Genomic DNA, 57671 nt, shown 5'->3' with positions numbered 1-57671 from the left:
ACGTGTTCTGGCAAGACCCGGCGGGCGTGCACCTTGCCACTGTCGCGCTGACGATGATGCTGTTCGGCATCTTGTGGATGCGCAAAGTCGTGCGCATTCATATCTAGCCCACGGGTTCCATCGGTTCCATCTGTTTGAAAAAAAGAGGAGCGCGGGCCCCGCCCGCAGACCATGAAAACAGAACAGATCGTCATGCTGGGGGTGATGTTCCTGATCGTATTCGGCGCCGCGCTGAAAGCGATGATGCTGCTGAAGCCCGATCCGGTGCAACGGCGTATCGAGAAAGTCGGGCATTCCGGCGTCATGAATCACGCCGATGCGGAAGACGACGCCGGCGCACAGAAGAGCTGGGTCGAAACCGTCGCCAAGGTGTCCGAACATGTCGCCAGGCTTTCGCTTCCGAAAGACGACTGGGACAAGTCCGCGCTGCGCCTGCGCTTTGCGAACGCGGGCATTCGCACGCCGTCCGCGCCGGCCGTCTATTTCGCCGCCAAGACGCTGCTGGCGCTCGTTCTGCCGGCTGTCGCACTGATCTTTCTTGGCAACAGCTTCGATGCTGACAAGCGGATATGGCTGCTGCTGACGGAGTTGGCGGTGTCGGCGGCCGGTTTCTATTTGCCGAACCTGGTGCTCACGCGCCTGATCGGCAGTCGCCAGCGCAAGCTGTTCGAGGACCTGCCCGACGCACTCGATCTGATGACCGTCTGTGTGGAGGCGGGCCTCGGGCTCGACGCGGCGATGACGCGTGTCACCCAGGAAATCGGCGTCAAAAGCCACGCCTTGAAGGACGAGTTCGACATGGTGCTGCTGGAATTGCGTGCTGGGTCCGGACGCGACAAGGCACTGCGCAATCTGTCGCTGCGCACCGGCGTCGAAGATATCGACACACTCGCCGCGATGCTGATCCAGGCGGACCGCTTCGGCACCAGCGTCGGCGATTCGCTGCGCGTTTATACCGACAACCTGCGTACCAAACGGCGCTTGCGAGCTGAAGAGCAGGCCGCAAAGATCGCATTGAAACTGCTCTTTCCCTTGATGTTTTTCATTTTTCCGACGCTTCTGGTTGTGCTGATCGGCCCGTCAGCGATCCAGGTCGCGCGCCAGTTGTTCCCCACCATGACCGCCATGTCAGGTGGCTGAGCGATTGCGATCCCGGATAAGGAGGTCAAGTGAATACCACCCCGAAACCCCAGTTCCTGAAGTCCAGGCAACGGGACAAAGCACGCAGGCAGCGCGGCGTAGTCACGGTCGAATTCGCGCTGCTCGCGCCGCTGTTGCTTCTGCTGCTGTGCATCGCGATGGACATGGGCATCGCGCTATGGGTCAATCTGACGATGCAATATGCAGTGCGGGAAGGCGCGCGTTACTCGGTAACGGGACAAAGCAACCTCGATCCGAACGCGACCAATCAGCAGCGTTATCTGGCGATCGTGCAGGAGATCAGGAACAGCTCGATGGGTCTCTACTCGCTCGTCTCGCCGAGTTACGTGATCACCATCAACGGCGCAACCCAAACCTACAACACGCAAACGAGTTACAGCACCGGCATGTTCGGTAATCCGGGCGACATCGTCGTGCTGCAGATCAATTGCATCTGGCCGCTGCTGACGCCGCTGGTCAAGCCGTTCTTTGCCAATGGCAAGTTCAGCTTCAGCGTCGCGGCGACGATGCGTAACGAGGGCTTCTGACATGCGCACACGTTCCTTGCGAAGAAGCCGCCACGCAGCCAGAGGCATCGTCAGCGTGGAAATGGCGTTGTTGCTGCCGATGCTGGTTGCACTCGCGCTGCCGGTGTACGACATCGCGCGCAACATCCAGGCGCAGATGATTCTGATCAACGTGAGCCGCGAAGGCGCGAGCCTGTCGTCGCGCGCGTCGCTCACGTATCCGATGCAGACCATCATGTCGTCGCTGACCTCGACCACGCCGCCGCTGAACATGGACGCGCACGGGATGATCTACGTCACCGAGATTATGGGCAACAACAACTGCGATAGCAACGGCAACAACTGCACGGGCGTCGTAGTCGCCCAGTATCGCTGGAACGGTGGCAATTATTTTCCGGCGAGCCAGTTGTGGAGTTGCGGCAGCAGCGGCACACGCTGGGCGACCGACGGCACGGGCAGTTGCAGCGGCATTCCGGCGGCGGGGACCACGTCGCCGGTGGTGAACCTGCTGCAAGGCAAGCTCTCCGATGGTCAGATCGCCTATGCGGTCGAGACGTTTTATCTGCAGACACCGCTGATCGGCTCATTGAATCTGGGCAGCATCAAAACACCAGCGCTTTCGCCAAACCTCTACGCGATGACGGTGTTCTGATTCAGGCAGGAATGGATTCAAATAAAAAACGCAAGCCGGGGGATGTAATGAAAAAAATAGCGGTGCATAAGGGGCAGAAGGGCTCGGTCAGCATTATCGTGGCGGTGTCGCTGGTCGCGTTACTGGGCATTATCGGGCTCGTGGTGGACTCCGGCTTCGGCTACATGATCAAGGCGCGGCTCGATGCCGCCACCGACGGCGCGGTGATCGCGGCCGGCGAAGCAGTCACGCGCGGCAACAACCAGACGCAACAAACCGCGAACGCGCAGCAGGCGGCCACCGCTTTCTTCGCGGCAAATTATCCGACGGGTTTTCTCGGTTCGAGCGTAGCGGCGGGTACGCCGTCGATTGTGTTCAACGCGGGCACGGTCACGATCGGCATGACGGCACAGGCGAGCGTGCCGGTCACGTTCATGCAGACGCTTGGCTTCAAGGTGCTGAACGTGAGCGCCTCCTCACAGGCGATCCGCAGGACGCTGGATATGGCGTTCGTGATCGATAACACCGGTTCGCTCAACACGTCCGGCGTGCCGGCCGCGGTGCGCTCGAATGCGGTGGCGTTCCTGAACAATTTCGACGTGACGAACGATCGCGTGGCGCTAATGCACTTCGCGTACGGCACGGTGGTTGATGTGCCGTTCAACGGCAATGCACGTGGCTTCGACCGCGCGACGATGACCACGGATATCAACAACTACACCTTCAATGGCAGCACCAACTCGGCTGAAGCGATCTGGAATGCGCGCAACCAGTTGAATACGGTGATCACGCAGCCGTCCAGTTTGCGGGTGATCGTGTTTTTCTCGGACGGCGCGCCGAACAGCTTCTCGTCGTTCTTCACGACGAATCAGGGCGGCTGCAATAACAAGGCCGGGACGATAGCGAGCCCTGACAGTGCAGGCACGATGTCGGGGCTCTACAGCATGACCGCGCTGAATCAGGCGCTGGGGTCGCCGTGCTTTCAAAGTAACGTCACCAGGCTCGTCACCGCGATGCCGAAGTGGTACAACGCGCACAACGTCAACGAGCAGATTTTCCCAGTCTGGCCGGTGACCGCGCCGCGCGCCGTGCCGAACGGCAACATCACCTATGTGAACGTCAATCGCGCCTCGCGCAATCTGCTCGAAGCGATGGCGGCGCAGGCGCGCATCGAGGGCACCTATGTGTTCACGCTGGGCTATGGACCCGAACTCGTCGCGCCGGCCGGGCCGGACAACGAACTGGGCGAGGACGTTCTCAAGTGCATGGCTAACACGCCGGATTCGCTGGCCCGGTGCTACAACCCGAAACAGCCTGTCGGCGTGTTTTGCTACGCCGCGACGCCGGCTGATCTGAAGCCATGCTTCTCGCAACTGGCCTCGCAAATTCTCCGCATTTCCAGGTGAGCGCCATGACACCCACGACATCCTTGCAAGATCTGCCGCTCGCTCTCATCGCTATGGACGCTGCGGTTGCCTCCCCAGCATTCGCAGCCGATAGGGTCGCGTCCACCGGCTTGCGCCACGCGTTGGTGGAAATCGTGGCCCGGCTCGGCGCCGCGACGATGCTGAGTCTGTTCGCCTACGCCGCGATCATGCGGTGGTGCGCGGCGCCGTCGCGGATCACGTTGCTCCTGCTGGTGCTGGCCGCGTGCGTGACGGTCGGTTTGTCGCTGTTCTCACGTGCGCCGATGAAACGCGACTGGCGGCCGCTCGCGTTCATCTTTTCGATGGGCGGCACGTATTACTTTCTGGCCGTACGCCTTTCGCCCGGCGCGCAACTTGTGCCGGAGACAGTGGGTGCGTCGTTGCAGTTGCTGGGCATTTTCTGGCAACTGTTCGCGAAGGGGTCGCTCTCCCGCTCGTTCGGCATCTTGCCGGCCAATCGCGGTGTTGTATCGCGCGGCGCATATCGCTTTGTGCGACATCCGATGTATCTCGGTTACTTCATCGCCGACATCGGCTTTCTGCTGGTGAACTTCGGTCTGCAGAACCTGCTCGTGTATGGCTGCCAGTTTGCACTGCAGGTGGGCCGAATCGTGCGGGAAGAACAGCTTCTATCGGCGGACGAAGGGTATCGGACGTACAAGGGGCGCGTACGTTATCGCGTGATCCCAGGCGTGTTCTAGGCAACGCTCGCGCTGCGCACCGCTTTACCGCCCGCCAGGCAGACGATCATGGTGGCCACCACGAGCACGCATAGCGCCACACGTAAGCCGAGCAAACCCGCGCCGAGTCCGATCAACGGCGGACCGACCAGGAAACCGGCATAACCCGCCGTGGCCGCCATCGAAACACCGACAGCCGGTGTAACGGTCGAGCGGCCCGCCGCGCTGAAAATCACCGGGACGATATTCGCGAGGCCGACGCCGACCATCGCGAAACCCACGCAAGCCGTGAGCACGCTGGGCAGGCTCAGCACCAGCGCGAGTCCGGCCGCCGCGAGAAGGCCGCCGAAGCCGATCACCTTGCTCGAACCGAAGCGCCGTACGGACACATCGCCGACGATGCGGCACGCCGCCATCGAGAACGCGAACGCGGAATAGCCGACCGCCGCGACGCTGGCCGCTGCACTCAAGGTGGCGCGCAAATACACCGCGCTCCAGTCGGCCACGGCGCCTTCCACCATCATGCAAAGGAACGCGAGCAGGGCAAGTTTCATCACCTTGGCGTTGGGCAACGCAAGGCCACTGGAGGACGCGGCCGCGCGCGGACCGAGATCGCGCAACGCAAGCAGCGCGGCGGCGACCATGAGGATGGCGATGAACACGTCTGGCAACACAAGACCGCTGATTACGCCGACGCCGCCTTTCTGGATCATGGCGCCCGTCGCCGCGCCGAGCAGGCCGCCCGCACTCCACGCCGCGTGAAACGAGGACATGATTGGCGACTTCCACTGTGTTTCGATCGTGCTGGCGTGCCCGTTCATCGATACGTCGAGCGCGCCGTTCGCCGCGCCGAGGGCGAGGAGCATGATAAACAGTGTGGCCAGGTTCGGTGCAAACGCGGGTAGCGGCAGCGCCACGACAAACGCCGCGCCGAGCAGCGCCGTGGCCCGGCCACTGCCGAAGCGCGGCGCCAACTGTCCCGCCAGCGGCATGGCTACGATCGCGCCCAGCGCAAAGGCGAACAAAGCGATGCCCAGCGAGGTGTCGCTCAGCGACAGGCTTTCCTTGATGCGCGGCACCTCGACCGCCCAGGCGCCGATCCCGAATCCGTTGGCGAGAAACACACCGAGGGTGGCCACACGCTCCTTGAGCGGCCTCGTGGCCGGCAGCACGAACGGCTTGGCGAGTGTTTTCATGAGCGCGCCACCATCACGTTATCGCAGACCGCTTCGAGCAGGGCACGCCGCTCGGCCGTCACATCTGGTTCGACGAACAGATAGTCCACGGCGGATGCCGGTGCAACGGAAAACGGCGCGGTGGTCATCAGCTTTTCCGACGTCATGGCAATCGCCACCTGGCTGCTTGCTTTTACCATCGCCCGTTTGAGTTCGGCCTCTTCGACGTCGAACGCGGCGAGTCCTTCATCTGGATCGAACGCGCAGGCGCCCAGGAAGCAAAGATCGGCCTTGATCTGCTGGATCTGCAGCAAGGCGGTGGCGCCGGCGGAGCCGGCCGCGCTCTGGGCGATGCGCCCGCCGATCAGAATGATGTCGAAGCCCGGCCGGTTGAGAAGGCGTGCACACACCTCCGGCGAGTTCGTTACGACGGTGAGATCCGCATTGTCCGGGAGCGCCGCAGCGATGGCGACATTGGTCGACCCGGTGTCCAGCAACACGATCTGCTTCGGCCGGACGATGGACGCTGCGGCGGCGGCAAGATGAGCCTTGCGGTCCACCGCTTCGCTCATGCGGAGCTCCGCACTTTTGCCGGAAGGCGAGATCAGCAGGGCGCCGCCGTAAACGCGCTTGCAATAGCCCTGTTCGGCGAGCTCGCGCAGGTGACGGCGGACCGTGTGTTCGGAGGTCTGGAATTCAGCCGCGAGTTCGGACGCCAGGACGCGGCCCTGCGCCCGCAGCCGTTCCAGAATCAGCCGCTCCCGTTCTTCGGGCAGAAGCCCGTCCATTGCGTCCTGTCGCGTTCGTTGCATGACGTTACCTTGCCTGATTGCAAATCGATCATAATCGAGCAAAATATATCGTAAACGAGCGATCACTGCAAATGACCGGCTGACGGGGCATCCGAACGATTTTCACGGCCCTTCGGTCGTCATCCGGACCATCACGGGGCCATCGTGCCCGCGCTTTTTACCGTGCAAGCCGCGGTGACTTTTTCGCCGTCGCCGAACGAGAACGTCAGCGGGATCGTCGTGCCGATCTTGAGGGGCTGTTTCGGATGCTCCAGCATCACGTGATAGTTGCCCGGTGCGAAGGCGAGCGAGCCGTGCGCGGGCACGGCCACCTGATCGACCATTGCCATCGACGACGTGCTGCCCTGGCTTTGCGTCTGATGCAGCATGGCCATGCCGAACGCATCGGAGCCGACAGCGACGAGATTGACCGGTTGGTCGCCCGTGTTGCTGACCTTGAAATAGCCGCCCGATGGCAGATCGCCCGGCAACGCACGGATCCAGCAGTCCGATACGTGCGCGGTTGCCGCGGCGCCCGCGAACGCCTGCATGGATGAACCGCACAGCAACGCGGCGAGTAGAAGTTTGCGGGGTATCTTCATGATGTGCTCCTTGGTTTTGACTGCGGGAATGAGGCTTTAAGCAGGTTGCCGCGTGGTGCGGCCAAGAATCGTGCGGTCGGCGAGCCATACCGCGAGTAGCGTCGCGCCCATCAATGGGAAGACGATGCCGAGCAGAACGAGGCCGGTTTTCCAGCCACGCATCGGCGGTGCGGCACGTTCGCGCGATGGTGCGCCGAGCGAGCGCTGCGGCCGCCGCTTCCACCACATCACGAAGCCGGTCACGGCCATCCCCGCGAGCCCAAGCGAAATCAAGGCGCAGAGAATCTGATTGGCGAGGCCGAAATAGCGGCCCATATGCAACGATGTGCCGTACGACACAGCCTTGGATATCGCGCCGTAGTCGCCGTAACGGATGTCTTTCAGTACCGCGCCGCTGTATTGGTCGATGTACAGCGTACGTTCGTCTTTCGGATCGGCCGGGAAGTACGAGACGGTGTAGACCCCCGTAGCGGAGGTGGGCAACACGATGTCGTAGCCGCGCGGGACACCGAGCGATGCGACCAAAGCGACAATGCGTCCAAGCGGTAGCGTGTGGGCCGCGAGGGCATCAGCGGATTGCGGCACCGGCGCGTTGCCGACGGCCCATGGCGTGAGCGGCAACGGCAGGTCGTCCATTACCATGCCCGGCATCGAGTCCATGTTCGCCTGGTGCGCGTCGTGCTCGTCGTGTTCATTGGGTGATGCATGCGCCAACTGCGTTTTCGCAGGCGTCGCCGCAGTGCCCGCCTGCGCATCGGTGTGCACGCCTGGCAGTACGGAGCGCAATGGCAAGCCACCCCAGGATCCCGGCGGCGCGCCGAGATTGGCGGCGGTCGCGAGCGCCTTGAACTGCTTACCCCATGAACCTGTCCAGGGCAGACCGCTCAGCACGAATACGAGCGCGCCGAGCGCGAGCCAGATACCCATCACGGCGTGAAGGCTCTTCCAGAACGGGCGTCCCTGTAGCGAGAAACGGGGCACCAGCGCCGCGCGTGCAGTAGTTTTTTCGCGCGGCCACCAGAGCGCGACGCCGGTGCCGATCATCACCAGCGTCCAGCATGCGGCCAGCTCCATCAGCAATTCGCCTGGCTTGCCGAGCAGCAGCTTGCGGTGAAGCATGCGGTCCACCTGCATGAAGCGGCGCTCGACGCTCAGCGTGCCCAATACTTCGCCGCTGTACGGGTTCAGATAGACGCTCTGTTTTTCGCCGTCGGCGAGACGAAAAATGAACTCGGTACTGCGGTCCGGTGCGCGCGTGATGGGCGCGGTCACCGCACGCGCATTGGCCGGCATGGCCGTACGGGCTTTGGCAAGCAATGCATCTTCGGTCAGCCTGGGTGCAGCTTGCGGTTCGACGATCAGACGGTGCGGGTAAAGCAGCGGCTCGATTTGCGGCTGGAAGCAATACAGCGTGCCGGTGATCGCAAGCACGACCAGGAACGGCATCACAAAGAGACCCGCATAAAAATGCCAGCGCCAGAGCGTGCGGTAGCCGGCGCTCGCCGTGCTTGCCGCCGAGGTCGTGCGTTGAGCGGTGGTGGTGGACATGGAATCCTCCTGAAACAGATAGTGGGTCGATCGGTTTGCGCAGCGATGCACGCGCTGGTTTGCCGCTCGCGAGTGCATCGAGTGCATCGACTACAAGGCGAGTGAAAATGGCGCGTGCCAATCGCGTGTTCGCGTTCACATGCGCAGCTTCGCTTCGACGTAAAACGTGCGGCCCGGATAGGGGTGATAGACGAAGTAACGCGCGTCGAACAGGTTGTCCACGCCGATCCCGACTTCACTCAGCTTTGTCGGCTTGAACGTGAATTTCGCATCCGCAACCGTGTACGAACTGGTGCCGCCGAATACATTGGGATTCGTGTCGGTGTTGGTGAGCGTGTTGTATTCGCGGCCGGAATAACGCGCGGCCAGTGTGAGCGCCGAGCGTTCGTCGATGTGATACGTCGCGGCGAGATTGGCGCGCCACAACGGAATCCGATAGAAGTACTTGCCGACGGTCGCCGGGTTCTGTGCATTCGCGATGATCTTCGACTGCGTGTACGCCACGCTCGCCAGCAGATCGAGGCCCCGTATCAACACATCCTGTCCGGAGTAGCTGGTTTCGACGCCACGTGAGCGCACCTTGCCGATGTTCTGGAAGTTCGTCACATTCGGAATCACGGTCGTATCGGTCTGACTGAAGATCGTGTTCTTCACGTCGTCCTGAAACAGCGAGAAGCGGAACACGCCATTCCAGTGCGCCCATTCGGCGGTCAGCTCTTTCGAGAGATCGTCTTCGGGTTTCAGATTCGGATTGTTGTTGATGATCGACGAGCCGTTGATTTGCCCCTGGAACATCTCACCCACCGTCGGAAAGCGATAAGCGCGGCCAATGGAAGCGCGCAAGATCAGATCGTCGGTGACATCGAACGACAACGAGGCTTTCGGCGAGAAGTGATGCTGATTTGCGTCGCCGTACGGAATGGCTTTGCCGGGCAACGCTTGCGAGCCGCCGTAGGCCTGCCAGTCTTCATACCGTACGCCATAGACCAATTTCCAGCGGGGCAAGAAGTGCCATGCATCCTGCGCATACAGCGCCTGAGTCTGCGTTTTGCCGGCGAACGCATTGGCAAATGACGTGGCCGTTCCGTCCCGCCAGTTCAGCGTGTTGTAGCTCTCGTTATCGAGGAAGTAGTTGTCGTAGTGATAGCCGAAGCTCAGCGCGTGGTTCGTCCACCCCGCTTGCGGCGTGACGGGCGTGTAGGTGGTGCGCAGATCGAGCGTTTTCCAGCCGGTGCCGTCGCCGAAGATCACCGTGCCAGGGCCGTTGCCCGGCGCCCCTGAATTCGCGGTGCGCGCCACGCTATTGCCGATGTCGTAATACGAAGCGATCGCTTCGCCGTTCCAGCCGGTGGCGTTGCGGGTCTTCAGCGTGACGCCGTACAGCCAGTTCTCGCTGTGGCCGAGACTCGGGGCGAGCGCGGCCGCCGGAATCGTGTATTCGTAGCCGTCTATCGCGACCTTGCCGCTGTATACAGGGTTGCCGTTCGCGTCGCGCAGAAAACTCGATGTCGTGCTGTTATAGGTCTGGTGCCAGTAGCCGAGCGTAAAGGCGGCCTGCAGTGTCGGCGTGAAGTCGTACTGCATCTTCAGCTTGAACTGGTCCTGCACCGTATGTTCGATCCCTTCGCCGTTCACGCCGAGTACCGCGGTCGGCGTATTGGTCTGGTTGTTGTAGAAATACGCGCCGGTCACTGGCGTGTCGCCGGCTTTCGCGGGCGTGCTGGACTTGGCGAGCGTGGCGAATTGCAGCGGCTGGCTCGTGTTCTCCAGGTGATTCACGCCCAGCAAATAGGAGAATTTCCCGATCCGGTCGCCGATCGACGCGCTCGCTTCGCTGCCGTTGAAATTCTGATTCACACCGAACAGGCTGAAATGCTGGGTGAAGGCTTTGACGTCGGCGTCGGTTTCGAACTTCTTCGGCATGCGAGTGCTGATGAGCACCGTGGCGCCTAATGAATTGCCCGGATAGAGCGCGGAAAACGGCCCATAGATCACGTCGACCTGCTGGATCTCGTCGGGAAACACCATCGACCAGCGCGGCGGAAACGAATAACTATTGCCAAGCAGATTGCTGAGCAGCAGACCGTCCGCATAGACGAGGCCGCGCGCGCTCTGCGTGTTGCTCGTGCCGCGTACGGCGATGATCGAATTCAGATCGCCGATAAATCGCTTGCGCACGGCGAGGTTCGGCATGTACTTCAACACGTCTTCGGTGTTGACGATGTTCCAGTTGTCGAACTGTTCACGCGTTACGGTTTCAACGGAGGCCGGCAGGTTAGGGTCGACCGCGCGCGGGGTGGCGACGGCATTCGCGGTGACACTGACAGCGGGCAGCGTGGCGTCGGCGGGCGCGTTATCCGCGTAAGCCGGGGATGAGATGAATGCTGGCGCGAACGCCGGAACTAACACAGGCAGACAAACCGGAAAATACGACAGCGGCCGCCGACCGGATGGAATGCGCCTGGCGCTGCGGCGGGCGCAAAAGGGCAGCCTTCGCAGAGGGAAGTTGAACATGAACATTTCCTTGATGCATTGAACAGGCGATCGCGCGCCCCCTCAGCAGGTGCGACGAGATGCGCGATCAGGAACAACAGCGATCAGGAAACGGCAGGTGGGTCTCTTGGGCGTCCGGATGGGAACGCGCCGAGCGGCGTGAAGCGGGTGGAGAGGGCGGCCGGCGCGGTGCCGGTCAGCGCGAGCGCGGCCGACGGTTCGACGGCCGCGACGCTCGGCATGGCGACGTGATGTTCGAGCAGGTGGCAGTAACCGCATGCGCCGAAGGCGTCGTCGTGGCTTAGATGGACGGGCGCCGGGCTGGCGGGCGTGGACTGGCTCGCGAGGCTCTGATTAACCGGCTGTAGCGCCGAACAGAGCGCGGCGAAGGGCTCGTGCGCGCGGTTCGACACCAGCATCTGACTCACGACCGGCGCGAACACGACGAGCCACATGGCGATCAGGCCAAGCCATGCGGTCATGCGGTTGCGGGAGCGTAGAGTCATGATGGTCAAGGTAAAGACGCGGGCGATTCTAGCACTGCCGCGCGGTCTTTTCTCGTGTGATTCCGTTTATTGCATTGGACATAGCGGTGGATTAGACGCCCGAAACCCGCTCATTTCCGGGCGTTACCGCCTGTCCGTTTCCCTTAAGCTGCGTGGTACATGTTCGGCTTTCCATGCCGGCGTTCCGGCATGCCCGTGTCAATGCGCGGATACACGGCACGCCGGACAGGGCGTGAAACATGCGATTGACCCGGCCTGAACGCCGCCGACTCCAGCTATGACGACTCATGACACCCACGCAGACGCGCGCATCCTCGATAACCGACATTAATCAGCAAGCGGCGTCGCTCTGCTCGGCTGGGCAATTCGCCGAGGCCTGGTTGCTGGTGAAGCCGCTCCTCGAACCGCGCGCCGATGTATCGGAAGACGCGCGGGCGGATGCGTTGAACATCGCGGGGGCCTGTTCGTATGCGCTGGGCAAGTTGTCGGACGCGGAAACCTATTGGCGCCAATGCCTGCGCGCCAAACCCGGCTACGCTGAGGTGTACAGCAGTCTCGGCATGCTGCTCAAATCGCTCGGGCAACTGTCGGCGGCCAAAGCGGTCTACCGGCAACTGGTCGCGCTGCGGCCCGATCAGGCCGACGCGCACAATAATCTCGGCATCGTGCTCTACGGGATGGGATACAGGGACGAGGCGGAGGCGGCCTATCATCAGGCGGTCGCGATCCGTCCCGACTATGCCCAGGCGCACTACAACCGGGCCATCGTGTTGCACGAACTGCGCCGCCTGCACGAAGCAGAGGTGTCCTATCGCCAGGCGCTGATCGGGCTGCCCGAGCACGCCGAGGCGCACAACAATCTGGGCAACGTGCTCATGGAACTCGGGCGCGTTGCCGAGGCCGACGCCGCTTACCGGCAGGCGCTGACCATCAAGCCTCAGTATCCCGAGGCGCTCAATAACCTCGGCAGTGTGCTGAAGGCCGCGCATCGTCTGCCTGAAGCAGAACTGGCATGCCGGCTCGCGCTGGCCATTCGTCCGGATTACGCGGAGGCGCACCTCAACCTCGGCGCGGTGCTGGCGGACCTCAAGCGTTTGCCCGAGGCCGAAATGGCCTACCGGGACGCAATCTCGCATCGACCGGACTATGCGGAGGCGCATTACAACCTCGGGCTCGCGCTGTTCAATATGGAGCGTCTGCCGGAGGCCGAAGCGGCCTACCGGGAGGCGATTCGCTGCCGGCCCGACATCGTCCACGCGCACAACAACCTGGGTTGCGTGCTTCGTCTGCTCGACCGTTTGCCCGAAGCTATCGAGGCCTTCGCACAGGCGCTCGCGCTTCGTCCCGATCTGGCCGAGACGCACTACAACGTCGGGACTGCGCTGGCGCAACTCAGGCGGCTGCCCGAAGCCGAAGCCGCTTACCTTCGAGCGCTCGCACTACGTCCCGATTACGGCGACGCCAGATTCGGTCTGGCCGTGATGGTGCTCGGCATGGGCCGCTTTGAAGAGGGCTGGCGCTTGTACGAGTGCCGCTACGACCAGCCGGGTTTTGTGCATCACAAGACGCGCGCGATGTTGAGCTGTCCGCAGTGGCAAGGCGGCACGCTTGCCGGCAAGTCCCTGCTGGTCTGGCAGGAAGACGGGCTCGGCGATATGGTTCAGTTCAGCCGCTATTTCGCCTTGCTCAAGGCACAAGGGGCCACGCATATCGCTTTTGCGTGCGTGCCTGCTCTGCACCGTTTGATGGCCTCGGTGGACGGTGTCGACGCCGTGCTCGATCACGACACGGCAATGGTCCGCGTAGCCGCGTCCACCTACGACTGCTGGACGAGTCTGTTGAGCGCGCCGCTGCATTTGCGTACGACTGTCGAGACGATTCCGCGCGCGGTTCGACTCACGGTCGAGCCGTCACTCGGCGAAAAGTGGCAGCCGATGCTCAAGACCATGCCGCCCGGCCGCAAAATCGGGCTGGTCTGGAAGGGCAATGCGAAACATCATAACGACGCGAACCGGTCGATACCCACGCTCGCCACGCTCGCGCCGCTCTGGAGCGTGCCGGGCCTGAGCTTCGTGAGTCTGCAAAAAGGTCAGGGCGAGGATGAGGCGCAAAACCCGCCCGCCGGTCAGCCGCTGCTCGAGCTCGGCTCGGCGGTGAACGATTTCGCGGACAGCGCCGCGATCATCGAGCAGCTCGATCTGGTGATTTGCGTGGATACGTCCACGGCGCATCTGGCCGCGTCGCTAGGCAAACCGTGCTGGGTGATGTTGCCGGAGAACGATATCGACTGGCGCTGGATGCACGAGCGCAGCGATTCGCCCTGGTATCCGCACACGCTGCGGCTGTTTCGCCGGGCGACGGGTGAAGGCTGGTCCGTGAGCGTCGAGCGAGTGCGGCAGGCGTGTATGGAGCGATTCTCCGCCGACCATGCTGCCGAAATCTGCAGCGCTAGAAAATGATCTTGTAACCTTCGTGGCTGGCCACGAAGCCGAGTTTTTCATAGAAGCGGTGTGCGTCCGGACGACCCTTGTCGGTGGTGAGTTGCACGATTGCGCAGTCGCGTGATTGGCACGCCGCAATCGCCCATTCGAACATGTGCTGGCCGATACCCGTGCTGCGATATGCCGTGGCGATCCGAACGGCTTCGATCTGCCCGCGCCATGCACCTCGGCGAGCGATGCCGGGAATGAACGACAGTTGCAGTGTGCCGATCACGGTCTCTGCGTCGACGGCAACAACGAGCTGCTGATTCGAGTCCGCTTCGATGGCCTTGAACGCGGCAACATATCGTTCGTCCGGCGGGTTGCTGATCGTCTCGCGCTGGCTGCCGAGCTTATCGTCCGCTAGCAGGCCGATGATGGCGGGAAGATCGGCGAATGCCGCGGTCCGGAAAGTAATGTGTTCCATGGTGGAGTTGTGGGTCATGCCGCGATGAAGGAAGCAAAAGTATAGCGCCGTGCCCTAAGTCGAACAGGGTTCGGGTCGAACACTGATGTCTTCGGATTCCTCATTTAATCCGCTGTACACGCTTGCGGCCCGCTTGCGCTGAGGAGTGGAACTGACTCTCGGTCACCTCGATCGCGTGGCCGAGAAACTGCAGGAACATGCTCATTGCGACGGTCGTGGTCAGGTCCGAGCGTTGATAGAGGCAACTGAACGACTTCGCACCTGCATCGGCGAGCGGAGTCCACGCGAGCTTCTGCAGCGTCACGTCCTCCGCCACATTCTCCGCAATCAGGAAGCCGATACCGACATCGTCCGCCACGAGCCGGCGCACCATCGAAACCGAACTGGTCTCCACCAGCGGACGTGCCTTGCGCTGTTCCCGGTGGTCGATCTGATCCACCATTGCCCTCAGTTCCGTATCCGGTGTCATGAGGATGAGTGGGTAGTCGAGACAGTCCCGCAGCCGGGGCCGCTTGCCGAGTTTCGTCAGCGGATGTCCGGGCGCCGTGACGAGACCGAGATGCTGCGAGAAGGCGCGCACTTCCACCACGCCGGGCGGCGGCTTGCGGCGCAGTCCATAGCCGATGTCGGCTTCGCCGGTCTCCACCCACTTGAGGATGCTCTCGCCGTTGCCCGAGCGCACGCTATAAGTCACCCCCGGATAGCTTTTCATGGCCGCCTGAATAGCTTCGGGCACCAGCTGCTCGGCGGACGAAGGCGACACCGCCAGGTTGATATGCCCGCGACGCAGCGAGCGCAGATCTTCCACCTGAGTCATCGCGTTATCGAAATCGCGTTGCCCGCGCCGCACTGCAGCAATGATGATTTCGCCGGCCGTGGTGAGTTGCATGCCGCGCGGCAAACGGTCGAAAAGCGGCGAACCGACCTGCTCTTCCAGGTTGAGGATTTGCTGGTGCACCGCAGCCGCGGTGAGGTGCAGCGATTCGGCCGCTTTGCGGATCGAACCGCGTCTGACCACCTCGTCGAAACAACGGAATGTCTGCGATATTGGACGCATAAATCGAGCGTATGGTTTTTCCATACGGGCCGTTAAGAATAATCAGGTTTTATTGACAGGTCGGATAGCCTAGATTTCGCTTCATCATCTTAACGGAGCGAACCGTGACCACGACAGTCGATCAAATTACCCAGCGGCGCCGCGGCGTTGGTCTCATCGCTTACGATCCGAAGGCGTCGGCCGGCGGCTACACACTCATTGCTCCGCAAACGGCGGGCGGCCATGTCTATCTCGTCGACATGGGCGGCGCCGTGGTTCACGAGTGGAAAATGCCCGTGCGGGCCGGACGCCACGCGGTGATTCTTCCCAACGGCAATCTCGGCTACAACGGCAACCACGCTAAGTCGGAAAACCGTTACGCGCCGTGGTCGATGTGGCATGGCGGCGATTTCTCCGAAGTCACGCCCGCGGGCGAGGTGGTCTGGCATTACGAAGATCCGGCGCATCACCATGACGCGCAGTGGCTCGCCAACGGCAATCTGCTTTACGCCGCGTGCGCGCTGGTGCCGGCAGGATTTGCCGACCGCGTGCCGGGCGGTACGGCGCACGGCCCCGACGAAGTCATGTATGCCGACGTGATCCGCGAAGTGAATCGCGCCGGCGAGCTGGTGTGGGAATGGAAGGCGTGGGAACACCTTAACCCCAAGGACTTTCCGATCGCGTCCGGTTTCGGCCGGTATCACTGGCCGCTCGTGAACGGGCTTGGCGTGAATGCGAAAGGTGAGGTGCTGATGAGCTTGCGCACCACGTCGGGCATTATCGCTGTCGATCGCAAGACGGGCGGCGTCACGATGCACATTCCGCCAAGCGTGGTGTCGCACCAGCACGCGCCCGTCGCACTCGCCAACGGCAACATTCTCACGTTCGACAACGGCAATTTCCGCACCGGTGCGCACGTGGTTTTCTCGCGTGTGCTGGAGATCGATCCGTCGAACAACGAGGTGGTGTGGTCGTACGCCGACGACATGGTGAATGCGTTCTACAGCGCTTTCATGGGCAACGCACAGCGACTCGCCAACGGCAACACGCACATCACCGAGTCCGCGACGGGCCGCCTCTTCGAAGTGACGCCTGCGGGAGAAGTGGTGTGGGAGTACGTGATCCCCTGGTTCGGCGAATACCCGGACGAAGCGGCGCGCAAAACCGGCCCCGGCCAGTTGAACAGCGTCTTCCAGACCTTCCGCTACAGCCGCGAGCAATTGCCGTGGCTGCGCGCCTGAACGCCGCGTTTTCGAACCCTCGGGGGTAACGTGAATCCAGACCCAGCCACACATAGTGTCGATGCACGCTTGCCCGCGTGGCAACTCGTGCTGTTCGGCTTGCAGCATGTCCTGTCGATGGCGGCGTCGCCCGTTACCGCGGTTTTTCTGGTGTCGAGGATGTTGTCGCTTTCGTCAGACATGACCGTGCATCTGATTGGTGCGACCTTCTTTGCCTGTGGCGCAGGCACGCTGTTGCAATCGCTCGGGGTGGGGCCGATCGGTTCACGGCTGCCTTTCGTCATGGTGCCGGGCGGCGCGCCCGCCATGCTTTTCGCCGTCATTGCCACGCAGACGGATCTGCGCACCGCCGCGGGCGCGACGATCCTCACCAGCCTGTTCTACTGGCTCGTACTGCCGGTATTCGCGCGCTGTCTGCGGTTTTTCCCGCGTGTGGTGGTGGGAACGATGCTATTGCTGGTGTCGGTGAGTCTCATCAAGATCTATGCGGGCATCATCGTCGGCCAGCCGGGAACGCCGGGCTTTGCGCAGCCGCAGTCGCTTGGCCTCGCGCTACTCACGATCGTGGCCACCCTGGCCGTGGCGCGACTGTTCACGGGCACGGCGGGGCGCCTTGCCGTGCTGATCGGCCTCGCGATCGGCACGGGCGCAGGCTGGGCAATCGGGCTGATGCCGGCCGGCGGCATGTGGAGCGGCCCGCTCTTCACACTGCCGACGCTGCTGCCCTTCGGTATGCCGCGCTTCGACCTGCTTGCCGCGCTACCGATGCTGATCTTCAGCGTCATCTCGATGGCCGAAGCAACGGGGCAGACGGTTGCTGTCGGCGAGATCACCGGCAGGAAGATCGACATGCGCCGCGATGTGCCAAGGACCATTCGCGGCGATGCAGTGGCGTCGTTGCTCGGCTCGCTGCTGGGCACCTCGCTCATCATCACGAGCGCGGAGAATATCGGCGTCGTGCAGACCACCGGTGTGCGCTCGCGCTATGTGACCGCAACGGCCGGTGCGATGCTGATGGTCATCGCGCTGTTTGCACCGCTGGGCCGCTTCGCTTACGCGATCCCCGCACCGGTGGTGGGCGGCACAGCGCTGATCGTCTTCGCGATGATCGGCGTGATGGGTGTCAATCTGCTCGGCAAGGTCGATCTGCATGCACGCGGCAATCAGTACACGCTCGCCGCCGCGCTTGTTGTCGGGCTGATACCGGTTCTGGTTCCGAACGTGTACGCATCGTTCCCCGGCTATTCGCAGATCGTATTGGGCAACGGCATGGCGGCGGGGACGCTCACCGCCATCGTCGTCAATCTGTTTTTCGGCACTTGGCGCCTCAGGTCCGCGGAGAAGATCCAGACAACCTGATGTCCGGCTTTTATTGCATCTGATCGCGCTTCACCGGGCTTGAACCAACGCCCCTCCGCCGTCCTTCCTCGAACGCTTCAACCCATACGCCATGAAAACCAATTTCGCTTTCCGCGCGACGGTCGTCGCGTGCCTGGCTGCGCCCGTCGTTTCCACGACGGCCAACGCCCAGAGCAGTGTCACGTTGTATGGAAGTCTCGACGCGGGTGTCGGCTATGTGAGCAACCTGCATGGTGCTCACGCTTATATTGCGGAGCAGGGCACGCTGCAAGCCGACCGCTTCGGCTTCCAGGGTGTCGAAGATATTGGCGCAGGCAGATCGGTCGTGTTCCGGCTCGAGAGCGGCTTTGTCACGACGACCGGTGCGTCGGCCAGCACCAGTACCTTCTTTAATCGCCAGGCTTACGTCGGCATGTCCGATCCGATGTTCGGTACCGTGACGCTCGGCCGTCAGAGCGACTGGAATTTCGATTGGCTCGGCTCGGTATCGACGGGCCAACTGCTCGGGGACTTCTCCGCGTTTCATCCCGGCAATCTCGATGGTCTCGGCAGCACCTTGCCGGTGCAGTTGTCGAGCACGGTGAAATGGAAGAGTGTGAATTACAGTGGACTGAGTTTTGGCGCGCTCTACGGATTTCCTGGCGCATCGGCCAGCAACACCAATGGGCGGACCATCAGTTTCGGCGCTAACTACACGAACGGGCCGCTCAAGCTGGTGGCGGTGTACTCCGAATACCGCGACCGTTTGCTGCCGCTTGCCAATGGGCTCGGCCTGACTTCGTTCGAAGGGCAGGCGCTTGCGCCGGGCGCCAGCTTCAACGCGAAACAGGTACGCGACATGGGCATCGGCGGTTCGTATCGCTTTGAACGCGTGACGTTGCATGCGCTCGCAACGGATGTGCGGATTCAGTCGGACGGCGGCAGCGAGCACTTTCGCACCGTCGACGGCGGCGTAAACGTGCGTTTGACGCCTGCGGAGGAGATTGCGGCGGGCGCGTGGACCGCGACACTCGCCGGGCGTCGCTGGACGCAATTCACTGTGGCGAACGTGTATTCACTGTCGAAAGCGACGCAACTTTACGCGGACCTGATGTTCGAGACCGCGGGTGGCGGGGCAGTGGCGAACACGCTCGGGATCGGCGCGGCGTCAGGTGGAAGGCAGACGGTGTTTCTGAGCGGGATCCATCATTTGTTCTGAACTGGGCGACGGGCGACGTGATCGCAGTGCGCGTCGTACCGCGCTTTCCGGGCCTGAGGTGGAAGGCCCGTTGCTGGCCGCATGCCCAACCTGAGCGCCGCGGCCGGGCCGGTATTCAGGATTTCCTTACTCCATATTCCGGGCTTCCTGACTCTGCGGCGCATACTTCCGGTTCCGTAACGCGTGCAGAATAGTCAAAACCAGAACCATAGCGCTCGCGAGGATGATTGAACGACATTTGAAATGTGAACCTGAGCCATGAGCGATCCGAACACACCTGCCGGCGAAGGTCCGACGATCCTCATTGCGGATGACACGCCGGCGAACTTCGGGGTGGTCGTCGACAGCCTGATGGCGCGCGGCTTTCGGGTACTCGTTGCGCTCGACGGCGAGGAGGCGCTTGCGCGTGCGCTGTTTTCGCAGCCGGACCTGATCCTGCTCGACGTGAAGATGCCCGGTATCGACGGCTTCGAGACCTGCAGGCGGCTCAAGGCAGATGAGCGCACGCGTGATATCGCTGTGATTTTCATGACGTCGTTGACGGGCAGCGAAGACATGATCGAAGGTTTTTCGGCCGGCGGCGTCGATTACGTGACCAAGCCAGTTCGTGTCAATGAAATGATGGCCCGGATCGAGACCCACCTGGCCTTGCGCGTGATGCATCGGCAACTTGTCGCGCAGAACCAGCAGCTTCTGACCGAGGTGTCGGTACGCCAGCAGGCCGAGGCCGCCTTGTCGCGTGTGCGCGATGAACTCGAACAGCGCGTCGATAAGCGCACGAGACAACTGGCGGAGTCGAATGCCAGACTCTCCGCTCAGGTCGATGAGCGCCGCCGGGCCGAAGCAAAACTGCAGTCGAGCGAAGCGCGCTTTCGCACCATTGTCGAGACGAGTCCCATACCGTTATGCATTACGTCGATGCCCGAAGGAAATATCCTGTACGCGAACGAACCGCTGCGGGATCTGTTCGGTCTCGATGCACGCACGGGCATGCTGACCAACATCGTCGAATTCTATGTGGATCCCGGCGACCGTGACCGGCTGGTGTCTCATCTGTGCAAGGAGGGGAGCTTCAACAACAGCGAAGTCCATATGCGGCGAGCGGACGGCACTGAGTTCTGGGCCATGGCGACCGCGCGCGTGGCGACCTTCGGCGACGGCCCCGCGATCTACGTTGGTCTGAACGACATCACGGCGCGCAAGCGCATTGAGCAGGAGCTGTTCGAGTCGCGCAATCAATTGCGCGAATTGTCCGCGTATATGGAGGCGATTCGCGAGGAGGAACGCAAGCGCATCGCGATGGAAGTTCACGACGAACTGGGGCAACTGTTGACGGCTCTGAGGATGGACGTTTCGCTGCTGAAGATGCGTCTGGGCGCAGACCCCGACGCGATGCGCAAGGCGGACGACATGCGCGAACTCGTCGAGAAAACGATCTGGATGGTCCGCAATGTCGCGAACCATTTGCGGCCGGTGGCGCTGAACTTCGGGATCGTTTCGGCGCTGGAGTGGCTGGTCGAGGACTTCGTGCGGCGCAACAGCATTCCGTGCCAGTTGCACATCAATGGCGGCGAGCCGGTGTTGCCGGATGCCTACGCCACCGCCGTTTTCCGCATTGTTCAGGCTTCGCTGACCAACGTTGGGCGTCATGCGAATGCGGCGCGGGTCGACGTAACGCTGACCAGCACCACGGCGACGCTCGACCTCCATGTGAGCGACGACGGTTGCGGTTTTGATCCGGCAACCGCGCGCGCAGGTTATTCGTACGGGCTGCTTGGCATGCAGGAGCGCGCCCGCCTGATTGGTGGAGCAATGACGATCGATAGTGCGCAGGGCATGGGTACGGCCATTTCCATTCACATTCCGCTCGCAGGCGACAACCATCATGATTAACGTCCTGATCGCCGATGACCACGCGATCGTGCGCGGCGGTCTGAAACAGATCATCGCGACGACGAGCGACATCGTCGTCGCCGCCGAGGCCGCACAGGGTTCAGAAGTGCTCGAGCGGCTGCGCACGGAACAATTCGATCTTGTGTTGCTGGACATGACGATGCCCGGGATCAGCGGGGTCGATCTGATCCGGCGCCTGCGTGCCGAACAGCCGCGCCTGCCCGTGCTGGTGTTAAGCATCCACAACGAGGCGCAGGTCGTTTCGCGCGCGCTGCGAGCCGGCGCGACGGGCTATGTGACAAAGGACAGCGACCCCGACATTCTTCTCGCCGCGATCCGCAAGCTGGCTGGCGGCGGGCGGTTCATCGATCCGAAGCTGGTCGATGCCATGGTCTTCGAGACGCATTCCGGCGACGCACCGCCCCACGAAGTTCTGTCCGACCGTGAATTCCAGGTGTTGCGAATGCTGGCGGCCGGTAACAGCCTCAACGACGTCGCAGAATCGTGTTCGCTCAGCGCCAAGACCGTCAGCACCCATAAGATGCGTCTCATGCAGAAACTCGGCTTCAGCAATAACGCCGAGCTGATCCGATACGCGATCAGGCACGGTCTGGTGACGCAATGACGCTGCCGTTAAGGAAATCCTGAGGGTTGAACCAGTGTTTCCTGAATCAACAATCCGCCGCTACCGACTAAATAATCTTTGTCGCTACCTCACGATCATCTGATGGGAACCATGAGCACAGGGGGCACCCCGGAATGACCGCAGACAACACGGGTGGACTGTCGAGGCACGAGACAGAATTGCGCACGTGGATGAGCGGGTGGTACGACCACGCGGTCTCGCTCGGCTTCATTCGGCCGCCCTTCATACTCGATGACGCGACCGCAGTGAGGCTGGAAGGCTATTTCAACGTAGGACTGACACCTGCGGACGCTGTCAGCGCGATCTTCGGCGTGGCGCATTGAGCGATCAGTGGCCCCGATGTCGCGTGCTATGCTTGAATCGACAATGGATCGCCACGAAGCGGACCTGCATTCGTGTCGACGGCAAGGCAAGTGCCGTTCAGAATGCCGCACCGGTCGGCACAGGGCTGAGCCGGGCACGACCTCGATCGCTGATCATGGACTACCGTCATCTGCAACAGCGCAAGAGCCTGCATGGTCGCATTGTGCGGGAACTTGGCATGGATATCGTGAGCGGCAAGGTACAGCCGGGTCAGCGCTTGCCCGCCGAGACTGTCCTGTGTGAACGCTATGGCGTGAGTCGTTCGGTACTGCGCGAGGCCACCCGCGTGCTCGTGGCGAAAGGGCTGGTGGTGTCGAAACCGCGTGTCGGCAGTGTCGTGAAGCCTCGCGCCGAGTGGCACATGCTTGACCCGGATGTTCTGTACTGGACGATCAACAGCGTTCCGGAAGGCGATTTTTTCGGTTCGCTTCTGACCGTGCGCCGCGTGATCGAACCCGCGGCGGCCGCACTCGCCGCCACCGCAGCGACAAGCGACGATCTTGCGCGCATTGCGTCGGCTTATGACCAGATGGAGCATGCGGAAACCGCAAGCGCGCTACTGGATCCCGATCTCGAGTTTCACCGCGCAATCATGGCGGCCACCCATAACGACCTGCTGGCCTATATTGGCAATATGCTGTCTCTCGCTCTGTCGGAATCGATCAAGCTAACGAGTCGTCATCCCGACACGCATGCGCTTTCGCTGCCGCGTCACAAGGCGATTCTCACCGCGATCCAGAGCCGCGACCCGCTCGGCGCGCGACAGGCAAGCCTGGTTCAGCTCGACCATGCGCGCGCGGACGCCGAGAGCGTACTGGAAACCGTGACCCAGTATCCGGCGTAAGCCTTGTCCGAACGCGGCGGCTGAGTCTGCGCCGCTCAATGCGAATGGCGCGGTACGTCCGCTCCCCGGCAGCCCACCAGAAAATCGAAGTCACATCCCTGATCGGCCTGCAATACGTGCTCAACGTAAAGGTGCCGATAGCCGCTCGCGTCGGCAGGGTCGTTTTGCCGGCGGCTTCCAGCACGCCGCGTTTCACGTATTCTGCGAGCTTTCGAAAGTGCGCATTACACGGCGCCAATTCGGACCACGCGTCGCAAATCCCAATAATTGGTTTGCCGTGAAACCTCTCCTCCGTGAAGCTACTTTGATAGTAATACTATTAAAGCGACGCATCGTATGGATCGTGTCGATACCCAAGGGATGGTGTTCGCTGAATCAGGCCCATACCAGCATTACATTACGCCGCACTGCCGACTTTGATTACAGAAAGCTTTGCTGCACCGATGGAATTAATTAGTCCGACTAGTTAAGGGTATACATCGATTAGTAGGTAAAAGTGCCGTGATATAGCATTTTCTGCAGGGTCGTCATGTGTACGCGCGTGCACGCGGGTTTCGTGAAGGTGTGAAACCCGGCTCCGGTGCTTTTCCGGCCTGCGCCGTCATGCACAGTGAAGTGTTAATCAACTGAGAGACGGAGAGTGAGATGGCGCACGAGCAGGAAGACAAGGATGAAGTGCAGGGCATGCGCCGCGGTTTGCTGCAGGGCGCTGGCCTGAGCGCAGCGCTGGCGCTATTGGGCGGTGTGATCACGCCGGCGCAGGCGGCAGAAGCGGGTTCGTTTCCGGGGCACAAGCGTTGGAAGATCGTATTCGTCAACCATGTCACAACGAATCCATTCTTCGTTCCTACGCAATACGGCATTCAGGACGCGACCGCTTTGCTGGGGATGGACTATCAATGGACCGGTTCGGCCAATGCCGACATCGCCGAAATGGTGAATGCGGTGAACGCTGCGATTGCCGGGAAAGCGGACGCAATCGCTGTCCCGATTGTCGACCCCAAGGCGTTCGACAAACCGATCCAGGCCGCGCTCGACGCCGGTATTCCCGTGTTCGCCTATAACGCCGACGCGCCATCGGGTTCGACCAACCCGCGCCTCGCCTATATCGGCCAGGATCTGTACCTGTCCGGCTATCAGATGGGCGAGCGTATCGTGAGTCTCATCGATAGCGGCCTCGTCGCGCTCTTTATCGCTACGCCTGGCCAGCTCAACATACAGCCCCGGCTTGACGGTGCGGCGGCTGCAATCAAGAAGTCGGGCAAGAAGATCGATGTGCAAACCATCGCGACCGGCGCGACCGTCAACGAAGAGCTATCGAAGATCAAATCGTTCTTTCTCGGCCACCAGGATCTCAAGGGCATGTTCGCGGTCGACGCGGGTAGTACCCAGGGCGTGGCAGAGGTGATGAAGGAGTCCAATCTGCCTTCCAAAGGTGTTCATGGCGGCGGCTTCGATCTGCTGCCACGCACGGTCGATCTGATCCACGAAGGTTTCCTCGACTTCACGATCGACCAGCAGCCTTATGTTCAGGGCTTTTATACCGTGCTCGAAGCGTTCATCTTTCTCGCCTCCGGTGGGCTCGTTGGACCGGCCAATATCAACACGGGCCTGAAGTTCGTCACCAAGGGCACGGTCGATCCCTATCTGAGCACGTCGACGCGCTATGAAGGCAAGAGCACGAAAGCCCAGATCGTGCCACGCACGGGGGCGATCAAAGGGTGACGTCTCCCGTGACGCAGACCGAAAAACCCGCTAGACACCCGAGGCGCTGGTCAGGCGCGCTCGGGCGTTCCAGTGAGATGCGCATCTTTGCGGTTGCGCTGATCCTCAGCATCTACTTCGAGACAGTCAACCACGACTTCCTGCTGACCAGCGCGAGCCTGCAGAATCTCTCGCAGTTCATCGCGCCGGTGGCGATCATTGCGTTTGGCGAGATCATGCTGATGATTGTTGGCGAGATCGATCTTTCCGCCGGGATGGTCTTCGCGTTTGCGCCTTTCATCATGTATTTTGCGATCGAGGCAGGCTTACCGCCGTGGCTTGCGATGTTCGCCGGCGTTATCGCAGCGGGTCTGGTCGGGCTGATCAATGGCGCGGTCACGGTGTACCTGCGCATCCCATCCTTTGTGACCACGCTGGGTACGTTGTTCTTCGTCAATGGCCTCACGCTGACGATCTCTCGGGGTACCCCGGTTTCGCCGCCGGAGGATTCAGTTTTTTCGGCGTTCATGGGAGGGTGGGGCTACAGCGAGATCATCTGGACGCTCGCTATCGCCGCCGTCATGCATGTGCTGCTTCGTCACACCCGCTGGGGACTGCATACGATCGCGTCAGGAGCGAACCAGCTTGGCGCGAGCGAAGCAGGCATACAGGTCAGACGCCTGAAACTCGGCAACTTCATCATTGCCGCTTTGCTTGCCGGTTTTACCGGGATTCTCGAAGGTTTCCGTATAACGTCGATTGATCCGCAAGCGGGCGGCAACCAGATCATGTTTCTTGCGGTTGCCGCAGCCGTGATCGGCGGCACGCCCCTCGCCGGTGGATCGGGCACGATCATTGGTGGGCTGATCGGTGCGGCGGTGCTGGGCATTCTCAACGACGGCTTCACGCTGATCGGCATCAACGCCTTCACCTTCAACATGATTCTCGGCGCAGCCATTCTCGGCGCCATGATCTTCAACATCCACGTGGTTCGTCTCGCGCGCAAGGGAGAATTGTGATGTCAGAGGCGGTGGAGGCGCTGCGCGGCGAAGATATTGTCAAGCGTTTCGGCGCGGTCACCGCGCTTGATGGCGTGTCGCTCACGCTAAAACAGGGCGAGATTCTCGGTGTTCTTGGCGACAATGGCGCCGGCAAGTCGACACTGATCAAGATTCTGACGGGGTTTCATCAGCAGACAAGCGGCAAGCTTTTTGTAGGCGGCGAAGAAACGATGCTTCGTTCGGTGGATCACGCGCGTTCACTCGGCATTGAATGTGTCTACCAGGATCTCGCGCTTGCCAATTCGCTGAGTATTTATCACAACATGTTCCTGAACCGGGAGATCATCCGCCGAGGGCCGTTCCGACTCCTGAACAACCGCGCAATGCGTAATCGCGCCGCGGAGTGTCTTGAAGAAATCGGCGTACATGTCCCTTCAGTGGACCTGCCGGTCGAGCAGCTTTCCGGTGGTCAGCGGCAGGCTATTGCGGTCGCTCGCGCGGTCAATTCGAATGCACGAATACTCCTGCTCGACGAACCGCTCGCCGCAATGGGTGCCCGTGAGGCCGGACTGATCATCGACCTGATCCTGCGGCTCAAGGAGAAAGGCGGCCTGTCTATCGTGATGATCATGCACAACTACGCGCAGACGCTCGACATCGCGGATCGTGTGATGCTGATGCAGCGTGGGCGTGTGACTTACCAGAAAGAGGCAGCCAATACCTCGGTCGAGGAGCTGATGGATATCGTGCGACGCGAATATCGGGCAATGCGGACAGGCGCGCACTGACATTCGCCCGTTACCTCTGCGAGCATTCGGGTCAGGCGTGACCCACCCGCGTTGTTCTCACGCTGCGCCGGCGATCAGATGCAACGCCGGAAGCGACAGGTTCAGGCTTTCCTTCGATATGTGGGTATGTTCTTTCATCAACGCCTCCACGCGCGCGCCTTCTCCCTTTTTCAAGGCGTCGGTGATCGCATGATGCTGACGATGAGCGTAGGTGAGCATCATGAACTGGCGTTCCCGCGCGGACTCGTCGAAGGCGATCGTGGAGGGCGAGACGAAGGGGATTTTGTCGTTCAGGCTCAGCGCGGCGCTGACAGCCGTGTTCTGGGCCGCGTCGATGATCAGCGTGTGAAAACGCCCATTCATCTCCGCGTAGCGCACGTCGTCGTCTTTCTTCAGGTGACCTTTGTTGAAGATATCGTCGCCTTCGCGCAGGCAGTCGTCGAGAGAAGCCGCCAGCGCCAGGCCCACACCGCTTTCGGCCACTGAGCGGGCGGCGAGTCCTTCGAGTACGCCGCGCACGTCGATGGCGTTGAGCACGTCCCTCACGCTGAAGCGCCGCACCACATAGCCGCGACCCCCTGAGCGGTCGAGCAACCCCTCCGACGACAGGACGCTGAGCGCATACCGCAGCGGCGTGCGCGACACGCCGAGCCATTGCGCGAGCTGCGCTTCCACAAGGCGTTGCCCAGGCGAAAGCTCGCCCGCAAGGATCTTTTCGCGCAGCGTTTGGACAATTGCGTGCTGGGTGGTCTCGTTCATGGGTCTCTACTCATTCGATGCCATCAAGTATAGCGATACGCCAGACGTCTCACCACGCCTGACAAGCGGCTTGCGATTTTGTTTCATTGCCATCTGTTTTGTTTATGGCGGACAGGCAATTGCAAGAGCAGGCCAAACAGGTGCATGCCCGGCTTACCCCTTACTCAAGGCTATTACATCAGAGGTAATTGGCGAGCCGCTCCCTCACGCCTAATCTTCGGTCATCGCGCCACTCATCCCGAGCGGCGCTCACGATCGAGGACACACCATGCCCCCGTTTCACATCCATACGATTGAATCCGCACCCGAACAGTCCAGGCCGGTGCTTCGGCAACTCCAGCAAAACTTCGGCCTTATCCCCAACATTGCGGGAGCCATGGCTGAATCGCCGGTACTGATCGGCGGCTTCATCGGCATTTTCCAGAAAGTTCATACCGGTACATTTACGGAAGCGCAGATTCAGACGCTGTTGCTGACCAACGCCGTAACGAATGCCTGTTCATGGGCGGTTGCGTTTCACACCGCTCTCGCGCTGAAAGAGGGGCTTTCACCCGCCGATGTCAACGCCATTCGCGAAGGCCACGCGCCGGCCGATCGCAAGCATGCGGCGCTCTCGACCCTGACAAAAACGGCGATCGAGAAGCGTGGACACCTGGATGACAAGGACGTGAACCAGTTTCTCGAGGCCGGCTTCCGTCAGGACCAGGTGCTCGAGGTGCTCACGGTACTCGCCGCTTCGACGATTACGAACTACGCTGGCAACATTACGAGGCCTCCGGTGGAAGCGCCGTTCCAGGACTATGTCTGGAGCGCGTAGGTCTTGTCTGGAATAACCGCTCAGCAACAGGGAGTATGCTGACCTGCGCGGTTCGAACGACCGGTTGGCACCGGACATCGACGATGCTCCGGCGCCACCGGTCACCGAACCTTATCTGTATCAACCCGCGGATAACCGACCGATGAATCCTGCGAATCCCGAAAGGAAGGCACCGCCGAATGAACTCGGCGCATTGTTGCGTCACTGGCGAGACATGCGCGGCATCAGCCAGTTGGACCTGTCGTTCAACGCGGGGGTCTCGCAGCGGCACATCAGTTTTATCGAAAGCGGACGCAGCGTGCCGAGCCGGCAGATGCTGATGGATATTGCCCAGACGCTCGACATTCCTCTACGCGAACGCAACACGTTGCTGCTGGCAGCGGGCTATGCGCCGATGTATGCCGACAGCGCCTGGAACGCTCAGGAAATGCAGAGCGTCAGCAACGCGCTCGGGCGAATGTTGCGTCAACACGAGCCGTTTCCGGCGCTCGTCATGGACCGCTACTGGAACGTGCTGATGACCAACGAATCCGCGCCGCGCTTTTTCAATTGCTTCATCGATATGGCGGCGCGCACGGGGCCGCGCAACATGCTGCATCTGATTTTCGATCCGGACGGGATGCGCCCGTTCGTCGCCGATTGGCACGCGGTGTCGAATAGCCTGATCCAGCGTGTTTATCGGGAGTCGGTCGGCCGCGTGGTCGACGATCAGACGCATGAGTTGCTTGCCGCGCTGCGCGCTTATCCGGATGTGCAAACTGACTTGAAGTCTGCTCAGCGCACCTTGGGGGCTGGGTCCGCCTCGGCGGCGATGCCGGTGATCCCTATTGGCTTCGTCAAGGACGGCAAGGTCCTGAACTACTTTTCAATGATCGCCACCGTGGGCACGCCGCAAACTGTCGCTGCGCAGGAACTGCGCATCGAATGCATGTTTCCCGCCGACGACGAGACCGAAGCGCGTCATCTTGAGATGATCGACGCGGTCCAGCAACAGCACTGAGCGCCCGAGGCGAGCGAATCGCCGCGGGCGCTTTCCTGTCAGTCCACTAGCGGTCTGCGCAAGCGGTCAGACATGCCGGCGCGGCGTGCCGCACAACGGCGCCGGCCAACCGCCCCAGCGCCGCTCCGACTCATCAGAACCGGTGCCGCAAGCCGATGCTGACGATAGCCTGAGACTGCGCGTCCGACGAGTGGCCGTTGCCCTTGTCGCTGACCGACGCGGTCGCGGCGACCGGATTGCCGAGTGCATCCAGCGTGACGCCGGACGCGTGCTGATAGCCGCCCATCAGATAGACCGTGGAACGCTTGGACATGTTGTACTGCGCACCAAGCGTGACGTTGTGATACTGCGCGCGTTCATCCACACCTTCCACTTCGCCGCCGCGTGTGTAGCTATAACCCGCGAACAGTTGCACGGCTGGTCGGATGGTCCACTGCCCGAACACGCCTGCGACGTTGAATGTCGCATGCCCGTTGAACAACGAATCGGCGCCCGAGCGGTATTGCACGTTGCTATAGTTCACTCCGACAATGGCTGGGCCGAAATTGTATGTGGCGCCCGCGGCAATGATCTGCTGCGATTGCGCGCTCGCGTAGCCTTCATTGATCGACGAATTGAACAGGCCGTCGTCCGTGCCGTTCCATTTGCCGGCTGTCGCGTCTTTCGTCCCGCTCTTGCTGTTGTCCGAACGCTCGTAGCCGACGCCCACATGCAGCGGGCCGTTGCCGTATGCCGCGCCCACGCTCCATGTGTTCTGCTGTTTCAGGCTGCCCGGTTGACCGCCGAAGCCATACAGCGCACCGAACGTAAAGCCCGAGTAGTTCGCGCTCGTGTACTTGACCGCGTTATTGACGCGCGCGGTCTGATCGAGATCGTCGATGTCGCCAGGATGCGCGCCGTAGCCACCGACCATCGCGACCGGCGCAACGGGCGCGACGAAGTCGTTCAGCGACGTGTACTGACGGCCGAGCGTGACCGTGCCATATTGCTGGCTGCCGATACCGACGAAGGCCTGACGTCCGAATAGCCCGCCGTTCTGGCCGGTTTTGCCGTTTGTGATGTCGAAGCCGTCTTCAAGCTGGAACAGCGCGTTCCAGCCGCCGCCGAGCTGTTCCTGGCCCTTGATGCCAAAGCGGCTGCCGGAGAGGTTGCCGCTTGTCATCGCGACGTTCGAGTGTCCAGCGTAAGCGCCGGTGGAGCCGGTGCGCTCGTTGCTGCGATACGTGATACCGGCATCGACGATACCGTACAGCATGACGGAACTCTGCGCGGACGCAATGCCGGCGAAGGACAACAGCAGGGGTGCAGCAATCAAGTGCTTTTTCATCGTTTTATAGCTCGGTTGGATCGTCTATCTCAAGTCGCCTGAATGGCGATCTCTCTTTTTTCCGCGCGCACACAGTCCGCTCGTGAACAACGGAGCAGACTGCGTGAAGCAGGGGGGAAGCGGCTTGCGCGGACCTTGTTACTTGCTCTGATTGCGAACGCGTAGCAAGGGACAGCGCGGTTTAATAGCTGAGTTAATGACTGAGCGCGGCGCCAGGCGGCATCTCGGGCACACGCACTGTGACGGTCTTACGGAGCTTGGCGACATCCGCGGCGCTGACCGTTGAACCGGTGTTGCCCCAGCTGTTGCGCACGAAGTTCGTCACGTCGGCGACTTCCTGATCGTTCAGGCGCCAGCCGAAGGCCGGCATCGTAAACGAAGACGGCGCGGTTGCCGTGCCCTGGAGCGTGCTGCCGGACAGCAGAACGTGAATCAGCGAGGTCGCGTCCTTGCCTTGCACGATCGGATTGCCACCCAGTGCCGGGAAAACGCGTGTGTAGCCGCGGCCGTCACTGCGGTGGCAGGCGGTGCAGTTGTCGCGGTATACGGCGGCGCCGGGCGCTGTGGCGTCGCCGGTACGCAAGGCGCGAGCCGCCGTATCGTCGTACACGTACGGCGTTTCCTTCGGATCGGTCGAGGGTAGCGTTTTCAGGTAGCGTGCGATCGCGGTCAGATCGGCGTCGCTCATATGCTGCATGCTGTGCTGCACGACGTCCGTCATGCCGCCGAATGCCGCGGTATGCTGCGTGCGTCCCGTCTTCAGGAATTGCACGAGATCCGCTTCGCTCCAGGCGCCGATGCCGGTGCGCGGATTGCCGCGCAGGCTTGACGGAATCCAGCCGTCGATCGTCGCACCGCCCGCGAGAAACGCTGTGCCGTCGAGATCGCTCAGCGCGCGCTCCTGCATCGTGACTGCGCGCGGTGTGTGGCAGGCGCCGCAGTGGCCGAGGCCCTGAACGAGGTATGCACCGCGAGCAATCACCGGGTCGGCGTAGTGCTTCGCGTCGAAGGCTACGGGTTCAGGCGCGAACAGATAACGCCAGATGCCGAGCGGCCAGCGCATCGATAGCGGCCAGACGATATCGACCGCGCGGTTCGTCTGGTTCACCGGTGCGACGCCTTGCGTGAAGTACGCATACAGCGCGTGCATGTCGTCCTGACTCAAACGCGCATACGACGGGTACGGCATCGCCGGATACAGCGTATCGCCGTTCGGCCGCACGCCGGCGCGTACTGCGCGATCGAACTGCGCGAAGGTCCATGAACCGATGCCGGTGTTGCGGTCCGGCGTGATGTTGGTCGAATAGATTGCGCCGATCGGCGTGTCGAACTTCAGACCGCCCGCGAAGGGCTTGCCCGATTGCGCCGTGTGACATGCGATGCAGTCACCGGCACGGGCGAGATATTCGCCGTGCGTGATCAGGGCCGCGTCGGATTGAGATTGCGCCGCCGCGTGCGCACCGAGCGGCGCGGACAACGTCGCCACTGCGCAGAACGACGCTGCGCCCGCGCGCCTGAATGCCTGACCCAGGCGTTTCATATCGATCTTTTTCTTCATACGCTCACCAGCGGCCCGGGGTTCTTCAGATACTGCGTGCGAATCGCACGCGCCGACCAATAGGCGAGCGCGGCGACGAGACCGGTCGGGTTGTAGCCGATGCCTTGCGGAAACGCCGACGCGCCCATCACGAACACGTTGTGCACGTCCCAGCTTTGCAGATAACGGTTCAGCACGCTCGTCTTCGGATCCGTACCCATCACCGCGCCGCCGACGAGGTGAGTGGTCTGATAGCGGCGCGAATCGAAATGCGCGCCGAACTCGCGCGTATAGACGTTGATGTCCTTCGGTCCCATCTGCTGCGCGATCTTGTGCATCTGTCCAGTCACGTAGCGGGCCATCTTGATGTCGTTGTCCTTCCAGTCGAAGGTCATGCGCAGCAACGGCTGGCCGTATGAATCGCGATAGGTCGGATCGAGATCGAGGAAGACGTCGCGATACGACATGTTGGAGCCGTGCGCATCCATCGAAATCGTGTGGGCGTAGTGGTCCTTTACCGATTTCTTCCAGTCGACGCCCCAGTTCGGCGTGCCAGCCGGTGTCGCGATGCCGCTGATCGGCTTGGTGCCGGCCTGATTCACCCACAACGGTGAGCCGCCGACAAAACCGAGCGGACCGTGATCGAAGTTGTCGGCATTGAAGTCGTCCACAGCGACGCCGTTGCCGCCCGCGCCGATGAACGGATTGGTGAAGGTGTCCTTGTCGAAGAACGCGGTGATCGTCGAGAGGTTCTGATACGCGAAATTGCGGCCCACTACGCCTTCGCCCGAGATCGGGTCATACGGCTTGCCGATGCCCGACAGCAGAAGCAGGTGGACGTTGTGATACTGGAACGCCGCGACAATCACGAGATCGGCTGGCTGAAAGACTTCGTTGCCTGCCGGGTCGACGTAGGTCACACCCTTGGCGCGTTTTTTCGTGTCGTCGAGTTCGACGCGCAGCACGTGGCAACGCGAGCGCAGTTCGAAGTTAGGCAATGGCTTGAGCGCGGGCAGAATGTTCAGATTCGGCGATGCCTTCGAATACATGTAGCACGCGTAGCCACTGCAGAATCCGCAGAAATTGCACGGGCCCATCTGCACGCCGTACGGGTTCGTGTACGGACCCGACGTGTTCGCCGAAGGCAAGCGGTACGGGTTCAGTCCGAGTTCGCGCGCGGCCTTGCCGAAGCGCTCGGCCGAGTACGTGTTCAACTGCGCGGCGAGCGGGAAGTTGTCGGTGCGCGGTGCTTCGAACACGTTGCCGTCGCCGACCACCTTGCCGTTCACCTTATAGGCCTGGCCCGAGGTGCCGAACACTTTTTCGGCGAAGTCAAAATGCGGTTCGAGTTCGTCGTAGCTGACGCCGTAATCCTGGATCGTCATGCCTTCCGGAATGAAGCCCTTGCCGTAGCGTTCTTCGTAGTGGCTCTTCAGACGCAGCTCTTCCGGTGTGATCCGGAAATGCACGCCCGACCAGTGCAGCCCCGCACCGCCGACGCCTTCGCCCGGCAGGAACGCCGCGAGTTGCCGGTAAGGCAGCGCCGTTTCGCCGACGTTATGACGGATCGACACGGTGGTCTTGGAGAGATCGAGGAACAGCTTCTTACGGACGTTATAGGTCAGCTCGTCGATCGTGTTCGGATACGCGCCATCCGGATAGGTGTCGCGATACTCGCCGCGTTCGAGCGCGACCACTTTGAGGCCGGCCTCGGTGAGTTCCTTCGCGAGGATGGCACCGGTCCAGCCGAAGCCGATGATTACCGCGTCGACGTGCGGTTTGGTTTGCGTGGTCATCAGGTGCGTTTTCCCTGGATCGATACGGGGTCATACGGATAGGCCTGGCCGTTCTGATTGACGAAGTCCATGAAATCGGCTCGCGCGCCGGGGAAGCCGATCATCTTCCAGCCGCCCATGTCGCGATTGCCGCCGTGGATCGGGTCGCAGAAGTAGCCTTCGCGGGTGTTTTGCAACAACTGGCCGAAGAAGACGCCGGCCGGCACGTCCGCGAGATCGATCGATTCTTTCTCCAGTGCGGTGAGTACGGTGTCGCGCGTGGGCGCGTCGAGGGCGTCGAACGGATGCGCGTAGGTCTTCGTGCAGTAGGCGTTGACCGCGGCGATGCCCAGGCGGTACAGATCGCGCGGCACGAGCTTCAACTGATAGCCGAGTTCCGGCGCACCTTGGGCGAACGGCCCCTGCATGTACCAGAGCGCGCCGTGCGCGTACGGCGTGTCCATCTGGCGGTCGATGAATTCGGGCACACCGGCTTCGACCGCGCCCGGGCCTTCACTGTCGGCGGGGATCAGACGGTCCACGGCCGCATGGACGAAGGCCCATTCTTTCGCGTCGAAGAAATGCGGCTTGTAGTCGGCGCCGGAGGCGCCGTTTGAACCCGGCGCGGCGGTGGTTGCGGATTGCTTGACTTCACAGCCCGCGAGGGTCCCGGCGGGAACCAGCGCGACGGCCGTGCGCAGGAAGCCACGACGAGAAGTGAGAGGAGATTGAGCCATATTGTTCTATGTCACGAGATGGGAGGGCGCCGTGGCGCCGCCCCTGGGCAGTCGTCGGATTTCGGCGTCATGGTAAATGGAACCGGTTCCAAAGTCTTTTTGGATTTTTACAATAAGCTGTTTCATGAAGTGACGGAATATCGTTTTGTAAGAAATATCTCTTTCAAATCATAGGTGTTTTTTAGCCGATGTGGCCTGTTGGCAGGCCGGAGCGGCCCCGATGAAACTGACGCGAAAAAGCGACGTTTTGCGGAGGCATGACGATCAATGGCTGGTCGACCTCGCGCGATGGCGAGGCGAAGGCTAAAACGCCAAGGAATTCTCGTCAGGGGCCGATTGTCAGCGGGGCAGATGTGGCACCCGGTGTTTGGCCAGGCCAAGCCCAGCCAGGCTCAACCGGCTGGCCGAGCGGACGTGGTTTACCCGCGCTTACTGCGCGCCAGCGGTGGCGAGCGGTCGCCAGCAGGGGCCTGAGACGGCCATACGGGTCACGTGAATCCCACTATATCGTCCAGCCGTATTGCGCCGCCCCCGGCGCGGGAATACTTTTCGCCTGCTGCAAACGCGCGAAAACAGATGAACCCTACAAATTGCAAGCAAGTTCCGCACTGAAGGGCTCTTTTCGGCGCCAGTGCCACGCACCACTGGGGGCACACCTCACGACGACAATCAAGGAGACAAGCTGTGCTTCCCGCAACCATGCCGATTAACGTTGGCAATACCGCTTTCATGCTGCTCTGCGCGAGCCTCGTCATGCTGATGACGCCGGGTCTCGCGTTTTTCTACGGTGGCCTCGTCGAACGCAAGAACGTGCTGGCGATCATGATGCAGAGTTTCATCTCGCTCGCATGGACTACCGTGCTGTGGTTCGCGTTCGGCTACTCGATGTGCTTCGGCCCAAGCTGGCACGGCATCATCGGCGACCCGACCTACTATGCGTTCCTGCACGGCATTACGCTGCAAACCATGTACACGGGCAACGACGCGGGCATTCCGCTAGTGGTCCACGTCGCCTATCAGATGATGTTTGCGATCATCACGCCGGCGCTGATTACCGGTGCGTTCACCAACCGCGTGACGTTCAAAGCGTACTTCCTGTTTCTGACCGGCTGGCTGGTACTGGTGTATTTCCCGTTCGTGCACATGGTATGGAGTCCAGATGGACTGTTCGCGAAATGGGGCGTGCTCGATTACGCAGGCGGCATCGTGGTCCACAACACCGCCGGATTCGCCGCGCTGGCGTCGGTGTTGTATGTGGGGCGCCGTCAGACCGTCACGCACAAGCCGCACAACGTGCCGTTGATCGCGCTCGGCACGGGCCTGCTGTGGTTCGGCTGGTACGGCTTTAACGCCGGCTCCGAGCTGCGCGTCGACGCCGTCACGGCTTCGTCTTTCCTTAACACCGATGTCGCCGCTTCGTTCGCTGCCATTACGTGGCTGCTGATCGAATGGGCCAACGCACGGCAACCGAAATTCATCGGCTTGCTGACCGGGTCGGTCGCCGGCCTCGCGACCATCACGCCCGCGGCAGGCTATGTGTCGTTGAGCACAGCCGCGGTGATCGGAATTTCTGCTGGTGTGATCTGTTACTACGCGGTTGCGCTGAAAAACCGGCTTGGCCTCGACGACGCGCTCGACGTGTGGGGCGTGCATGGCGTGGGTGGCCTGGTTGGTACCGTTCTGCTTGGCGTGTTCGCGTCGAAGGCGTGGAATCCCAATGGCGCGGATGGCCTGCTGTTGGGCGGCGGCGCTTTCTTCGTCAAGCAATGCGTGGCGGTGCTCGTGTCCGGCGTCTGGGCGTTCACGTTCACGTGGGGCATGTTATGGCTGATCAACCGCGTGACACCTGTTAAGGTCGATGCAGCCGCCGAGCAGCAGGGGCTCGATACCGAGTTGCATGGCGAAGTGGCTTATCTGGACGCGTAAGCACAAGCACAAGGTGAGAAGAAAGCGGGACGTTTACGTCCCGCTTTTTTTTGTCCCTATTGGGACGCGACGTTAGCCCTCAACTGAATCAATCCGGAAGAGGGGGTGAAGCCAATGATCGCCTATATGCTAGCGTTGGGTCTGGTCCCAATGTGAAGCGCAACCTCCATGGAAAATCTCCTCAAGAAGCTCGATCTCACCTCGCTGCGCCTGTTCGTCGCCGTCTGCCAGGAGCAGAACATCGCGCGCGCGGCCGAGCGCGAGTTCATCGCGTCTTCCGCGGTGAGCCGGCGCATCGCCGAGATCGAAGCCATGATCGGCTTGCCGGTGATTCAACGCCAGTCACGCGGCATTACCGTGACGCCGGTCGGCGAGACCGTGCTGCGCTTTGCGCTGGCGATCATCGGCAACATCGAACAGATGAGCGCCGAGTTGTCGCGCTTTTCGTCGGGGGTGAAGGGGCGGGTACGGGTGGTGGCGAATCTCTCGTCGATCGTGCAGTTTCTGCCGGAAGACGTGGCGGCGTTCGGGCGCGTGTTTCCGGAAGTGTCGATCGAACTGGAAGAGGAGAACAGCGCGGACGTGCTGCGTATCGTCGGCGAGCATGGCGCGGACTTTGGCATCTGCAACCCGGTGGCGGGTAGCGAAGTCTTCGAACAGATGCCTTATCGGGAAGACCGCTTGGCGGTGCTGGTGCCGGGTGGCCATCGTCTTGCCAGCGTCTCGCGCGTGGCGTTCGAGGCGCTGCTCGACGACAGTTTCGTCGGCCTGCGCAGCGAGAGCGCGCTGACACAGCTTCTCGCGCAGCAGGCGGCCGGCGTGGGGCGGCAACTCGACGTAAAGATCCGCGTCAGCAGCCTCGATGCGTTATGCCGGATGGTCCACGCGGGCCTCGGGATAGCGATCGTGCCCGAGCAGGTGGCACTGCTCTATGTGAACGCGCTCGACGTGCGTTTGCTGTCCTTGAGCGATGCCTGGGCGGTGCGGCATCTCATCATGATCTTCAAGTCGCGTGATCAGTTAAGCGCTAGCGCCGCGGCGCTGGTGGGATTTCTTCGCAGCAAGCCCTAGCTCGCAGGGCGCCTCGTATCATTCTCCAAACGAGAGGTCTGCGTTGCCCGACCGGCACTTCGGCATCGCGGACACGCGCCGTATAGTGAGCGCAAGGAGAACGCATATGAGCGATACGATTCGTCTGGATGGCCGCGTGCTGTACCTGTCACAGGACCCTGCGGTAATCGAGGCGCAACTGGCCGGTGAAAATTTCACGCGTGCCGCGGCAGGTGTGCTGCGCGATAACGTCTCCACCGACGAAATCACGCCGGTCACCGTCATGCTGACTTATGACGAGCGCCTCGGCCAGTATCCGTACGTTGGCTTCAAGGCGGGCGAACGCCTGCCGATCGGCCGCAACGCAATCAGGGACGGCGGCTTTCAGGTGACGGTGGCGGGCAAGCGTTACGGCAAAGGTTCGTCGCGCGAATCGAGTCCGTTGGCGGAGTTGTCGGCGGGCATCCGTTTGATCGTCGCGGAGAGTTTCGAGCGCATCTATCAGCAGAATTGCGACAACATCGGCATTCTCACTACGACCGATTTCTCCGTGCTCGATCATCTGATCGCGGGAGAAGCGGTGCCGATCGACGAGTTTCTCAAAGGCCGCGATGCGCTTACGCAGCAGATTATTCGCAGCGGCGGATTGCTCGCGTACAGCAAGTTCGCGGACTGGCCCGCACCGCGTGTGCGAGATGCTGCCCATGGTGCAAACGGCGCCGAACCGAAGACGCTGGTCGAGAAGATTATCGAGCGCCATCTTCATCCTGGCATTGAAAGCGCGCAGCGCGGCGACGGCGTGTTCATCTCCGCCGACTGGCGCTTCAGCCATGACTACTTCACTGGCATGTGCGCGCATCTGATGCATCGCGCGTTCGGCAAGCCCGCGCCGCTGCATGCGCCGGATCACATCATCGCGTTCCAGGATCATCTGGTGCTCGCTTCGCAAAGCATTCCGCACGTACGCGACGGATTGCTGCCGGGCGTTGCCAATCTGATGGAAGGGCACACGTCGTTTTCGCGCGACTATCCGGTCCGCTCGCACGGCGCGCTCGACAACGCGCCGGGTTCCGAAGGCATCTGCCATGCGCTGATGGCCGAACAGTACGCGTTGCCGGGGCAGGTTGCGTGCGGCACCGATTCGCACACGCCGCATTCGGGCTCGCTCGGTTGCCTCGCATTCGGTGCGGGCGCAACGGAAATCGCCAATAGCTGGGTGACGGGCTACGTGCGCTGCAAAGTGCCGGAGACCTTGCGCATTGAAATCGACGGCGCGTTGCGCAACGGCGTCACAGCGAAGGACGTCGTGCTGCATCTGTTGCAGATGGATGCGATCCGCTCGGGTGGCGCGATCGGCCTCGTGTTCGAATACGGCGGCGCGGCAGTGCGCGCGATGTCGATCGACGAGCGCGCGACGCTGACCAACATGGTTGCTGAGTTGGGCGGCTTCACGGGCATTGTGGAACCGGACGAACGCACGGTGGCGTTTCTGAAGGAGCGGCGCGGCGTCGATTTCACCCTTGAAAACTGGATGAAAAGCGATTCCGGCGCCACTTATTACGACACGATCCGTATCGACGCCAGCGCTATCGAACCGATGCTCGCGCGTCCTGGCGATCCGGGCAACGGCGTACCGGCGCCGCAACTGGAGCAGGACGTCGCGATCGATATCGCGTATGGCGGCTCGTGTACGGCGGGCAAGCGCGAGGACTTCGACTTCTATCACGAGGTATTGCGTTGGGGCGTGGAGCAGGGCATGCGTGTGCCCGAGGGCACGCGTCTCTTCCTGCAATTCGGCACGATGGCGGTGCGTGCGTATTGCGAGAGCCAGGGCTATTTGCCGGTTTTCGAGCGCGCGGGCGTGACGCTCGTAATGCCCGGCTGCGGTTCGTGTGCGAATTGTGGCCCGGGGCAGTCGGCCGACGCGAACGAGGTGACGATCAGCGCGATCAACCGCAATTTCCCCGGCCGCTCAGGCCCGGGCAATGTGTGGCTCGCGAGCCCCTACACCGTTGCAGCAAGCGCGTTAGCTGGAAAAATTACCACCTTCGAACAACTGAAGCGCGCACGCAGCTAGAATGCTGGCCACACACCTTGTGGCCCGGCATCGTGGTGCGCGTAATACGCGAAAGTACGAAAGGCCGGCACAAGACTGGCCCCCGGCGAGCATCATCGTGCATCGCCTGCATGACCCGCATCACCAGGAGACAAACAATATGGCATCCCCCGATCACGCCGGGTCCGTCGCGCGCAGCGCCGACGGCGCGGCGTCTTCCTCAGTCGCGGCATCTGCCACGCTCGACGCCGGCAGTATTTCCGCGCGCCTCGACCGGCTGCCCGCCACGCGTTCCATCTGGAAGCTGGTGGTGCTGCTGAGCCTCGGCTTTTTCTTCGAACTTTACGACCTGCTGTACTCAGGCTATGTCGCACCCGGCCTCGTCAAAAGCGGCCTGCTGACCGCAACGACGCACGGCCTGTTCGGCTCGACCGGCGTCGCGAGTTTCATCGCGGCATTGTTCAGCGGCCTCTTCATCGGCACGATCGCATGCGGTTTTCTGGCGGATCGCTTCGGGCGCCGCGCCGTGTTCACGTATTCGCTGCTGTGGTACACGGCGGCCAACGTCGTGATGGCGTTTCAGGAAACGGCGACGGGTCTGAATTTCTGGCGCTTCGTGGCGGGGGTCGGCATCGGCGTCGAGCTGGTGACGATCGGCACGTATATCTCGGAGCTGGTGCCCAAACAGATTCGCGGCCGCGCTTTTGCGTGCGAGCAGGCCGTCGGTTTCACGGCGGTGCCGGTGGTGGCGTTTCTGTCCTATCTGCTGGTGCCGCGCACACCGTTCGGACTCGACGGCTGGCGCTGGGTAGTGCTGATCGGCGCACACGGTGCACTGTTTGTCTGGTGGATCCGGCGCGCGTTGCCGGAAAGCCCCCGCTGGCTCGCGCAGCAAGGGCGTCTCGCCGAAGCCGATCGCGTGATGAACGAACTCGAAGCGAAAGTGCGCAGCGAATACGGCCGTGAACTGCCGCCGCCCGCACCGCCGGTGCCGGTCGCGCCACGTGGCAGCTTCCGCGAGATGTGGGTCCCGCCGTACCGCAGCCGCACGCTGATGATGACGATCTTCAATATCTTCCAGACGGTGGGCTTCTACGGCTTTGCGAACTGGGTGCCGACGCTGCTGATCAAGCAGGGCATCACGATCACCACGAGCCTGATGTACTCGAGTGTGATCGCATTAGCCGCGCCGCTTGGTCCGGTCATTGGCCTCTTTATCGGCGACCGCTTCGAGCGCAAAACGGTGATCGTGGTGATGGCGGCCGTGAATATCGTGTGCGGCCTGTGGTTCAGCCAGGCGTCCGGCGCGGTCTTGCTGGTGAGCCTTGGCGTGTGTCTGACGCTCGCGGGCAATATCATTTCGTATAGCTACCATGCGTATCAGACCGAGCTTTTTCCGACCAGTATCCGGGCGCGGGCGGTGGGCTTCGTCTATTCGTGGAGCCGTTTTTCGGCGATCTTCACAGCGTTTCTGATTGCCGCCGTGTTGAAGCAGTTTGGCACCACGGGTGTTTTCGTCTTTATCGCTGGGGCGATGCTGATCGTCATGTTGGCAATCGGGTTGATGGGACCGCGTACGAAGGGTATCGAGCTCGAAAAAATATCTCAGTAGCTTGGAGAGACGAGTCTGTGTCGATATCGAAGGCGACGAGGTGACGCTGCTGGCTTCACTGCCTGACTCCTGCAGCGAGGAGAGGTTCCTCGTCGCCGTTCAATGCGCGGTCGCCGCTGCATCGGCGCCACCACCGCCCTTCGCCGGCCGCGTGATCCAGATCAGCGGAATGATCACGATGAAGATGATCGCCGAGATGTAGAAGACATCGTCGAGTCCCAGCATCGCAGCCTGGTTGCTCACCGTGGAATCGAACAGCGCGTGCGCGGACTGCGTGTTCAGATGCAGCAGCGACTGCGTCGAATCCATCCACCGGCTGAACAGCGGGTTGTTGGGACTGGCCTGCTCGGTGAGCCGGGTGTGATGCAGCACGGTGCGATTGTTCCACTCGTTGCTGGCGAGCGATGTGCCGACCGCACCGCAAAACACCCGCGCGAAATTCGACAACCCCGCGGCTGCGGGAATGCGATGCGCCGGTTGGCCCGACAGGATGATGGCTGTCAGCGGCACGAAGAAGAGCGCCATCGGGATGCCTTGTAGCAGCGTCGGCAGTACCAGATGCCATGTGTCGATCTCGGTCAGGTATCGCGAACGCATGAAAAAGACGATCGCGAATCCACTGAACGCGAGGGTTGCGATGATGCGCGCATCGAGGCGCGCCATGATACGGCCCATCGCGGGCGCGAGTATCACCGCGAAAATGCCCAGCGGTGCGGTGACGAGCCCTGCATCGACGGAGCGGTAACCCAGGTACTCCTGCATCCACTGCGGCAACAGCACAAGATTGCCGAAAAAAACTGCATACGCAATCGAGATCGCGATGGTTCCACCCAGGAAGTTGCGCTGCCCGAAAAGCCGGAGATCGACGATCGGATTCTCTTCGGTCAGCTCCCACATCAGGAAGAACGCAAAGCTGATCAGTGCGGTGATCGCAAGCACGACGATCGTGGTCGAGTGGAACCAGTCGAGATCCTTGCCCTTGTCGAGCATCACCTGTAGCGAGGCGACCCACGCGATCAGCAGAACGAGCCCAACAACATCGATCGGCAGCTTGCGGGTCTGCGTTTCGCGGGTGCGGTAGATCGTCCAGGTGACGCCGGCCGCAAAGATGCCGACCGGGATATTGATGTAAAAGATCCACGACCAGTTGTAGCTGTCGGTGATCCAGCCGCCGAGCAGCGGCCCGGCAATCGGACCGACGGTCGCGGTCATCGCCCACAGCGATAGCGCCGTCGCCGATTTCTCTTTCGGATACGAGCCGAGCAGGAGTGCTTGCGACAGCGGGATCAGCGGGCCGGCTACGACGCCCTGCAGCACTCGCGCGGCAAGCAGTATCGGTAAGGTCGGCGCCATTCCGCACAGCCACGACGCGAGCACGAACGCGAGGATGGCACCGACAAACAGCTTGACCTGGCCGATGCGCTGCGTGAGCCAGCCGGTCAGTGGAATCGACACTGCGTTGGCGGCGGCGAACATCGTGATGACCCACGTGCCTTCGTCGACGGACACGCCGAGGTCGCCTGAAATGTTCGGAATCGCGACGTTGGCAATCGACGAATCGAGCACAGTCATGAACGTGGCCAGTGCGACGGCAATCGTGGCAAGAACGAGTTGACGGCCTTGCAGTGGGGGAGGTGAAGCGGGTGCCTGAGCCATGGGAAGTCTCGTAAGGTGTCGGTGACGCTTACATCAGTTTCGAATCGACCTGTGTGATTGGTTTTGCGCCGGTCTTTGCCGCATGAGTGGCCACCTTTTGCGCGGCACTGTTCGTTCCAGCGTTTTCGGCGACAATGCGGGCGATCTCCGCGTCGGCCTGGTTACCGTAGTTCTCGAACACGCTGGTCTGGTAGACGGTGTTCCTGGCGTTGGCGAGTTCGCTGCCCGAGTCGTCCTTGACGTTCACGTCGACCTGCATCGACAAGCCAATACGCAGCGGGTGCTTTTCGAGTTCCTGCGGATCGATCTCGATGCGCACGGGCAGGCGCTGCACGACCTTGATCCAGTTGCCGGTCGCGTTCTGCGCGGGCAGCAGCGAGAACGCCGAGCCCGTACCCGCCGAGAAGCCGACCACCTTGCCGAGGAACACCACCGAAGAACCGTACGCATCCGCCGTCAGTTCGACTGGCTGGCCGATGCGAATGTGCTTCAGTTGCACTTCCTTGAAGTTCGCATCGATCCACACGCCATTCAGCGGCACGATGCCCATCAGCGGGTTGCCCGGCGACACGCGCTGGCCGACCTGCACCGAGCGTTGCGCGATGTAGCCGGTGACTGGCGCGGGTAGCGTGTTGCGCGCGTTCGCGAGATACGCGTCGCGCACTTTCGCGGCGGCGGCCTGCACGTCCGGATGGCCCGCAATGGTCGTATTGGCCGTCAGTGCGCGGTTCGCGGCGAGTTGCTGCTGCGCGGCGTCGAGCGCGGCTTCTGCGCTCTTCACGGCGTCGCGTGCGTGCGAGATGTCTTCCTGCGACACGGCGCCCGTGCCGGCAACCGTCAGCCGGCGGTGCAGGTCGTCCTGCGCGCGCGACAGGTCCGACTGACGGACCGCGACCTGGGCGAGATATTGATCGTCGTTGGCGAACAGGCCGCGTACCTGACGGACCGTCTGTCCCAGGTTCGCTTCCGATTGCTGAAGCGCGACGCGCGCATCGGCTGGGTCGAGTACGACGATCGGGGCGCCGGCCCTGACGGTTTGCGTGTCGTCCGCGTTCACGGCGATCACCGTGCCGGTAACCTGCGGCGTGATCTGCACGACGTTGCCGTTCACGTAGGCATCGTCCGTGTCTTCATGGAAGCGGGCGACGAGGAAGTAGTAAAGGCCGTACGCAATCGCGGCGAGCAGGATTGCGATGACGAGCAACGCCGTCATGTGTTTGCGCTTGCCGTTGCCGGCCGGTTGGGTTTCGGCGGCAGGTTGCTGCGGGGTGTTCATGGTTAGCTCCGTGCTCTTTCAATTTGTGTCGTTCATCGGGATGGACATTCGGGTTCAGCTGGATTCAGTTCGCCGACGCCTGATGGGCACTCGCAGCGGCGACCGGGGCATCGCCCGGCACCACGAGGCCGGCCTGCGTCGCATCGAAACCACCGCCGAGCGCCTTGATGAGGCCAATCTGCATATCGCGGCGGGTCATCCTGAGACTGGTCACCGTCTGTTCGGCGGCAAGGCGGTTCTGATCGGCGCTCAACACCTGCAGCTGTTCCGACAGGCCGGCCTTGTAACGGATCGCGGCCAGTTGGTACGCCTTCGTCGCAGCGTCGAGTGCGCGTTGCGCGTCGCCCATCTGCTGATCGATCGAACGGATCGACGACACCTGCGTTGCCGCATCGGACAGCGCGTTGATCAACGTCTGGTTGTAGTTCGCGACGTCGAGATCGAAGTCGGCATAGCGCCCCTTCAACTGCGAGCGCAATTCGCCGGCATCGAAGATCGGCAGATGTACTGCCGGGCCGAACTGTGCCTGCCGGCTCGCGGAAGTCAGAAAGCGGCCCCAGCCGAACGCATCGAAACCGAAACCAGCGGAGAGATTGACGTCCGGGAAGAACTCGGCCTTCGCCTCTTTCACGTCGTGCATTGCCGCCTCGACCTGCCAGCGCGCCGCAACAATATCGGGCCGGCGCGATACGAGATCGGCCGGCAGGTTGTCTGGCAGCGCGACGGTCGCACCGGGGCTCAGCACTGGTGCGGCGATCTGCAGGCCACGGTCGGGACCCTTGCCGAGCAGCGCGCCGAGCTGATAACGCGTGGTTGTGATCTGGCCGTCGAGATCGCTGAGGTTCGAGCGGGTTGTGGCGATGTTGCCGACAGCGGTCTGCTTCTCGACATCGGTGTCGAGCCCGGCGGTGACGCGGCCGTTGGTGATCCGGCCGATATCCTCGCGATTGCGGATTTCGCGTTGTGCGATATCGCGCAGCGCATATAGCTGCGCCAGCCTGTTATAGGTGCTGGCGACCGACGCGGCGAGGGTCACGCGGGCCTGCTGCACGTCGGCTTCGGCGGCTTTTTCCTGCGACACAGCCTGACCGAGACGCTGGCGATTTTTGCCCCACAGGTCGAGATCCCACGATGCACTGGCGAGCGCATTGTTCTCGCTATACCAGGTGCCTCCGTACGGAGGCGGGTACAGCGCGTTGCTCGAGAACAGCTCGCGGTTCCACGAATAGCTGGCGTCGACCTTCGGCGACAGGGCCGAGCGCGTGCTTTCGATATACGACGAGGCCTTCGCCAGGCGCGCCTGGGCCTGAGCGATCGATGGGTTGCCGTCCAGCGCTTCGGCGATCAGCTTCGGCAGTTGCGGATCGCCGAACTGGTTCGCCCAGTCGAATGCCGGCCATTGCCCGCTTTCGGCCGGCAGGCTCTGGGTCGACTCGTACTGCGCCGGCTTCGCGATCTGCCGGTCGCTCCTGATGCCGGCGTAATTCGCGCAGCCACCGAGGACGAGTGTCGTCATCGCGGTAGCTAGAACCATTCGTCGCGACAACCCGGCCACGCGCAGGGAAATGCCCCGCATCAGCCAATTCCGTGAACCGAAGTGCGATTTAATAATGGACTCAGCAACTGGTTTCTTACGATTTTCTATCAAAATTGGTTGCCGTGACATGATTTTTCTCGATGAAATCAGCGTGATTGACGAGCAGGCGACGCAGCATGTTTTTTAGAAATCCGACTTCCTCTGGCGTGAAGCCGGACAGCAGCCTGTCGAGCACCTCGTTGAAAATGACGGGCATCTGGGCAGCAATGTCCTGACCTTCCGGCGTCACAGCTAGCCAGACGACACGGCGGTCCGCCGTGCTGCGCTCACGGGTCAGCAGCTTGCGCTGCGCGAGGCGGTCAATCAGGCGTGTAACCGCGCTGGCGTCGATGCCGAATTCCCGGGCCAGTTCGACTGCGAGGACGCATCTGCCGCTGGCGACCATGTACAACGTGCGCCCCTGGGTGGCCGTAATGTCGAGCTCGGCCTGGGTGCGCTGCGTGACGAGATTCATCAGCGTCGAGGTCACCCGTGCGACCAGATAACCCACGTTTTCGCCCATTTCGTATCCCCCGCCGGCCGCGGACGAGAGATGAAAGGTTTCGGTCATGATTGAGGTGCCTAATCAATAATTGCCTAGGCATTATAATGATCCAGTCGCAAATTGTGAGATAGATTTGTTGCTGCAGCCGGAACACACCGTTGCGATCCGAGGCACCGTGATCCCGATTCGGACCTCTGGCATCGCGAATGTGAACTCCGATTCCTGGGCGTGAACGGCTCTCGACTCTCAGCGGTCCCGGTTTGCGCATTGCATGCCTTAGCTTTCCTGTTGCGTCGCCATCAAATAAACCTATTTCCGCACTAGGATGTGGGGCATTAGGATGTAAGCGATGCCATTGAACGGCTGCCTGTCGCGGCCAACTAGCCAGGTGTGATCAACGGAGGAGACGTATGTCGACCGAAGCAAAATGCCCTTTCAAGTTCACCGCCGGTGGCGGTACGTCGAACCGCGACTGGTGGCCTAATCAGCTACCCCTGAAAATCCTGCACCAGCATTCGTCGCTGTCGGACCCAATGGGCAAGGGCTTCAACTACGCCGAGCAGTTCAGGAGTCTCGACCTTGCAGCAGTAAAGAAGGATCTCGTTGCGCTGATGACCGACTCGCAGGACTGGTGGCCGGCTGACTTCGGCCACTACGGGCCTTTTTTCATTCGTATGGCATGGCATAGCGCCGGCACCTATCGCACCGGCGACGGCCGCGGCGGTGCGGGTTCCGGCCAGCAGCGTTTCGCGCCGCTCAACAGCTGGCCCGACAACGTCAGCCTCGACAAGGCACGCAGGTTGATCTGGCCGATCAAGCAGAAATATGGCCAGAAAATTTCATGGGCCGACCTCATCGTTCTCACGGGTAACGTCGCGCTGGAGTCGATGGGATTCAAGACCTTTGGTTTCGCCGGCGGCCGCGAAGATGTCTGGGACCCGGACGAAGACGTCTATTGGGGCGCCGAGACCACGTGGCTGGGCGGTGACAAGCGCTACTCGGGCGTGCGCGATCTGGAGAATCCTCTCGGTGCCGTTCAGATGGGGCTGATCTACGTCAACCCGGAAGGCCCGAACGGCAACCCGGACCCGATCGCAGCGGCCACCGATATTCGCGAGACGTTTGCGCGCATGGCGATGAACGATGAAGAGACGGTTGCGCTGATCGCCGGCGGCCATACATTTGGCAAAACGCACGGGGCCGGTCCTGCGTCTTATGTGGGACCCGAGCCGGAAGGGGCACCCATCGAGCAGCAAGGTCTCGGCTGGAAGAGCAGCTTCGGCACGGGTAGGGGCAGTGACGCGATCTCCAGCGGCCTCGAAGTGATCTGGACCAGCACGCCAACGAAGTGGGGCAATGAGTTCTTTAACAACCTGTTCGGCTATGAATGGGAGCTGACGAAGAGCCCGGCCGGCGCGCATCAATGGACGCCGAAGGGTGGTGCGGGGAGCGATACCGTGCCGGATCCGTACAACCCGGCGAAACGCCGTACGCCCTCCATGCTGACCACCGATCTCTCGTTGCGATTCGATCCCGCCTACGAAAAAATTTCAAGGCGCTTCCACGAGCATCCGGATCAGTTCGCCGACGCATTTGCCCGCGCGTGGTTCAAGCTGACGCATCGCGACATGGGCCCGCTCGCGCGCTATCTCGGCCCGGAAGTTCCGGCAGAAGAACTGCTCTGGCAAGACCCCATCCCCGCGCTCGATCATGTTTTGCTCGATGAGCAGGACATTGGCGCGCTGAAGGGCAGGATTCTGGCTTCAGGGCTGTCTGTGTCGCAACTGGTTTCGACCGCCTGGGCATCGGCATCCACGTTCCGTGGTTCCGACAAGCGGGGTGGCGCAAACGGTGCCCGCATTCGCCTCGCGCCGCAGAAAGATTGGGAAGTCAACCATCCAGCCCAACTGGCGAAGGTGCTGGAGACGCTCGAGGGTATCCAGAGGGAGTTCAACAGCGCGCAGTCCGGAGACAAGAAAGTCTCGCTTGCCGACCTGATCGTCCTGGCCGGTTGTGCAGGCGTCGAACAGGCGGCGAAAAACGCCGGTCACGCGGTGACGGTTCCGTTCGCGCCGGGACGCATGGACGCCTCGCAGGAACAAACCGATGTGGACGCTTTCGCCGTGCTCGAGCCGTACGCAGACGGTTTCCGCAACTACCAGAAGGGCACGTCTCCGGTATCGGCTGAGACACTGCTGGTCGACAAGGCGCAACTGCTGACGCTCACCGCGCCGGAGATGACCGTGCTCGCCGGTGGTTTGCGCGTCCTGAATGCCAACTACGGACAGACGCAACACGGTGTCTTTACGAGGCGGCCCGAGGCGCTGACCAACGACTTCTTCACGAGTTTGCTCGACATGGGCACGGAGTGGAAGCCGGTATCGGACGCCAACGATGTATTTGAAGGCCGTGATCGTGCAACAGGAGAGGTGAAGTGGACCGGCACGCGTGTCGATCTGGTCTTCGGTTCGAACGCTCAACTGCGGGCGCTCGTTGAAGTTTATGGAAGTTCGGATGCGCAGGAGAAGTTCGTCCGTGATTTCGTAGCGGCTTGGGACAAGGTGATGAACCTCGATCGCTTTGACCTTGGGTAGTCTTCGACGATAGACCTTAACGGTCTTTTTGCCGCAGCAGAAACGGCTGAACAAACGTTACGCGACGTTCAGAACAGCTGTTTCTGTCCCGACGTCAAGGTCGTAAAGTCGTCGCGCAAGAGTGGCAGGATCGCGTCAGCGACCGGTTGCAACTGCCGTGTCAGATAGTGCTCGTAGTCGATCGCCGAGCGCAGCGTTTCGAGCGGTTCCGGTCCGGCGGTCGTCATCACATAGCTGATCCAGCCGCCGTTCTGGTATTGCAACGGACGCCCCTGTTGCCGGTTGAACTCGTCGGCCACGCGTGCCGCGCGCACATGCGGCGGCACGTTGCGCTCGTAGTCACCGAGCGAGCGGCGTAACCGCTTGCGGTACACGAGCTGATCGTCCAGCTTTCCTGCCAGCGTATCGCGCACGTAGTCGCGCACGTAATCCTGATACGGCTGTTGCCTGAATATTCGTCCATAGAGTTCCTGCTGGAACTGCTGGGCGAGCGGCGTCCAATCGGTCCGTACTGTTTCGAGCCCTTTGTAGACGATCTCCTCGCTGCCGTCCGGCAAGATAGTCAGCCCGGCGTAGCGTTTTTTGCTGCCTTCCTCGGCGCCGCGAATCGTCGGCATGAAGAAACGCTTGTAGTGCCGCTCGAATTGCAATTCGAGTGCGCTATCGAGACCGAAACGCTCTTGCAGGTTCTGCCGCCACCACGCGTTGATATGCTCGACAAGCGCCCGACCGATGCGGCTCGCTTCTTCCTCGTCGTGTGCGTGTTTCAGCCATACGAAAGTCGAATCCGTGTCGCCGTAAATGACTTCGTAGCCTTGCGCTTCTATCAACTCGCGTGTGCTGTGCATGATTTCATGGCCGCGCATGGTGATCGACGAAGCGAGACGCGGGTCGAAGAACCGGCAGCCCGTGGATCCAAGCACGCCGTAAAAGGCGTTCATGATGATCTTCAACGCCTGCGAAAGCGGCTTGTTGTGCTCGCGTTTGGCGATTTCGCGTCCTTGCCATACCTGCCCGACGATTGACGGCAAACAATGGCGCGTGCGCGAGAATCGGGCGCCGAGAAAGCCCGATACCGATTGATCGTCGCCGGGGTTCAGTATGCCTTCCACGAGACCCAGCGGGTCGATCAGAAACGTCCGGATGATCGACGGGTACAGGCTCTTGTAGTCGAGCACCAGGACGGAATCGTAAAGACCGGGCCGTGAATCCATTACGAAGCCGCCAGGGCTCGCGGCGCCGGCTACGTCACCGAGATTTGGCGCGACATAGCCTTGCCGATGCATCCGCGGCATATACAGATGCGTGAACGCCGCGACCGATCCACCGTTTCGATCCGCAGGCAGGCCGGTAACGGTTGCGCGCTCCAACAGAAACGGCAGCAACTCGGTCTTCGCAAAGATACGCGTGACCAGTTCGCAATCTTTCAGGTTGTACTGCGCGAGCGCAGGTTTGTCCTCATCGAAGCGGCGCTGGATTTCATCCATGCGCTGGTACGGATTGTCGATCGACTTGCCTTCGCCCAACACTGTGCGCGATACATGTTCGAGGCTGAACGAAGGGAAACTCCACGTTGCGGAGCGCAATGCCTCGATACCGTCGATGATCCATCTTCCCGCGGCACCCGCGAAGAAGTGATTCTGTTTGTGGCCATGCTCGCGCCATTCCATCACCGCACCGCCGCGGCCGAGTCGCAGCGGCACGCGATATTGTTCGGCGTGCTGCTGGAGCACACGCAAATCGAACTGCACGAGATTCCAGCCGATGATCGCATCGGGGTCGTGCTGTTCCAGCCACGTGTTCAGTTTTTCGAGCAACTGTGCGCGGGTTTCGCAGTATTCGAGGTTGAAATCGACACCGCTGGCGTCGCCGTTCGGCGGCCCCAGCATATACACCTGACGCTGTCCGCAACCTTCGAGCGCGATGGAATAGAGCTCGGCGTGCGCGCTGGTTTCGATATCGAGCGACACCAGTTTCAATGGCGGCCGATAGTTCGTAGCCGGCTTCAACTCACTGTTCAGAAGCGGGCCGCCATGCTGCGTATCGCCGCCGAACCACACCGGCGCGGTGATGAACCGCTCCATCATGTAGCGCTCGGGCGGAAAAATGTCGGCCTCGTAGACATCGACGCCGCCTTGCTTCAGGCGTTTCTCGAAGCCCGTCAATTGCCGGTACTGCGGGCAGTAAAGCCCCATCACCGGCCGATGCTGGAAGTCGCACAGGTCGAGCGGGCGCAGATCGAGCGGCGCTTCCCGGCGCAGGATCGTTTCGGCGCGCTCGCGGTGTTCGGCCGGAATGAAAGCCACCGAAGGCTGAGGGCGCAGGCGGATGTGACGAGGCCCGCCCTCTGTTGCCAGCCAGAAATCCACTTCCGTGCCGGCGGGCGTATCCCGCCAATGTCGGGTCAAAATGAAACCCTGTTCAAGCTCAGTCAAACTTCCACCTCTAAACGGGCGTCATCGCCTGGCTCGATTTTACCGTTATGCGGTTGTTATCGTGGCGGTATAGGCGCGATCGCAACCGGGTTGGCGCGCAGCTGATACAGCAGCGATGCCGCCGCGGGACGGTAGGGTTGCAGAGAGGCGGGTCCTCGCGGATGGCGGGCTGGATGCAGCCGCGCCGCGTAGTCTGTATGATCGTTTTGCAGCGATTCCTTCGGCGCAGGCCATGCGCCGGTCAAGTCTACCAAGAACGGAGTAAACGATATGACTTTGAGCAAACTCGTTGTTGTGGTCGCGGTAGCTGCAACCAGCTTTGGTGCGCAGGCGCAAGTCGCCGGCACACAACCCCTGAGCGTCACGGTCGAGCAGTCAAATGCGCTGCTGAGCGGCTGGAGTGTGAAGAAGAGCATTCTCGGCAAGGCCGTGTATAACGACCAGAACGAAAAGATCGGTTCGATCCGCGATCTGGTGGTTGCTCCCGATGGCTCGTTGTCCGCAGCAATCGTCTCCGCCGGTGGATTCCTGGGCGTGGCGTCGCATGACGTAGCGGTGCCGGTCGCCGCACTGGATATTCGTTCTGGAAATTTCTATCTGGCTGGCGCGACCAAGGATGCCTTGAAGGCGACACCCGAGTTTCAGTACAACAAGGTTCAGGCGCCGCCGAAACCTAAAAAGCTGACCGGCCAGTAATGCACGGAGCCGGTGGATTGGGAGGCCGTGCTGCAACAGGCGGCTCTTGAATCACGCGGCAAAAGAAAACGGCGCTCGCGGCACGAATCGGTAGTTTGCCAAAACCGTTTCATGCTTGCGGCGCCGTTTTTGCCTTCAATGAGGTCCCTGTCAGCCCATCGTTCACGCTTCCAGAGCGAGCGTGGCAAACGTGCCCAGCCAGTGTTCACCCATATAGTCGCCGGCCACGTGCGGCAGGGCGCTCTGAAGATGACGCTCGGCCGAATCGAACAGCACGGTGCGGCGCAAGTCGCCGACGGGCAGCGCGCGCGCTAGCGACCGCTGACACCATGCGCGGCTCAGATTCAGACCATCCAGGTGGGCAATCTTGCCATCGGTACGATCGGTCACGGTGACGGGTTCGAACAGCGTGGCGGGCTTCTTCGCGCCGAGATCCGGCAGAAAGCGCCGGAACCATTCGACGAATTGCGCGGGCGGCAACACGCGCCGCATCAATTCCGCTTCCATCAGCGAAGGCGACAAGAACTCGTCGCCGGCGGGCTCCCATACCTGACAGGCAACATCGTTCAGAAACCAGCGCTCAGCCGTATTCACCAGTAGTGCTTCAAGTGATTCACGCGAAGTTTGCCGCGCGAAATCGAGCGTGAGCGCAAGCGCGAACGCCATGTTGAAGTGCGTGCCGACGCGCAACGGGTAGGTCGCCTTCGGCAGAAATTCCTCGAAGCGATCGACAAAGGCTTCGGTCAGCGGCGCAAAAATCCTGGACCAGCGCGCGGCTTCCGATAGCTTCAGCGAATGGAGTTGTGCGCTCAACGCGAGCAGCCATGCCCACCCATACGGGCGCTCGAAACCGCGGTTGTGCGGCAGATCGAGATACGCAAGCTCGCCGGCCACATTCGCTTCGGTGAAATGCTCGTCGACCACCGCGACGATGCGCGCCGCTTCAGGCAGATCGGGAAAGCGTTCGAGCAGATGCAGGATCAGCCAGTAGCCATGCACGCAGGAATGCCAATCGTAGCTGCCATAAAAAATCGGATGCAATGCACGCGGGCCCTGCACATCTTGCGGACCGGCGAGCGAGTGAGTCAGCTTGTTCGGATACTCACGCGTGAGATGGGCGAGCGCAAGATTGGCGAATCTGGAAGCGAATTCGGGGGTGAGTTGAACAGTCATCGGCGCCTCCTCAAAAGCGGAATACGAACAGATACAGCAGTATGGTATTGACGACCAGCAATAGTAAAGCAGTCGGCCACTGTGCCTTGATCACGCCGTTCTGGTCTTTCAGTTCCAGCAGCGCGGCCGGCACGATATTGAAGTTGGCGGCCATTGGGGTCATCAAAGTGCCGCAGAAACCGCACAGCATGCCGATTGCGCCAAGAATAGCCGGGTTGCCGTGGAATTGATGCACGATCAATGGCAAGCCAATGCCGGCTGTCATCACCGGAAAGGCGGCGAAGGCGTTACCCATGATCATCGTGAAGATTGCCATGCCGAATGTATAAGCCGCGACCACCGCGAAAGCGGAGTCGACTGGAATCCACGTTTTCACGAGATCCGACACCACGTGGCCCACGCCGGCAATCGCAAACAACGCGCCGAGAGCGGCCAGCATCTGCGGCAGAATGGCGGCCCAACCCACGGTGTCCATGGTGTGCCGTGCATCTTTTAACGCGTGCACTGGCGAGTCGCGCAACATGAAAAGTGCTGCGCCGAATGCGACTAGCGTACCCAGTACGAGCGAAATCAGCGTGACGTTCTTCGGTTCAACGAACGGTACGTATTTCAGTGTCAAGGTGCCGAGCAAGGTGATGATCGGAATCAGCAACGCCGGTATAAAAAGCGTGTTGCCGAAGCGTTGCGCGTTGGCTTCGCGGCGCGTGGCGGCCGCTTCACTATTGCTGTCTGCTTTGCCTTTGCCGAGCTTGCCGGAACCGGCGATCAAGGCGAGTGCGATGGCGAGGCAACCGGTCACGAAATGCGGCAATTCTCCGCCGAACATGAAGGTGATCGCATAGATGCCCCAGAACAGAAAGTTGACGACGCGGCGCGGATTCGAGCGGTCTTGCAGATTGAAGAGCGCGAACGCGGCAAACATCAAACCGGCCAGCACGTAGAGGGATTCGAGCTTGATCATCGTGCGATACCTCGTCCGTGTCCCTGTGCCCGTTCGATTCCCAACATATTCATCTTGTGCGACAGATTGCGGTCGAGCAGCATCAGGCGCACGACATGAATCATGAGTGCCGCCACCGCCGTGGGAATCGCCCACACTGAAATGTGCAGGGGTTCGACCATGATGCCGTTCTGTTCAAGGAAACCTTTGATCAACAGGATCGACTGGATCGCGATGAAAATGTCTTCGCCGAAGAACACGGCAATGTTGTCGACCGCCGACGCATTCGCGCGAATCTGCTGACGCACTGCATCGGGCAATTCGCCATAGCGGTTCGCGGCGGCCGCCTCAGCCATCGGCGCGATCAGCGGGCGCACCATCTGCGCATGACCACCGAGCGACGTCAGCCCAAGCGCGGCGGTGATCTGGCGAATCACGAAATACAGCATCAGCACGCGGCCCGTGGTGGCGGCGTGCAAACGTGAAATCAGGTGTTTGGCCTGTTCTTTCAGGCCGTTGCGTTCGAGCAGCGCGATCACGGGCAACGTCAGCCAGATCAGGCCCATGTAGCGGTTATCTGCGAACGCTTTGCCGAAAGCGCTGACGATCTCCACCGGTTGCAAGCCGCCGGCCACACCCGTGGCGATCCCTGCGATCGTCACCACGAGTAGCGCGTTGAAGCGCAATGCAAAGCCGAGTACGACGATCGGCACGCCAATCAAAACCCACATCCTGTTCTCCTGCGTCGCTGTTATGTCGTTTTTTTTGCCGTTGTGCGCGCCATTCCGGATGCCTGGCGCACGCCGGTTGCACACGGGTACGGGTAGCAAGTTGCGCCGGTTGCAACGGAGCGCGGGCGACGAAATCTAACACGATAATTTATCGATAAATAGTCGACATAATGCGTTTTTCGGGTAAACGCTAGGGTCGCGGGCAGATCTACCTGCAAGTTTGAAGGGGGAGTGAGCGGGACGAGGGCGGGGAAGGGAAGGTCCCGGCGAGTGGGCCGGGAGCGAGGGGAAACTAAAACACCGGCCTAGAACAACTCCAGAATCCGGTGATACATCATCCCGAGTTCAAGCGCCGGCCCACGCAAAGCGGGTCCGCCCGGAAAGCGTGCATGCCGCAACTGCGCGAACAGATCGAAGGCAGCCGTCTCACCGGCCATGGCCTTTGCAATGACGCGACCTGCAATCCCGGTCAACGCCACGCCGTGCCCGGAAAAGCCCTGCACGTAGAAGTAATTCGGATCGATTGAGCCAAAATCGGGCGCGCGATTACGCGTCACGTCGACGAAGCCGCCCCACGCATAGTCGATTCGCACATCGCCGAATTGCGGAAACACGTCGATCATGCGCTTGCGAATCTCTTCGCCGAGCTGCACGGGCGACGCGCCGGTCGAACTCGCCCGGCCGCCGAACAGCACGCGATGATCGGCCGACAAGCGGAAGTAATCAAGGAAGAAGTTGTTGTCGCAAATAGCCTCGCGTCCTTTAATCAACGCATCGGCACGTGCTTGACCGAGCGGCTCCGTGGCGACGATATACGATGCAATCGGCGCGATGCGCGCGGCCACCGGCGCGGGCAACACGTCGCCGATCGTCGCATTGCCACATGCCGCGACGAACCGGCAGCGCACTTCGCCGCTAGCGGTACGCACGACAGGTCGCGCGCCGCGCACGACTTCGATCACCGGCGAATGCGCGAACAGTTGAGCACCTTCGCGACGTGCTGCGTCGGCGAGGCCAAGGCAATATTTGAGCGGATGCAGATGGCCGGAAAACGGATCGTAGACACCCGCCAGATAGCGTTTCGAAGCGATGCGTGAACGCACTTCGTCGGTATCGAGCCACGCGAGCTTCGTATAACCCCAGCGTTGCGACGCCGATTCCATCCACGAACGCAGATCCGGCACACGCTTCGGTTTAGTCGCTACCGTCAGATAACCGGAGGTGAAATCGCAATCGATGCCGTAGCGTTCGATGCGCTCGCGCACCAGGGCTACGCCCTCTACCGACATGGCCCATGCGGCACGTGCACCGTCGAGCCCGAGTTGCCGTTCGATGACCTCGTCTTTCGCGAAACCCACCAGCGTTTGTCCACCGTTGCGGCCCGATGCGCCCCAACCCGGACGATGCGCATCGAGCACCACCACCGACAATCCACGTGCCCGGCATTCCAGCGCCACCGACAAACCGGAGAAGCCCGCCCCGATCACACAGACATCGGCCTCCAGCGTGCCGTCGAGCATCGGATCGTCTGTAAGCGGACGCGCGGCGCTCGCCTCGTAGTAGGAGTTGGCGATCAGCGCATCGGCGCGGCGGTCGAGAGTATTAAAACCAGGAGTCGGAGCATTCATCAAAGCAGGTCCTTCATTCGATACCAGGCCATCGCAAGTACGAGGGCAGGGGTGCGCAGTGTAGCGCCGCCAGGAAAATTGCGGTGACGAATCTTGCCGAACAGATCGAAGCGTGACGCCTGGCCGTCGATCGCCTCGGCGATCAGTTTGCCCGCGAGCCCGGTGGTGTTCACGCCGTGGCCGGAGAATCCCTGCGCGAAATACACTGTAGGCGACAGCCGGCCGAAATGCGGCGCGCGATTCATCGTGATGTCGACGAAACCGCCCCACGCATAGTCGATTTTGACATCGTCGAGCTGCGGGAAGGTCTTCAGCATATCGTGGCGCATCGCTTCACCGAGGTTGCGCGGCGCGAGTTTGGAATAGCTGACTTTGCCGCCCCACAACAGGCGGTTGTCGGGAGCGGGGCGGAAATAATCGAGTACAAAGCGGCTGTCGCACACGGCCGCTTTCGCCGGCATCAGTGCTTCGGCGCGATCGGGGTCGAGCGGTTCGGTGGCGATCACGTAGGTGCCGACCGGCATGATTTTGCTGGCGACATCCGGGGCGAGTTCGCCGAGATAGGTATTGCAGGCGAGCACGACGAATTGCGCATTCACCTTGCCGCGCGCGGTTTCGGCCACATGGCGGCCGTTTTCCTGGCGCAACGCGGTGACACAACTGTCTTCGAAAATCTGCACGCCGGCGGCGCGTGCCGCGCGCGCCAGACCGAGCGTGTAGTTCAACGGATGCAGATGGCCACTGTCCGCATCGAACAATCCGCCGAGGTAGCGCTGCGATTGAACATAGTCGCCGACGCCATCGGCATCGACATAACTGAAGCGGTCGTAGCCGAAGCGTTTTTGCGCCTCGTCGCGCCATTTTTGCAGCGCGTCCGTATCGCGTGGTTTGTTCGCCGCGGTCAGATAACCGATAGTCAGGTCGCAGTCGATCTGATGTTTCGCGACGCGCTCCTTGACGATATCCAGGGTTTCGAGCCCCATGTCCCAAACACGCTTCACGTCATCCGCGGGCATGAACTTCGCGAATGTATCGATATCGCAGGCAAAGCCGCCGATCAACTGGCCACCATTGCGGCCACTCGCGGCCCATCCGACTTTTGATGCTTCGAGCACCGCGACGGAATGGCCGCGTTCGGCGAGATTCAACGCAGTCGAGATACCGGTGAGTCCCGCACCGATCACACAGACGTCGACGTTAAGTGTTTCTTCGAGCGGCGGATGGCGGGTGGTGTCATTAGCGGTTGCTGCGTAATACGAGGTAATGTGAGGCTGGTTCGAGAATCGGAGCATAGGCAGAGCATGCAGAAGAGACCTTGGCGCGTGGCCCGCAATCAAGCCGGGCCACGCGATGAGGCGGTACGAA

The 57671-nt window shown here is 61.5% G+C and carries 48 protein-coding genes and 1 pseudogene (1 of these 49 running past the window's edge); 25 read left to right on the top strand and 24 right to left on the bottom strand.

Annotation, left to right across the window (positions count from 1 at the left end; all coding sequences use genetic code 11):
• The 6 genes from PQR40_RS09745 to PQR40_RS09720 all read left to right on the top strand — a co-directional run.
• Positions 1–107: the 3' end of a type II secretion system F family protein gene (locus PQR40_RS09745; RefSeq protein WP_408229747.1), read on the top strand. The gene continues 871 nt to the left of window position 1, outside the view; the window shows 107 of its 978 coding nt (coding positions 872–978); the start codon falls outside the window, past its left edge; the stop codon is at positions 105–107.
• Positions 108–171: 64 nt separating this feature from the next.
• Positions 172–1140: a type II secretion system F family protein gene (locus PQR40_RS09740; protein ID WP_408229750.1), complete on the top strand. Its 969-nt coding sequence runs from the start codon at positions 172–174 to the stop codon at positions 1138–1140.
• A 29-nt stretch (positions 1141–1169) separates the two neighbouring features.
• Entirely contained in the window at positions 1170–1688 is a 519-nt protein-coding gene (locus tag PQR40_RS09735; RefSeq protein WP_408229753.1) for a TadE/TadG family type IV pilus assembly protein, read from the top strand.
• Between the two features lies 1 nt (position 1689).
• Complete coding sequence (locus PQR40_RS09730) at positions 1690–2319, top strand: TadE/TadG family type IV pilus assembly protein (RefSeq protein WP_408229756.1); 630 nt, start codon at positions 1690–1692, stop codon at positions 2317–2319.
• A gap of 47 nt (positions 2320–2366) precedes the next feature.
• The gene (locus PQR40_RS09725) at positions 2367–3704 is read left to right on the top strand and encodes a VWA domain-containing protein (RefSeq protein ID WP_408387690.1); all 1338 of its coding nucleotides are present in this window, start codon (positions 2367–2369) and stop codon (positions 3702–3704) included.
• 5 nt (positions 3705–3709) lie between these two features.
• Complete coding sequence (locus PQR40_RS09720) at positions 3710–4426, top strand: methyltransferase family protein (protein WP_408387688.1); 717 nt, start codon at positions 3710–3712, stop codon at positions 4424–4426.
• Here PQR40_RS09720 and PQR40_RS09715 read toward each other — a convergent pair.
• The 6 genes from PQR40_RS09715 to PQR40_RS09690 form a co-directional block, all read right to left on the bottom strand.
• A complete protein-coding gene (locus PQR40_RS09715; protein ID WP_408508884.1) occupies positions 4423–5601 on the bottom strand; it encodes an MFS transporter in 1179 nt (392 codons plus the stop codon). The genes PQR40_RS09720 and PQR40_RS09715 overlap by 4 nt on opposite strands.
• Entirely contained in the window at positions 5598–6368 is a 771-nt protein-coding gene (locus tag PQR40_RS09710; protein WP_408508883.1) for a DeoR/GlpR family DNA-binding transcription regulator, read from the bottom strand. The genes PQR40_RS09715 and PQR40_RS09710 overlap by 4 nt, the downstream gene beginning before the upstream one ends.
• A gap of 155 nt (positions 6369–6523) precedes the next feature.
• On the bottom strand, positions 6524–6973 hold the full coding sequence (locus tag PQR40_RS09705; protein WP_408508882.1) for a copper chaperone PCu(A)C: 450 nt from the start codon (positions 6971–6973) through the stop codon (positions 6524–6526).
• A gap of 36 nt (positions 6974–7009) precedes the next feature.
• A complete protein-coding gene (locus PQR40_RS09700; protein WP_408508881.1) occupies positions 7010–8521 on the bottom strand; it encodes a PepSY-associated TM helix domain-containing protein in 1512 nt (503 codons plus the stop codon).
• Positions 8522–8656: 135 nt separating this feature from the next.
• The gene (locus PQR40_RS09695) at positions 8657–11035 is read right to left on the bottom strand and encodes a TonB-dependent receptor (RefSeq protein WP_408508880.1); all 2379 of its coding nucleotides are present in this window, start codon (positions 11033–11035) and stop codon (positions 8657–8659) included.
• 83 nt (positions 11036–11118) lie between these two features.
• On the bottom strand, positions 11119–11520 hold the full coding sequence (locus PQR40_RS09690) for a DUF2946 domain-containing protein (protein ID WP_408508879.1): 402 nt from the start codon (positions 11518–11520) through the stop codon (positions 11119–11121).
• 287 nt (positions 11521–11807) lie between these two features.
• Between PQR40_RS09690 and PQR40_RS09685 the strand changes: the two genes are divergently transcribed.
• Positions 11808–13979, top strand: coding sequence for a tetratricopeptide repeat protein (locus PQR40_RS09685; RefSeq protein WP_408508878.1), 2172 nt, complete (start codon positions 11808–11810; stop codon positions 13977–13979).
• Here the strand turns inward: PQR40_RS09685 and PQR40_RS09680 are convergent.
• Entirely contained in the window at positions 13969–14427 is a 459-nt protein-coding gene (locus PQR40_RS09680; RefSeq protein ID WP_408508877.1) for a GNAT family N-acetyltransferase, read from the bottom strand. The genes PQR40_RS09685 and PQR40_RS09680 overlap by 11 nt on opposite strands.
• A gap of 100 nt (positions 14428–14527) precedes the next feature.
• Entirely contained in the window at positions 14528–15484 is a 957-nt protein-coding gene (locus tag PQR40_RS09675) for a LysR family transcriptional regulator (protein ID WP_408229790.1), read from the bottom strand.
• A gap of 104 nt (positions 15485–15588) precedes the next feature.
• Between PQR40_RS09675 and PQR40_RS09670 the strand changes: the two genes are divergently transcribed.
• From PQR40_RS09670 to PQR40_RS09640, 7 genes are all read left to right on the top strand, one after another.
• The gene (locus PQR40_RS09670) at positions 15589–16704 is read left to right on the top strand and encodes an aryl-sulfate sulfotransferase (protein WP_408387674.1); all 1116 of its coding nucleotides are present in this window, start codon (positions 15589–15591) and stop codon (positions 16702–16704) included.
• A 30-nt stretch (positions 16705–16734) separates the two neighbouring features.
• On the top strand, positions 16735–18063 hold the full coding sequence (locus PQR40_RS09665) for a uracil-xanthine permease family protein (RefSeq protein WP_408508876.1): 1329 nt from the start codon (positions 16735–16737) through the stop codon (positions 18061–18063).
• A 91-nt stretch (positions 18064–18154) separates the two neighbouring features.
• Positions 18155–19261 carry a porin gene (locus PQR40_RS09660; RefSeq protein WP_408508875.1) on the top strand — a complete coding sequence of 369 codons (1107 nt, stop codon included), beginning with the start codon at positions 18155–18157 and terminating at the stop codon, positions 19259–19261.
• Between the two features lie 258 nt (positions 19262–19519).
• Positions 19520–21154 carry a response regulator gene (locus PQR40_RS09655; protein ID WP_408229803.1) on the top strand — a complete coding sequence of 545 codons (1635 nt, stop codon included), beginning with the start codon at positions 19520–19522 and terminating at the stop codon, positions 21152–21154.
• On the top strand, positions 21147–21779 hold the full coding sequence (locus PQR40_RS09650) for a response regulator (protein ID WP_408335304.1): 633 nt from the start codon (positions 21147–21149) through the stop codon (positions 21777–21779). The genes PQR40_RS09655 and PQR40_RS09650 overlap by 8 nt, the downstream gene beginning before the upstream one ends.
• Before the next feature lie 134 nt (positions 21780–21913).
• Positions 21914–22123 carry a hypothetical protein gene (locus PQR40_RS09645; protein WP_408508874.1) on the top strand — a complete coding sequence of 70 codons (210 nt, stop codon included), beginning with the start codon at positions 21914–21916 and terminating at the stop codon, positions 22121–22123.
• Positions 22124–22278: 155 nt separating this feature from the next.
• Positions 22279–23007 carry a FadR/GntR family transcriptional regulator gene (locus PQR40_RS09640; protein WP_408508873.1) on the top strand — a complete coding sequence of 243 codons (729 nt, stop codon included), beginning with the start codon at positions 22279–22281 and terminating at the stop codon, positions 23005–23007.
• A 166-nt stretch (positions 23008–23173) separates the two neighbouring features.
• On the opposite strand, the pseudogene PQR40_RS09635 reads toward PQR40_RS09640, so the two are convergent.
• Positions 23174–23290: pseudogene (locus PQR40_RS09635) on the bottom strand (dihydroxy-acid dehydratase domain-containing protein); the annotation flags it as partial.
• A gap of 362 nt (positions 23291–23652) precedes the next feature.
• Here PQR40_RS09635 and PQR40_RS09630 point away from each other — a divergent pair.
• The 3 genes from PQR40_RS09630 (at position 23653) to PQR40_RS09620 (ending at position 26500) form a co-directional block, all read left to right on the top strand.
• On the top strand, positions 23653–24732 hold the full coding sequence (locus PQR40_RS09630; protein ID WP_408229811.1) for a sugar ABC transporter substrate-binding protein: 1080 nt from the start codon (positions 23653–23655) through the stop codon (positions 24730–24732).
• Positions 24733–24809: 77 nt separating this feature from the next.
• Complete coding sequence (locus PQR40_RS09625) at positions 24810–25730, top strand: ABC transporter permease (RefSeq protein WP_408508872.1); 921 nt, start codon at positions 24810–24812, stop codon at positions 25728–25730.
• Positions 25730–26500 (top strand): ATP-binding cassette domain-containing protein, encoded by a 771-nt coding sequence (locus PQR40_RS09620; RefSeq protein ID WP_408387668.1) that lies wholly within the window; start codon positions 25730–25732, stop codon positions 26498–26500. Before PQR40_RS09625 ends, PQR40_RS09620 begins: the two co-directional genes overlap by 1 nt.
• 57 nt (positions 26501–26557) lie before the next feature.
• Here PQR40_RS09620 and PQR40_RS09615 read toward each other — a convergent pair whose 3' ends face one another.
• Complete coding sequence (locus PQR40_RS09615) at positions 26558–27259, bottom strand: GntR family transcriptional regulator (RefSeq protein ID WP_408229820.1); 702 nt, start codon at positions 27257–27259, stop codon at positions 26558–26560.
• A 268-nt stretch (positions 27260–27527) separates the two neighbouring features.
• Here PQR40_RS09615 and PQR40_RS09610 point away from each other — a divergent pair, with 268 nt between their 5' ends.
• Positions 27528–28076, top strand: a complete 549-nt coding sequence (locus PQR40_RS09610; protein ID WP_408508871.1) for a carboxymuconolactone decarboxylase family protein — start codon at positions 27528–27530, stop codon at positions 28074–28076.
• 142 nt (positions 28077–28218) lie between these two features.
• Positions 28219–29076, top strand: coding sequence for a helix-turn-helix domain-containing protein (locus PQR40_RS09605; protein WP_408229826.1), 858 nt, complete (start codon positions 28219–28221; stop codon positions 29074–29076).
• Between the two features lie 133 nt (positions 29077–29209).
• Here the strand turns inward: PQR40_RS09605 and PQR40_RS09600 are convergent, their stop codons facing one another.
• The 4 genes from PQR40_RS09600 to PQR40_RS09585 all read right to left on the bottom strand — a co-directional run bounded on the left by PQR40_RS09600 (position 29210) and on the right by PQR40_RS09585 (position 34452).
• Entirely contained in the window at positions 29210–30403 is a 1194-nt protein-coding gene (locus PQR40_RS09600) for a porin (RefSeq protein ID WP_408508870.1), read from the bottom strand.
• Between the two features lie 193 nt (positions 30404–30596).
• Positions 30597–31961, bottom strand: a complete 1365-nt coding sequence (locus PQR40_RS09595) for a c-type cytochrome (RefSeq protein WP_408508869.1) — start codon at positions 31959–31961, stop codon at positions 30597–30599.
• Positions 31958–33736: a GMC family oxidoreductase gene (locus PQR40_RS09590; RefSeq protein ID WP_408508868.1), complete on the bottom strand. Its 1779-nt coding sequence runs from the start codon at positions 33734–33736 to the stop codon at positions 31958–31960. Before PQR40_RS09590 ends, PQR40_RS09595 begins: the two co-directional genes overlap by 4 nt.
• Positions 33736–34452, bottom strand: coding sequence for a gluconate 2-dehydrogenase subunit 3 family protein (locus PQR40_RS09585; RefSeq protein WP_408335327.1), 717 nt, complete (start codon positions 34450–34452; stop codon positions 33736–33738). Before PQR40_RS09585 ends, PQR40_RS09590 begins: the two co-directional genes overlap by 1 nt.
• 684 nt (positions 34453–35136) lie before the next feature.
• Between PQR40_RS09585 and PQR40_RS09580 the strand changes: the two genes are divergently transcribed.
• The 4 genes from PQR40_RS09580 to PQR40_RS09565 all read left to right on the top strand — a co-directional run bounded on the left by PQR40_RS09580 (position 35137) and on the right by PQR40_RS09565 (position 41096).
• Positions 35137–36378 carry an ammonium transporter gene (locus PQR40_RS09580; protein ID WP_408229841.1) on the top strand — a complete coding sequence of 414 codons (1242 nt, stop codon included), beginning with the start codon at positions 35137–35139 and terminating at the stop codon, positions 36376–36378.
• A 168-nt stretch (positions 36379–36546) separates the two neighbouring features.
• Positions 36547–37449: a LysR family transcriptional regulator gene (locus PQR40_RS09575; protein ID WP_408508867.1), complete on the top strand. Its 903-nt coding sequence runs from the start codon at positions 36547–36549 to the stop codon at positions 37447–37449.
• A gap of 106 nt (positions 37450–37555) precedes the next feature.
• On the top strand, positions 37556–39505 hold the full coding sequence (locus PQR40_RS09570; RefSeq protein WP_408229847.1) for an aconitase family protein: 1950 nt from the start codon (positions 37556–37558) through the stop codon (positions 39503–39505).
• Between the two features lie 139 nt (positions 39506–39644).
• Positions 39645–41096 carry an MFS transporter gene (locus PQR40_RS09565; protein WP_408508865.1) on the top strand — a complete coding sequence of 484 codons (1452 nt, stop codon included), beginning with the start codon at positions 39645–39647 and terminating at the stop codon, positions 41094–41096.
• 99 nt (positions 41097–41195) lie between these two features.
• Here the strand turns inward: PQR40_RS09565 and PQR40_RS09560 are convergent, their stop codons facing one another.
• The 4 genes from PQR40_RS09560 to PQR40_RS09545 form a co-directional block, all read right to left on the bottom strand.
• Entirely contained in the window at positions 41196–42752 is a 1557-nt protein-coding gene (locus PQR40_RS09560) for a DHA2 family efflux MFS transporter permease subunit (protein ID WP_408387654.1), read from the bottom strand.
• 28 nt (positions 42753–42780) lie between these two features.
• Positions 42781–44028, bottom strand: a complete 1248-nt coding sequence (locus PQR40_RS09555) for an HlyD family secretion protein (RefSeq protein ID WP_408508864.1) — start codon at positions 44026–44028, stop codon at positions 42781–42783.
• 64 nt (positions 44029–44092) lie between these two features.
• On the bottom strand, positions 44093–45604 hold the full coding sequence (locus PQR40_RS09550) for an efflux transporter outer membrane subunit (protein WP_408229859.1): 1512 nt from the start codon (positions 45602–45604) through the stop codon (positions 44093–44095).
• Positions 45605–45659: 55 nt separating this feature from the next.
• The gene (locus tag PQR40_RS09545; protein ID WP_408229862.1) at positions 45660–46175 is read right to left on the bottom strand and encodes a MarR family winged helix-turn-helix transcriptional regulator; all 516 of its coding nucleotides are present in this window, start codon (positions 46173–46175) and stop codon (positions 45660–45662) included.
• Between the two features lie 344 nt (positions 46176–46519).
• Between PQR40_RS09545 and katG the strand changes: the two genes are divergently transcribed.
• Entirely contained in the window at positions 46520–48703 is a 2184-nt protein-coding gene (gene katG, locus PQR40_RS09540) for a catalase/peroxidase HPI (RefSeq protein WP_408229865.1), read from the top strand.
• 68 nt (positions 48704–48771) lie between these two features.
• Here katG and PQR40_RS09535 read toward each other — a convergent pair whose 3' ends face one another.
• Positions 48772–51138 carry a DNA polymerase II gene (locus PQR40_RS09535; RefSeq protein WP_408508863.1) on the bottom strand — a complete coding sequence of 789 codons (2367 nt, stop codon included), beginning with the start codon at positions 51136–51138 and terminating at the stop codon, positions 48772–48774.
• Between the two features lie 270 nt (positions 51139–51408).
• Between PQR40_RS09535 and PQR40_RS09530 the strand changes: the two genes are divergently transcribed.
• Complete coding sequence (locus tag PQR40_RS09530) at positions 51409–51834, top strand: PRC-barrel domain-containing protein (RefSeq protein WP_201084283.1); 426 nt, start codon at positions 51409–51411, stop codon at positions 51832–51834.
• 162 nt (positions 51835–51996) lie between these two features.
• Here the strand turns inward: PQR40_RS09530 and PQR40_RS09525 are convergent, their stop codons facing one another.
• The 5 genes from PQR40_RS09525 to PQR40_RS09505 all read right to left on the bottom strand — a co-directional run bounded on the left by PQR40_RS09525 (position 51997) and on the right by PQR40_RS09505 (position 57598).
• Positions 51997–53007, bottom strand: a complete 1011-nt coding sequence (locus PQR40_RS09525; RefSeq protein WP_408508862.1) for a DUF2891 domain-containing protein — start codon at positions 53005–53007, stop codon at positions 51997–51999.
• Positions 53008–53017: 10 nt separating this feature from the next.
• Positions 53018–53968 (bottom strand): DUF979 domain-containing protein, encoded by a 951-nt coding sequence (locus tag PQR40_RS09520; RefSeq protein WP_408508861.1) that lies wholly within the window; start codon positions 53966–53968, stop codon positions 53018–53020.
• A complete protein-coding gene (locus PQR40_RS09515; RefSeq protein ID WP_408508860.1) occupies positions 53965–54678 on the bottom strand; it encodes a DUF969 domain-containing protein in 714 nt (237 codons plus the stop codon). The genes PQR40_RS09520 and PQR40_RS09515 overlap by 4 nt, the downstream gene beginning before the upstream one ends.
• A gap of 305 nt (positions 54679–54983) precedes the next feature.
• Positions 54984–56306: an NAD(P)/FAD-dependent oxidoreductase gene (locus tag PQR40_RS09510; RefSeq protein ID WP_408508859.1), complete on the bottom strand. Its 1323-nt coding sequence runs from the start codon at positions 56304–56306 to the stop codon at positions 54984–54986.
• Positions 56306–57598, bottom strand: a complete 1293-nt coding sequence (locus PQR40_RS09505; protein ID WP_408242372.1) for an NAD(P)/FAD-dependent oxidoreductase — start codon at positions 57596–57598, stop codon at positions 56306–56308. Before PQR40_RS09505 ends, PQR40_RS09510 begins: the two co-directional genes overlap by 1 nt.
• Positions 57599–57671 lie beyond the last annotated feature (73 nt).

The organism is Paraburkholderia sediminicola, assembly GCF_046026855.1.
In the GTDB taxonomy this organism is placed as follows: domain Bacteria; phylum Pseudomonadota; class Gammaproteobacteria; order Burkholderiales; family Burkholderiaceae; genus Paraburkholderia; species Paraburkholderia sediminicola_A.
This window is presented reverse-complemented; position numbering and strand designations above follow the sequence as displayed.

Excerpts from the sequence above, each read along its gene's own strand:
- PQR40_RS09625 (WP_408508872.1), top strand. The coding sequence starts at position 24,810 with ATGCGCATCTTTGCGGTTGCGCTGATCCTCAGCATCTACTTCGAGACA.
- PQR40_RS09595 (WP_408508869.1), bottom strand. The coding sequence starts at position 31,961 with ATGAAGAAAAAGATCGATATGAAACGCCTGGGTCAGGCATTCAGGCGC.
- PQR40_RS09605 (WP_408229826.1), top strand. The coding sequence starts at position 28,219 with ATGAATCCTGCGAATCCCGAAAGGAAGGCACCGCCGAATGAACTCGGC.
- PQR40_RS09510 (WP_408508859.1), bottom strand. The coding sequence starts at position 56,306 with ATGAATGCTCCGACTCCTGGTTTTAATACTCTCGACCGCCGCGCCGAT.
- PQR40_RS09610 (WP_408508871.1), top strand. The coding sequence starts at position 27,528 with ATGCCCCCGTTTCACATCCATACGATTGAATCCGCACCCGAACAGTCC.
- PQR40_RS09705 (WP_408508882.1), bottom strand. The coding sequence starts at position 6,973 with ATGAAGATACCCCGCAAACTTCTACTCGCCGCGTTGCTGTGCGGTTCA.
- PQR40_RS09505 (WP_408242372.1), bottom strand. The coding sequence starts at position 57,598 with ATGCTCCGATTCTCGAACCAGCCTCACATTACCTCGTATTACGCAGCA.
- PQR40_RS09680 (WP_408508877.1), bottom strand. The coding sequence starts at position 14,427 with ATGGAACACATTACTTTCCGGACCGCGGCATTCGCCGATCTTCCCGCC.
- PQR40_RS09560 (WP_408387654.1), bottom strand. The coding sequence starts at position 42,752 with ATGGCTCAGGCACCCGCTTCACCTCCCCCACTGCAAGGCCGTCAACTC.
- PQR40_RS09570 (WP_408229847.1), top strand. The coding sequence starts at position 37,556 with ATGAGCGATACGATTCGTCTGGATGGCCGCGTGCTGTACCTGTCACAG.
- PQR40_RS09730 (WP_408229756.1), top strand. The coding sequence starts at position 1,690 with ATGCGCACACGTTCCTTGCGAAGAAGCCGCCACGCAGCCAGAGGCATC.
- PQR40_RS09700 (WP_408508881.1), bottom strand. The coding sequence starts at position 8,521 with ATGTCCACCACCACCGCTCAACGCACGACCTCGGCGGCAAGCACGGCG.
- PQR40_RS09725 (WP_408387690.1), top strand. The coding sequence starts at position 2,367 with ATGAAAAAAATAGCGGTGCATAAGGGGCAGAAGGGCTCGGTCAGCATT.
- PQR40_RS09555 (WP_408508864.1), bottom strand. The coding sequence starts at position 44,028 with ATGAACACCCCGCAGCAACCTGCCGCCGAAACCCAACCGGCCGGCAAC.
- PQR40_RS09655 (WP_408229803.1), top strand. The coding sequence starts at position 19,520 with ATGAGCGATCCGAACACACCTGCCGGCGAAGGTCCGACGATCCTCATT.
- PQR40_RS09715 (WP_408508884.1), bottom strand. The coding sequence starts at position 5,601 with ATGAAAACACTCGCCAAGCCGTTCGTGCTGCCGGCCACGAGGCCGCTC.
- PQR40_RS09660 (WP_408508875.1), top strand. The coding sequence starts at position 18,155 with ATGAAAACCAATTTCGCTTTCCGCGCGACGGTCGTCGCGTGCCTGGCT.
- PQR40_RS09525 (WP_408508862.1), bottom strand. The coding sequence starts at position 53,007 with ATGACTGTTCAACTCACCCCCGAATTCGCTTCCAGATTCGCCAATCTT.
- PQR40_RS09600 (WP_408508870.1), bottom strand. The coding sequence starts at position 30,403 with ATGAAAAAGCACTTGATTGCTGCACCCCTGCTGTTGTCCTTCGCCGGC.
- PQR40_RS09690 (WP_408508879.1), bottom strand. The coding sequence starts at position 11,520 with ATGACTCTACGCTCCCGCAACCGCATGACCGCATGGCTTGGCCTGATC.
- PQR40_RS09695 (WP_408508880.1), bottom strand. The coding sequence starts at position 11,035 with ATGTTCAACTTCCCTCTGCGAAGGCTGCCCTTTTGCGCCCGCCGCAGC.
- PQR40_RS09675 (WP_408229790.1), bottom strand. The coding sequence starts at position 15,484 with ATGCGTCCAATATCGCAGACATTCCGTTGTTTCGACGAGGTGGTCAGA.
- PQR40_RS09740 (WP_408229750.1), top strand. The coding sequence starts at position 172 with ATGAAAACAGAACAGATCGTCATGCTGGGGGTGATGTTCCTGATCGTA.
- PQR40_RS09620 (WP_408387668.1), top strand. The coding sequence starts at position 25,730 with ATGTCAGAGGCGGTGGAGGCGCTGCGCGGCGAAGATATTGTCAAGCGT.
- PQR40_RS09615 (WP_408229820.1), bottom strand. The coding sequence starts at position 27,259 with ATGAACGAGACCACCCAGCACGCAATTGTCCAAACGCTGCGCGAAAAG.
- PQR40_RS09550 (WP_408229859.1), bottom strand. The coding sequence starts at position 45,604 with ATGCGGGGCATTTCCCTGCGCGTGGCCGGGTTGTCGCGACGAATGGTT.
- PQR40_RS09685 (WP_408508878.1), top strand. The coding sequence starts at position 11,808 with ATGACACCCACGCAGACGCGCGCATCCTCGATAACCGACATTAATCAG.
- PQR40_RS09720 (WP_408387688.1), top strand. The coding sequence starts at position 3,710 with ATGACACCCACGACATCCTTGCAAGATCTGCCGCTCGCTCTCATCGCT.
- PQR40_RS09530 (WP_201084283.1), top strand. The coding sequence starts at position 51,409 with ATGACTTTGAGCAAACTCGTTGTTGTGGTCGCGGTAGCTGCAACCAGC.
- PQR40_RS09650 (WP_408335304.1), top strand. The coding sequence starts at position 21,147 with ATGATTAACGTCCTGATCGCCGATGACCACGCGATCGTGCGCGGCGGT.
- PQR40_RS09590 (WP_408508868.1), bottom strand. The coding sequence starts at position 33,736 with ATGACCACGCAAACCAAACCGCACGTCGACGCGGTAATCATCGGCTTC.
- PQR40_RS09585 (WP_408335327.1), bottom strand. The coding sequence starts at position 34,452 with ATGGCTCAATCTCCTCTCACTTCTCGTCGTGGCTTCCTGCGCACGGCC.
- PQR40_RS09520 (WP_408508861.1), bottom strand. The coding sequence starts at position 53,968 with ATGATCAAGCTCGAATCCCTCTACGTGCTGGCCGGTTTGATGTTTGCC.
- PQR40_RS09630 (WP_408229811.1), top strand. The coding sequence starts at position 23,653 with ATGGCGCACGAGCAGGAAGACAAGGATGAAGTGCAGGGCATGCGCCGC.
- PQR40_RS09575 (WP_408508867.1), top strand. The coding sequence starts at position 36,547 with ATGGAAAATCTCCTCAAGAAGCTCGATCTCACCTCGCTGCGCCTGTTC.
- PQR40_RS09645 (WP_408508874.1), top strand. The coding sequence starts at position 21,914 with ATGACCGCAGACAACACGGGTGGACTGTCGAGGCACGAGACAGAATTG.
- PQR40_RS09710 (WP_408508883.1), bottom strand. The coding sequence starts at position 6,368 with ATGGACGGGCTTCTGCCCGAAGAACGGGAGCGGCTGATTCTGGAACGG.
- katG (WP_408229865.1), top strand. The coding sequence starts at position 46,520 with ATGTCGACCGAAGCAAAATGCCCTTTCAAGTTCACCGCCGGTGGCGGT.
- PQR40_RS09545 (WP_408229862.1), bottom strand. The coding sequence starts at position 46,175 with ATGACCGAAACCTTTCATCTCTCGTCCGCGGCCGGCGGGGGATACGAA.
- PQR40_RS09565 (WP_408508865.1), top strand. The coding sequence starts at position 39,645 with ATGGCATCCCCCGATCACGCCGGGTCCGTCGCGCGCAGCGCCGACGGC.
- PQR40_RS09640 (WP_408508873.1), top strand. The coding sequence starts at position 22,279 with ATGGACTACCGTCATCTGCAACAGCGCAAGAGCCTGCATGGTCGCATT.
- PQR40_RS09515 (WP_408508860.1), bottom strand. The coding sequence starts at position 54,678 with ATGTGGGTTTTGATTGGCGTGCCGATCGTCGTACTCGGCTTTGCATTG.